This is a genomic window from Streptomyces pseudovenezuelae, assembly GCF_029892565.1.
Classification (GTDB): Bacteria; Actinomycetota; Actinomycetes; order Streptomycetales; family Streptomycetaceae; genus Streptomyces; species Streptomyces pseudovenezuelae_A.
The window spans coordinates 335,932-393,602 of record NZ_JARXVH010000002.1; the positions used below are offsets into that span (position 1 = coordinate 335,932).

General features: G+C 71.4%; 46 protein-coding genes and 1 pseudogene (2 of these 47 only partly in view). 26 read left to right on the top strand and 21 right to left on the bottom strand.

The window, feature by feature from the left end; translation table 11 throughout:
- Positions 1-1,331, bottom strand: partial view of a glycerol-3-phosphate dehydrogenase/oxidase gene (locus tag M2283_RS06275; RefSeq protein ID WP_280875038.1) — the 5' portion only. The gene continues 247 nt to the left of window position 1, outside the view; 1,331 of the gene's 1,578 nt are visible here — the first part of the coding sequence; it begins with the start codon at positions 1,329-1,331; the stop codon falls past the left edge of the window.
- Positions 1,328-1,927, bottom strand: a complete 600-nt coding sequence (locus tag M2283_RS06280) for a TetR/AcrR family transcriptional regulator (protein WP_280875039.1) — start codon at positions 1,925-1,927, stop codon at positions 1,328-1,330. The genes M2283_RS06275 and M2283_RS06280 overlap by 4 nt, the downstream gene beginning before the upstream one ends.
- A gap of 93 nt (positions 1,928-2,020) precedes the next feature.
- On the opposite strand from M2283_RS06280, the gene M2283_RS06285 reads away from it, so the two are divergent.
- Positions 2,021-3,616: an FAD-binding oxidoreductase gene (locus M2283_RS06285; RefSeq protein WP_280875041.1), complete on the top strand. Its 1,596-nt coding sequence runs from the start codon at positions 2,021-2,023 to the stop codon at positions 3,614-3,616.
- A gap of 64 nt (positions 3,617-3,680) precedes the next feature.
- Positions 3,681-4,562, top strand: coding sequence for a YegS/Rv2252/BmrU family lipid kinase (locus M2283_RS06290; RefSeq protein ID WP_280875043.1), 882 nt, complete (start codon positions 3,681-3,683; stop codon positions 4,560-4,562).
- Between the two features lie 18 nt (positions 4,563-4,580).
- Here the strand turns inward: M2283_RS06290 and mgrA are convergent, their stop codons facing one another.
- Positions 4,581-5,624, bottom strand: a complete 1,044-nt coding sequence (mgrA, locus tag M2283_RS06295) for an L-glyceraldehyde 3-phosphate reductase (RefSeq protein WP_280875044.1) — start codon at positions 5,622-5,624, stop codon at positions 4,581-4,583.
- Positions 5,625-5,744: 120 nt separating this feature from the next.
- Here mgrA and M2283_RS06300 point away from each other — a divergent pair, with 120 nt between their 5' ends.
- From M2283_RS06300 to M2283_RS06310, 3 genes are all read left to right on the top strand, one after another.
- Positions 5,745-6,197 carry a flavodoxin family protein gene (locus M2283_RS06300; protein WP_280875045.1) on the top strand — a complete coding sequence of 151 codons (453 nt, stop codon included), beginning with the start codon at positions 5,745-5,747 and terminating at the stop codon, positions 6,195-6,197.
- 52 nt (positions 6,198-6,249) lie between these two features.
- The gene (locus tag M2283_RS06305; protein WP_280875047.1) at positions 6,250-7,890 is read left to right on the top strand and encodes a serine/threonine-protein kinase; all 1,641 of its coding nucleotides are present in this window, start codon (positions 6,250-6,252) and stop codon (positions 7,888-7,890) included.
- Between the two features lie 106 nt (positions 7,891-7,996).
- Positions 7,997-9,136 carry a serine hydrolase domain-containing protein gene (locus tag M2283_RS06310; RefSeq protein ID WP_280875048.1) on the top strand — a complete coding sequence of 380 codons (1,140 nt, stop codon included), beginning with the start codon at positions 7,997-7,999 and terminating at the stop codon, positions 9,134-9,136.
- Between the two features lie 206 nt (positions 9,137-9,342).
- Here M2283_RS06310 and M2283_RS06315 read toward each other — a convergent pair.
- The 3 genes and pseudogenes from M2283_RS06315 to M2283_RS06325 form a co-directional block, all read right to left on the bottom strand.
- Positions 9,343-9,729: pseudogene (locus M2283_RS06315) on the bottom strand (class II aldolase/adducin family protein); the annotation flags it as partial.
- The gene (gene araB, locus M2283_RS06320) at positions 9,729-11,366 is read right to left on the bottom strand and encodes a ribulokinase (protein WP_280875049.1); all 1,638 of its coding nucleotides are present in this window, start codon (positions 11,364-11,366) and stop codon (positions 9,729-9,731) included. The pseudogene M2283_RS06315 and the gene araB, both read right to left, overlap by 1 nt.
- Entirely contained in the window at positions 11,363-12,226 is an 864-nt protein-coding gene (locus tag M2283_RS06325) for a sugar phosphate isomerase/epimerase family protein (RefSeq protein WP_280875050.1), read from the bottom strand. Before M2283_RS06325 ends, araB begins: the two co-directional genes overlap by 4 nt.
- Before the next feature lie 250 nt (positions 12,227-12,476).
- Here M2283_RS06325 and M2283_RS06330 point away from each other — a divergent pair, with 250 nt between their 5' ends.
- Positions 12,477-13,292 (top strand): serine/threonine protein kinase, encoded by an 816-nt coding sequence (locus M2283_RS06330; protein WP_280875051.1) that lies wholly within the window; start codon positions 12,477-12,479, stop codon positions 13,290-13,292.
- Complete coding sequence (locus M2283_RS06335; protein ID WP_280875053.1) at positions 13,289-14,848, top strand: serine/threonine-protein kinase; 1,560 nt, start codon at positions 13,289-13,291, stop codon at positions 14,846-14,848. The genes M2283_RS06330 and M2283_RS06335 overlap by 4 nt, the downstream gene beginning before the upstream one ends.
- Before the next feature lie 7 nt (positions 14,849-14,855).
- Here M2283_RS06335 and M2283_RS06340 read toward each other — a convergent pair whose 3' ends face one another.
- Complete coding sequence (locus M2283_RS06340; RefSeq protein WP_280875055.1) at positions 14,856-16,043, bottom strand: hypothetical protein; 1,188 nt, start codon at positions 16,041-16,043, stop codon at positions 14,856-14,858.
- A gap of 86 nt (positions 16,044-16,129) precedes the next feature.
- Positions 16,130-16,519 carry a hypothetical protein gene (locus M2283_RS06345; RefSeq protein ID WP_280875056.1) on the bottom strand — a complete coding sequence of 130 codons (390 nt, stop codon included), beginning with the start codon at positions 16,517-16,519 and terminating at the stop codon, positions 16,130-16,132.
- Positions 16,520-16,809: 290 nt separating this feature from the next.
- On the opposite strand from M2283_RS06345, the gene pgm reads away from it, so the two are divergent.
- The 3 genes from pgm (at position 16,810) to M2283_RS06360 (ending at position 20,862) form a co-directional block, all read left to right on the top strand.
- A complete protein-coding gene (gene pgm / locus M2283_RS06350; RefSeq protein ID WP_280875057.1) occupies positions 16,810-18,450 on the top strand; it encodes a phosphoglucomutase (alpha-D-glucose-1,6-bisphosphate-dependent) in 1,641 nt (546 codons plus the stop codon).
- A 130-nt stretch (positions 18,451-18,580) separates the two neighbouring features.
- Positions 18,581-19,411 carry a PP2C family protein-serine/threonine phosphatase gene (locus M2283_RS06355; RefSeq protein ID WP_280875058.1) on the top strand — a complete coding sequence of 277 codons (831 nt, stop codon included), beginning with the start codon at positions 18,581-18,583 and terminating at the stop codon, positions 19,409-19,411.
- Between the two features lie 395 nt (positions 19,412-19,806).
- Positions 19,807-20,862 carry an MASE1 domain-containing protein gene (locus M2283_RS06360; protein ID WP_280875059.1) on the top strand — a complete coding sequence of 352 codons (1,056 nt, stop codon included), beginning with the start codon at positions 19,807-19,809 and terminating at the stop codon, positions 20,860-20,862.
- On the opposite strand, the gene M2283_RS06365 is transcribed toward M2283_RS06360, so the two are convergent.
- Both M2283_RS06365 and M2283_RS06370 read right to left on the bottom strand, forming a co-directional pair.
- Positions 20,840-21,301 carry a hypothetical protein gene (locus M2283_RS06365; RefSeq protein ID WP_280875060.1) on the bottom strand — a complete coding sequence of 154 codons (462 nt, stop codon included), beginning with the start codon at positions 21,299-21,301 and terminating at the stop codon, positions 20,840-20,842. The genes M2283_RS06360 and M2283_RS06365 overlap by 23 nt on opposite strands.
- Positions 21,302-21,465: 164 nt before the next feature.
- Positions 21,466-22,155 (bottom strand): class II aldolase/adducin family protein, encoded by a 690-nt coding sequence (locus M2283_RS06370; RefSeq protein ID WP_280875061.1) that lies wholly within the window; start codon positions 22,153-22,155, stop codon positions 21,466-21,468.
- 462 nt (positions 22,156-22,617) lie between these two features.
- On the opposite strand from M2283_RS06370, the gene M2283_RS06375 reads away from it, so the two are divergent.
- Positions 22,618-24,888: a M4 family metallopeptidase gene (locus tag M2283_RS06375; protein ID WP_280875062.1), complete on the top strand. Its 2,271-nt coding sequence runs from the start codon at positions 22,618-22,620 to the stop codon at positions 24,886-24,888.
- A 6-nt stretch (positions 24,889-24,894) separates the two neighbouring features.
- Here the strand turns inward: M2283_RS06375 and M2283_RS06380 are convergent, their stop codons facing one another.
- From M2283_RS06380 to M2283_RS06400, 5 genes are read right to left on the bottom strand one after another with little or no spacing between them, the layout of a single operon-like run.
- Entirely contained in the window at positions 24,895-26,382 is a 1,488-nt protein-coding gene (locus M2283_RS06380; protein ID WP_280875063.1) for an HAD-IA family hydrolase, read from the bottom strand.
- Between the two features lie 31 nt (positions 26,383-26,413).
- A complete protein-coding gene (locus M2283_RS06385; protein WP_280875064.1) occupies positions 26,414-27,493 on the bottom strand; it encodes an ABC transporter ATP-binding protein in 1,080 nt (359 codons plus the stop codon).
- Positions 27,494-27,496: 3 nt separating this feature from the next.
- Positions 27,497-28,315, bottom strand: coding sequence for an ABC transporter permease (locus M2283_RS06390; protein WP_280875065.1), 819 nt, complete (start codon positions 28,313-28,315; stop codon positions 27,497-27,499).
- Entirely contained in the window at positions 28,300-29,199 is a 900-nt protein-coding gene (locus M2283_RS06395; RefSeq protein WP_280875066.1) for an ABC transporter permease, read from the bottom strand. Before M2283_RS06395 ends, M2283_RS06390 begins: the two co-directional genes overlap by 16 nt.
- Complete coding sequence (locus M2283_RS06400; protein WP_432423033.1) at positions 29,196-30,380, bottom strand: ABC transporter substrate-binding protein; 1,185 nt, start codon at positions 30,378-30,380, stop codon at positions 29,196-29,198. The genes M2283_RS06395 and M2283_RS06400 overlap by 4 nt, the downstream gene beginning before the upstream one ends.
- A 179-nt stretch (positions 30,381-30,559) precedes the next feature.
- Between M2283_RS06400 and M2283_RS06405 the strand changes: the two genes are divergently transcribed.
- Positions 30,560-31,300, top strand: a complete 741-nt coding sequence (locus tag M2283_RS06405) for a GntR family transcriptional regulator (RefSeq protein WP_280875068.1) — start codon at positions 30,560-30,562, stop codon at positions 31,298-31,300.
- A gap of 48 nt (positions 31,301-31,348) precedes the next feature.
- On the opposite strand, the gene M2283_RS06410 is transcribed toward M2283_RS06405, so the two are convergent.
- Positions 31,349-33,415 (bottom strand): non-reducing end alpha-L-arabinofuranosidase family hydrolase, encoded by a 2,067-nt coding sequence (locus M2283_RS06410; RefSeq protein WP_280875070.1) that lies wholly within the window; start codon positions 33,413-33,415, stop codon positions 31,349-31,351.
- A 387-nt stretch (positions 33,416-33,802) separates the two neighbouring features.
- On the opposite strand from M2283_RS06410, the gene M2283_RS06415 reads away from it, so the two are divergent.
- Complete coding sequence (locus tag M2283_RS06415; protein WP_280875072.1) at positions 33,803-34,714, top strand: hypothetical protein; 912 nt, start codon at positions 33,803-33,805, stop codon at positions 34,712-34,714.
- Positions 34,715-34,738: 24 nt separating this feature from the next.
- Here M2283_RS06415 and M2283_RS06420 read toward each other — a convergent pair whose 3' ends face one another.
- The gene (locus M2283_RS06420) at positions 34,739-35,509 is read right to left on the bottom strand and encodes an SDR family NAD(P)-dependent oxidoreductase (protein WP_280875074.1); all 771 of its coding nucleotides are present in this window, start codon (positions 35,507-35,509) and stop codon (positions 34,739-34,741) included.
- Positions 35,510-35,658: 149 nt separating this feature from the next.
- On the opposite strand from M2283_RS06420, the gene M2283_RS06425 reads away from it, so the two are divergent.
- From M2283_RS06425 to M2283_RS06460, 8 genes are all read left to right on the top strand, one after another.
- The gene (locus tag M2283_RS06425; protein ID WP_280875075.1) at positions 35,659-35,976 is read left to right on the top strand and encodes a hypothetical protein; all 318 of its coding nucleotides are present in this window, start codon (positions 35,659-35,661) and stop codon (positions 35,974-35,976) included.
- A 194-nt stretch (positions 35,977-36,170) separates the two neighbouring features.
- Positions 36,171-37,754, top strand: coding sequence for an ABC transporter substrate-binding protein (locus M2283_RS06430; RefSeq protein ID WP_280875076.1), 1,584 nt, complete (start codon positions 36,171-36,173; stop codon positions 37,752-37,754).
- A gap of 2 nt (positions 37,755-37,756) precedes the next feature.
- Entirely contained in the window at positions 37,757-38,713 is a 957-nt protein-coding gene (locus M2283_RS06435; RefSeq protein ID WP_280875077.1) for an ABC transporter permease, read from the top strand.
- The gene (locus M2283_RS06440; RefSeq protein ID WP_280875078.1) at positions 38,710-39,600 is read left to right on the top strand and encodes an ABC transporter permease; all 891 of its coding nucleotides are present in this window, start codon (positions 38,710-38,712) and stop codon (positions 39,598-39,600) included. The genes M2283_RS06435 and M2283_RS06440 overlap by 4 nt, the downstream gene beginning before the upstream one ends.
- Before the next feature lie 26 nt (positions 39,601-39,626).
- Positions 39,627-41,384 carry an ABC transporter ATP-binding protein gene (locus M2283_RS06445; protein ID WP_280875080.1) on the top strand — a complete coding sequence of 586 codons (1,758 nt, stop codon included), beginning with the start codon at positions 39,627-39,629 and terminating at the stop codon, positions 41,382-41,384.
- Positions 41,381-43,387, top strand: coding sequence for a CocE/NonD family hydrolase (locus tag M2283_RS06450; protein WP_280875082.1), 2,007 nt, complete (start codon positions 41,381-41,383; stop codon positions 43,385-43,387). The genes M2283_RS06445 and M2283_RS06450 overlap by 4 nt, the downstream gene beginning before the upstream one ends.
- Positions 43,384-44,025: a TetR/AcrR family transcriptional regulator gene (locus tag M2283_RS06455; RefSeq protein WP_280875083.1), complete on the top strand. Its 642-nt coding sequence runs from the start codon at positions 43,384-43,386 to the stop codon at positions 44,023-44,025. The genes M2283_RS06450 and M2283_RS06455 overlap by 4 nt, the downstream gene beginning before the upstream one ends.
- A gap of 28 nt (positions 44,026-44,053) precedes the next feature.
- Positions 44,054-44,731: an NAD-dependent epimerase/dehydratase family protein gene (locus M2283_RS06460; protein ID WP_280875085.1), complete on the top strand. Its 678-nt coding sequence runs from the start codon at positions 44,054-44,056 to the stop codon at positions 44,729-44,731.
- Here M2283_RS06460 and M2283_RS06465 read toward each other — a convergent pair.
- On the bottom strand, positions 44,723-47,005 hold the full coding sequence (locus M2283_RS06465) for an FUSC family protein (protein WP_280875086.1): 2,283 nt from the start codon (positions 47,003-47,005) through the stop codon (positions 44,723-44,725). The genes M2283_RS06460 and M2283_RS06465 overlap by 9 nt on opposite strands.
- Positions 47,006-47,253: 248 nt before the next feature.
- Between M2283_RS06465 and M2283_RS06470 the strand changes: the two genes are divergently transcribed.
- Positions 47,254-48,762, top strand: a complete 1,509-nt coding sequence (locus tag M2283_RS06470; protein ID WP_280875087.1) for an MFS transporter — start codon at positions 47,254-47,256, stop codon at positions 48,760-48,762.
- Between the two features lie 82 nt (positions 48,763-48,844).
- Positions 48,845-50,320, top strand: a complete 1,476-nt coding sequence (locus M2283_RS06475) for an MFS transporter (RefSeq protein ID WP_280875088.1) — start codon at positions 48,845-48,847, stop codon at positions 50,318-50,320.
- A gap of 46 nt (positions 50,321-50,366) precedes the next feature.
- Here the strand turns inward: M2283_RS06475 and M2283_RS06480 are convergent, their stop codons facing one another.
- The 3 genes from M2283_RS06480 to M2283_RS06490 form a co-directional block, all read right to left on the bottom strand.
- Positions 50,367-51,197 carry an MHYT domain-containing protein gene (locus tag M2283_RS06480; protein WP_280875089.1) on the bottom strand — a complete coding sequence of 277 codons (831 nt, stop codon included), beginning with the start codon at positions 51,195-51,197 and terminating at the stop codon, positions 50,367-50,369.
- Between the two features lie 112 nt (positions 51,198-51,309).
- Positions 51,310-53,451 carry a protein kinase domain-containing protein gene (locus M2283_RS06485; protein ID WP_280875090.1) on the bottom strand — a complete coding sequence of 714 codons (2,142 nt, stop codon included), beginning with the start codon at positions 53,449-53,451 and terminating at the stop codon, positions 51,310-51,312.
- A gap of 122 nt (positions 53,452-53,573) precedes the next feature.
- Complete coding sequence (locus tag M2283_RS06490; RefSeq protein ID WP_280875091.1) at positions 53,574-54,515, bottom strand: expansin EXLX1 family cellulose-binding protein; 942 nt, start codon at positions 54,513-54,515, stop codon at positions 53,574-53,576.
- 218 nt (positions 54,516-54,733) lie between these two features.
- Between M2283_RS06490 and M2283_RS06495 the strand changes: the two genes are divergently transcribed.
- The 3 genes from M2283_RS06495 to M2283_RS06505 form a co-directional block, all read left to right on the top strand.
- Positions 54,734-55,081, top strand: a complete 348-nt coding sequence (locus M2283_RS06495; protein WP_280875092.1) for a DUF1330 domain-containing protein — start codon at positions 54,734-54,736, stop codon at positions 55,079-55,081.
- Between the two features lie 299 nt (positions 55,082-55,380).
- The gene (locus tag M2283_RS06500; RefSeq protein WP_280875093.1) at positions 55,381-56,481 is read left to right on the top strand and encodes an NAD(P)/FAD-dependent oxidoreductase; all 1,101 of its coding nucleotides are present in this window, start codon (positions 55,381-55,383) and stop codon (positions 56,479-56,481) included.
- 129 nt (positions 56,482-56,610) lie between these two features.
- On the top strand, positions 56,611-57,671 hold the 5' portion of the coding sequence (locus tag M2283_RS06505; RefSeq protein WP_280875095.1) for an amidohydrolase family protein. 2,113 nt of this gene lie beyond the right edge of the window; the window shows 1,061 of its 3,174 coding nt (coding positions 1-1,061); it begins with the start codon at positions 56,611-56,613; its stop codon lies off the right edge, out of view.

Genomic DNA, 57,671 nt, shown 5'->3' on the forward strand with positions numbered 1-57,671 from the left:
CGACGGACCAGCCGGCGAGGCACCGGAAGCGCGTCCAGCGTGCGTGGCGAGGCGGCACCGACCAGGGGGAGTGAGGCAGTGGGGGAGGGGCCTGCCGTGAGGCCGCGGCTGCGGACGGCGGCGTCCACGGCGTCCTGCGCCATCCGCCGGTAGGTGGTGAGCTTGCCGCCGACCACGGTGACGACGCCCTGCGGCGAGGTGAGCACCGCGTGCCGGCGGGAGATGTCGGAGGTCCTGGCCGCCGTACCGGAGTGTGCGTCGGGCGTGGTGTCCAGCAGGGGGCGCAGTCCGGCGAAGGCGCCCACGACGTCGTCGCGGTGGACGGGGGCGTCGAGGACCGAGCCGAGGACGTCGAGCAGGAACCCGATGTCCGTCTCGGGGACCTCCGGCACGTCCGGGATGTCGCCGTCGACGGGTTCGTCGGTGAGGCCGACGTAGACCCGGCCGTCGCCCTGGGGCAGGACGAGGACGAAGCGGTTGGTCTCGCCGGGGACGGGGATGTGCAGCCCGGCCGGCAGCGGGCCGAGGCGGTCGGCGCGCAGGACGAGGTGGGTGCCGCGGGAGGGGCGGATGCGGATGCCGTCCACCAGGCCGCCGGACCACACGCCGGCCGCGTTGACGACCGCGCGGGCCCTGATCTCGCCTTCCTCGCCCGTGAGTTCGTCGCGGACGCGGGCGCCGGAGCCGGTCAGCTCCAGGGCCCGGACGCGGGTGAGGATCCGGGCGCCGTGTGCGGCGGCGGTCCGGGCGAGGGCGGTGACCAGGCGGGCGTCGTCGGTGAGCCGGCCGTCCCAGGACAGCAGGCCGCCGCGGACCGTGTCGGCGCGCAGGGCGGGCGCGAGGTGGCGGGTCTCCAGCGCGGAGAGACGGCGGGGGGCGGGCAGGGTGGCCCGGGAGGTGCGGGCGGCGAGGCGCAGGGTGTCGCCGGCCCGGAAGCCTGCCCAGGCCAGGGCGGCCTGGCCGCGGGAGACCAGGGGAGTCAACGGCAGCACGAACGGCTGGGCGCGGACCAGGTGGGGCGCGGTGCGCTCCATCAGCACCCCGCGCTCGACCGCGCTCTCGTGGGCCACGTCGAGCTGGCCGGAGGCGAGGTAGCGCAGCCCGCCGTGGATGAGCTTGCTGCTCCAGCGGGAGGTGCCGAAGGCCAGGTCGTGCGCGTCGATCGCGGCGACCGTCAGTCCACGGGCCGCCGCGTCCAGGGCGACCCCGGCGCCGGTCGCGCCGAGGCCCACGACGAGGACGTCGACGACGGGACCGCCCACCGTGTCGGCCAGGTCGCGAGAGCGCCGGGCGGAGGACAGGGACGAACCTGCGGCGGGGCCGTGCGTCATGGCGTGAGGGTCCTCTCCAGGATGTCCCGCAGCTCCGTGAGGAAGGCGGCGGAGGACAGGTCGGCGTCGTCCTCGTCGGTCATGGTCCGCAGGGACAAGGTGAAGGACTGCACGATCAACAGCAGCGACCGGGCCTGCCGTTCAAGGTGTCCGGTACGTACCGAACCGTCGGCGTGACCTTCCTTGAGGCCGTCGGCGAGCAGTTCCAGCAGAGCGTTCTGGCTGGCTCCGCGACGGTCCAGTACGTAGGTCAGCAGCAGTTCGGGATCGACGTCGACGATCTTGCGGAAGAGCGGGTGCGCGCGGAACGACCCGACTCCGGCGACGAGGCCTTCCACGAGCCGCTCGCGCGCGGTCGTGTCCGGGCGGTGCTCGGGGATGGCCCCGGCGGCCACGTCGACCCACTCGCGGGTCATCAGGTCGCCCACCAGGGAGCGCACATCGGGCCAGCGCCGGTACAGCGTCATGCGGGAGACGCCCGCGCGGCGGGCCACGTCGGTGAGCGTGGTGCGGCGGACTCCGACGGCCAGGACGCAGTCGCGGACCGCGTCGAGCACCGCGTCGCCGTCCGACTGGTTGTTACGAATAGGCGTCATGTGTCACAGTGTAACGCCTCGGGACCCCGTGCGGTCGTCGGGGAACGGAACCGGAGCGCGAGCGCTCGACATCGACCGGTGAGGACGGCAGCGATGGACATGCTGTGGAGCGGCTGGGGCGACCCGGACCGGGCAACTCCGTTGCCCGACACGGTGATCGGGCTGCTGCGCGATCTGCTCGGCGTGAAGCCGAGCGACACGGCGCCGGTCGACCTGACTGAAATCGCCGTCCCCGAGCCGGAGTTGACGCCCGCCGCCCTCGACGCCCTGAGTGCCGCGGTCGGCGGCGAGGAACACGTCCGCACCGACGCGGAGACCCGGATCCGGCACACACGCGGCAAGTCCACGCCCGACCTGCTGCGGATACGGGAGGGCGAGGTCGACGACATCCCGGCCGCCGCGGTGCTCCCGTCGGACCACGACGAGGTGCTCGCCGTGCTGCGGGCGTGCACCCAACTCGGTCTGGCGGTCGTGCCGTTCGGCGGCGGTACGTCCGTCGTCGGCGGCCTCGCCCCGGGCCGCCGGGGCCCCTTCGTCGCCCTCGACCTGCGCCGGATGGACGGCCTGCTCGCCCTCGACCCGGTCTCCCGCACCGCCACCCTGCAACCGGGCCTGCGTGCACCGCGGGCCGAGGCGCTGCTCGCCGAACACGGCTTCACCCTCGGCCACTTCCCACAGTCCTACGAGTGGGCCACGATCGGCGGATTCGCCGCCACCCGCTCCAGCGGACAGGCCTCCGCCGGCTACGGCCGCTTCGACGAGATGGTCCTGGGCCTCACCCTCGCCACCCCCGAAGGCACCGTCGACACCGGCCGCGCCCCGCGCTCGGCCGCCGGACCCGACCTGCGCCAACTGTTCCTCGGCTCGGAGGGCGCGCTCGGCGTCATCACCTCCGTCACGGTCCGGATCCGCCCTGTCCCGCGGACCCGTGTCTACGAGGGCTGGCACTTCGACTCCTTCGAGGAGGGCGGCGCGGCCCTGCGCCGGCTCGCCCAGGACGGCCCGCGCCCCACGGTGCTGCGGCTCTCCGACGAGACCGAGACACTGATCGGACTCGCCCAGCCCGAAGCGATCGGCTCCGCCGAGACGCCACCGGCCGGCGGCTGCGTGGCGATCGCCGGCTACGAGGGCACACCGGAGGACACCTCGTACCGCCGGGAGCACGCGGCGGCCGTCCTGCGCGAGAGCGGCGGAACCCCCCTCGGCACGGAACCCGGGGAACGCTGGGCGCACGGCCGCTACTCGGCCCCGTACCTGCGCGACGCCCTCCTCGACGCCGGCGCCTTCGCCGAGACGCTGGAGACGGCGGCCTTCTGGTCCCGTATCCCCGGCCTGTACGCGGCCGTTCGCGACGCGCTCACCACCAAGCTCACCGAGGCGGGCACCCCGCCCCTGGTCATGTGCCACATCTCCCACGTCTACGAGAACGGCGCCTCGCTGTACTTCACCGTGGTCTCGGCGCAGGGTGAGGACCCCCTGTCGATCTGGGCGCGGGCCAAGCACGCGGCCAACGAGGCGATCCTCGCCGCCGGCGGCACCATCACCCACCACCACGGCGTGGGCACCGACCACCGCGACTGGTACGTCAGGGAGGCGGGCGCGTTGGCCGTCGAGGCGCTGGGTGCCGTGAAACGGTGCGTGGACCCGGCCGGGGTGCTCAATCCTGGCGTCCTGCTGCCCCTCGACTGAGTCAGCGCCCCTGTTGAAGCGACCCCCGTCAACCTCACCGCCCGTCCGCCCCGGAGGCGCACCGATGCGACAGTTCACCGCCGTCGTCAACCCCACCGCGGGCGGCTCCGCCTCGGCCGCCGCACTGCTCGGCGTGGCCCGGCTGCTCCGCGAGGCGGGGGCCGAGTTGGAGACCGAGTACAGCCGCAGTCTGGAGCACGCCAAGGAACTCGCCCTGGATGCCGGCGGGCGGGGCCGGGTGGTGCTCGCCGTCGGCGGCGACGGCATCGCCGGAGGCATCGGGGGCGCGCTCAGCGGTACGGGCGCGGTGCTCGGCCTCGTCCCGGCGGGCCGCGGCAATGACTTCGCCAGGGCGCTCGAACTCCCCACGGAACCAGGCGAGTTGGCCCAGGTGCTGCTCCAGGGCGAGCCGCGCCCGGTGGACACCATCGAGGTCGAGTCGGCCTTCCACGACCGCACCGTCGTGCTCGGCAGCGTGTACGCCGGCGTCGACGCGCTCGCCAACCGTCACGCGAACCACGCGAAGCTCCTGCGCGGGGCCGCCTCCTACTACGCCGGCGGGCTCCGCGCCGTCACCACCTGGCGCCCGGCTCACTACCGGGTCACCGTCGACGGCAAGGAACACCCGCACACCGGCTACACGGTGGTCGCCGCCAACTCCGGCTACTACGGCTCCGGGCGACTCATCGCCCCCGACGCTCGCGTGGACGACGGCCTGCTGGACGTCGTCATGATCCGCGAGGCACCCCGGCGGCTCTTCTTCGCCCTGATGAACGAACTCAGGACGGGCGCCCACGTCCGACGGCCCGAGGTGACGATCCTGCGCGGCCGGGAGATCCGCATCGAGGCCGACCGCGAGGTGCCCTACGGCGCGGACGGGGAGGTCGAGGCCGTCCTCCCCGTCACCGTCAGGGTCCTGCCGGGAGCCCTGCGCGTGCTGTGCTGAGCGTGCTGTCCGGCGTGGTCAGCCGAGGCTGCCGGTGCGGGCGTCGCGCCACAGGTCGACGCCGCCGTCGGTGGCGTACTTGTCGATCTCGGCCAGCTCGTCGGCGCTGAAGTCCAGGTTCTCCAACGCGGCGACGTTCTGCTCCAGTTGCTCGGGGCGCGAGGCGCCGATCACCAGCGAGGTGACCCGCTCGTCGCGCAGCGCCCACGCGAGCGCCATCTGGGCCAGGGTCTGGCCGCGACGGGCGGCGATGTCGTTGAGCGCGCGCAGCCGGTGGAGGTTGTCCTCCGACAGCCAGGACGTGTCGAACGACGTGCCCGCCGCGGCCCGCGAGTCCTCGGGTACGCCGTCGAGGTAGCGGCCGGTCAGCAGGCCCTGGGCGAGCGCGGTGAAGCCGATGACCCCGAACCCCTCCTCCTGGGCCACGTCCAGCAGGCCGTCCGTCTCGATCCAGCGGTTGAGCATGTTGTACGAGGGCTGGTGGATCAGGAGCGGTGTGCCGAGGTCCTTGAGGATCGCGGCGGCCTCGCGGGTGCGCTCGGCGTCGTAGGAGGAGATGCCGACGTAGAGGGCCTTGCCCTGACGCACCGCCGTGTCCAGCGCGCCCATCGTCTCCTCCAGCGGAGTCGTGGCGTCGAGACGGTGCGAGTAGAAGATGTCGACGTAGTCCAGGCCCATGCGCTGCAGCGACTGGTCCAGGGAGGCCAGCACGTACTTGCGGGAGCCGCCGCCCTGGCCGTAGGGGCCGGGCCACATGTCCCAGCCGGCCTTGGTGGAGATCACCAGCTCGTCCCGGTACGGCGCTAGGTCCTGCTTCATCAGGCGGCCGAAGTTGATCTCGGCGGAGCCGTAGGGCGGGCCGTAGTTGTTCGCGAGGTCGTGGTGGGTGATCCCGAGGTCGAACGCGCGCAGGGCGATCTCGCGCTGTCTCTCGAAGGGCCGGTCGTCCCCGAAGTTGTGCCAGTAACCGAGGGAGAGCAGCGGGAGGTCGAGGCCTGAGCGGCCGGTCCGCCGATAGCGCATCGTGCCGTCGTATCGCTCGGGATTCGCGAGGTGGTTCATGAGGTTCACTGTGCTCGCGCACGATTCTGAAGTCCAACAACTCCTTTTCATTGGATTCAGCGGTGTCGTTTCTTAATGGGCGGTGCCCCTACCGACCCGGGCCTGACTAGGGTGCGAGGTGTGCCCACCTTGCTGATCGTGCATCACACGCCGTCGCCCACCTGCCAGGCCCTGCTGGAGGCCGTCGTCTCCGGGGCGACCGCGCCCGAGATCGAGGGCGTCGACGTAGTACGGCGGCCCGCTCTGTCGGCCACCGCCTCCGACGTCCTGGCGGCCGACGCGTATCTGCTGGGCACCCCGGCGAACATCGGCTACATGTCCGGTGCCCTCAAGCACTTCTTCGACCAGATCTACTACCCGTGCCTGGACGCCACACAGGGCCGCCCCTTCAGCTACTACGTGCACGGCGGGAGCGACGTCACGGGGGCGGTGCGCGCGGTCGACGGGATCACGACCGGCCTCGGCTGGCGGCGCGCGGCCCAGCCCGTGACCGTGACGGGGACGCCGGACAAGTCCGATGTCGAGGCCTGCTGGGAACTGGGCGCCACGCTCGCGGCGGGGCTCATGGGCTGAGGAGGAAGGGGGCCGTCGGCTGCCGGAACCGGTGTCCCTTATGCTCCTCGCCATGAACGAGGGGGACACCGGCAGACGGGTCGTCGACGGGCGTTTCGAGCTGGAGTCGAGGCTCGGTGGCGGCGGCATGGGCACGGTGTGGCGCGCCCGCGACCTGCTGTTGCACCGGAGCGTCGCCGTCAAGGAGGTCCGGCCCGCGGACCCGGATCTCGCCGAGTACGACCCGCCGTCGGCGCGGATGCTGCGGGAGCGGGTGCTGCGCGAGGCGCGGGCCCTGGCCCGGGTCCAGCATCCGAACGTCGTGACCATCCACCACATCGTCGACGGCGGCGAGGGCACCTACCCGTGGCTCGTCATGGAACTGGTCGAGGGCGGCTCCCTCGCCGACCGCCTCGCCCGTGGACCGATGGCCCCGGCCGACGCAGCCCGCCTCGGCCGCGGCGTACTCGACGCCCTGCGCGCCGCGCACGCCGCCGGCGTTCAGCACCGCGACGTGAAGCCAGCCAACGTCCTTCTGCGCACCGACGGCCGGCCCGTCCTCACCGACTTCGGCATCGCCGCGATCCGGGAGTCCACCGCGCTCACCGCCACCGGTTCGATCATCGGCACCCCCGACTACATGGCCCCGGAGCGTGTCACCGGCGACGCCGGCGGCCCCGCGGCCGACCTCTGGTCGCTGGCGATGATGCTCTACGTCGCCGTCGAGGGCCACCACCCGCTGCGCCGCGGCACGACGCTGGCCACGCTGGCCGCGGTACTCCACGAGGACGTACCGCCACCGAAGCAGGCCGGATCCCTGACGCCCGTACTGACCGCCGTATTGGTGCGTGATCCTGCGGCGCGGCCCGACGCGGAGGCCGTCGACCGGATGCTGGCCACTGCCGCGGAGGCCGTCCCGGAACCCGTCACCTCATACCCCCTGGCACCTCCACAGGACGCGATACCCGTCCCGCCTCCGCCGCCCGCCGACACGGTCGTGCCGCGCCGCTCCGCGGGGACCCGCCGTGCGGTGGTCGCCTCCGCTGTGGCGGGTGTTGTGTTGGTCGGTGGACTGACCTGGGTGACGCAGTTCGGGGGCGATCGCGATGATGCGTCGGGTTCGGCGGGGTCGGGGCCGACGGGGAAAACCGAGTCGGTCTCCACGCCCGGGTCTCTCGGTTCCGGCTCCGTGTCCACTCCGGCATCGCCCTCTTCCGACAAGGGAACGCCGATCCCGAAAGCCTCGTCGAAGCTGGCCAAGGGCATGCTCACGCCCAAGGGCATCCGAACCGCGCTCAAGGCGATCGAGGAGAAGACGGGACGGGACACCTTCGGCGATCTCTCCGTCTACCAGGATTACGTGTCGGTGAAGGCGATGGTCCCCGGTAGTCGGACCAAGTACGACACGTACGACTACCGCCCGGCGACGGGAGTCAAGAAGGGCATCATCAAAGGCAGCCTGTTCGGCGGCAAAGAGCCGGTGAGTCTCAAGGACTACAACTGGGACGCGGTGCCCAGTCTCCTTGCCTACGGGGAGAAAGTGTTGAACGTCGACAAGCCGCTGTCCGCCTATCTGCTCCTGAGCCCACCGAGTAACGTCTTCAACACCCCCGCCTATCTCGGGATCTATCTCAGCGGCGACTACAGCGTGAGTGGATATCTACAGGCCGACTCCCAGGGCAGGGTCGTGAAGCTGTATCCCGCCGACGGATGACCGCTGCCACGGGCACCGTTCCGCCGTATGCAGCAGCACGAGAGGCCTCCCCGCCGAGGTGGGGAAAGGCTGGGCCTGCCCCGCCGCCCCGTCCCCGGGAGATGTCATGCCCCTCCGCCTGCTCGCCTGTGTCGTCGTCGCGTGTGTGACGGCCCTCGGCCCCGCCACCACCAGTACCGCCACGACACACGGCGACGACCTCCAGCGTCAGGCCGACCAGTTCGTGCAGTCCCCAGGTGGACCGCCCGGCCTCATCGCCGTCCTCCAGGTGGAGGGGAAGACCCGCGTCGTGCGGGCGGGCGTCGCCGACCTTGCCACCAACCGCCGGCCCGACCCCGACGACCACATGCGCATCGCCAGCACCGCGAAGGCCTTCAGCGCGGCGGTCGCCCTCAGCCTCGTCGACCGGCACGCACTGCACCTCGACGACACTCTGGGCCAACGACTTCCTCGGCTGCCCAAGACTTGGCACCGGGTCACCCTGCGACAACTGCTGAACCACACCAGCGGCCTGCCGGACTTCACGCGGAACGCGGAGTTCCTGAAGATCGTCACCGCCGACCCGCGCCACCACTTCGACTCCCGCCGACTGCTCGACTACGTGGCCGGCGAACCGCTGCGGTTCAAGCCCGGCAGCCGGTACGTGTACTGCAACTCGGACAACATCGCCGTTGCCCTGATGGCGGAGGCGGTGACGGGAACACCGTACGAGAAGCTGCTGCGCACGCTGGTCTACCGGCCGTTGGGGCTGCGGGACACCAGCCTGCCGCAGGGCTATCGGATGCCCGAGCCGTACCTGCACGGTTACGACATGGCGCCGCCCTCGCCGGTGGAGGACGTCAGCGAGGTCCTCAGTGCGTCCGGTGTGTGGGCGTCAGGTGGCATCGTCTCCACGCCGGCCGACATGACCCGGTTCGTTCGCGGTTACGCCGGAGGGGCGCTCTACGGGCGGTCAAGTCTGCTGCGGGAGCAGCGGAGTTGGATCGGCGGCGCCTCCGAACCGGCAGGGCCCGGCGCCAACATGGCCGGCCTGGGCATCTTCCGCTACGCGACCCGGTGCGGTGTGGTGCTGGGGCACACCGGCAACTTCCCCGGCTACACGCAGTTGATCGCAGCCACACCGGACGGGCGCCGGTCCCTGACCTTCTCCGTCACCTCGCAGATCAACGAGGCGCAGGCGCCCGAGCAGTTGAAGCGGCTGCGGGCGATCGAGGAGAACTTCGTCTGCGCTCTTCGCGGCGCGTAGGTGGCTTTGTCAGGTGCCCTCCTGGCCGTAGTGGTTCCGGTAGCGGTCGTGGAGGGCGTCCACCGTCTGTGCCATGCGGCCGCGGACTCCCCGAGCTGCCGGGACAGATGCACGGTGCGTGCCACGTCCTCGCACATGACGGCGGCCTTCACCGCGGCACGCGGGCTGTCGCCGACGGCGTCGTCGCCGATCGGGGCCAGGGGACCGACCGGGATCTCGCCGCCGAACTCGTCCGCCATGGCGGTGAGTACGCACGGGACGGGTTCACCGCGGGCCGCCCACGCGGTCGCGTAGGTGGAGTGGGTGTGGACGACTCCGTGCACCTCGGGCAGGGTGCGGTAGACGTAGCCGTGCGAGGCGGCGTCGCTGGACGGACGCAGCGTGCCCGTCACGGCGACGCCGGACAGGTCGTACAGCACCAGGTCCTCCGGCCGCAACTCGTCGTAGGGGACGCCGCTCGGCTTGATGAGCATCAGGTCCGGCGCGACCCGGGCCGACACGTTGCCGGAAGTCCAGGCGACGAGCCCGTGATCCACGAGGGACCGGTGCAAGGCGTGCAGTTCCGCGCGCACTTCGGCGATGGCATCGAGCATCAGGGACTCCTCGTCTTCAGCGCGTGCAGGCGGTGCAGGACGTCGTTGCCCCCGCGACCGAAGTGGTCGTGCAGCCGCACGTACTCCTGGTACAGCTGCTGGTAGACCCGCTGATGCTCGGGGATCGGCAGGTAGGCGGCATGATGACGGCGGCCCATGGCGGCGGACGCGGTGCGCACCTCGGGATGGATCCCGGCGGCCACCGCTGCGTGGACGGCCGAACCGAGCGCGGGCGCCTGCGCGGAGTCCACCACGCTCATCGGCAGCCCGGTCACGTCCGCGTAGATCTGCATCAGCAGCGGGTTCCTGACCAGGCCCCCGGCGGCGACGAACTCCGTCACGGGCAGGCCCGCGTTCTCGAAGGTGTCCACGATCACGCGGGTGCCGAACGCGGTCGACTCCAGCAGCGCCCGGTAGATGTCCACCACCGTGGTCGACAGCGTCATACCGAGCAGTGCCCCGGACAGTTCGTGATCGACAAGCACGGACCGGTTGCCACCCATCCAGTCCAGGGCCAGCAGCCCGTGCTCGCCCACCCGCTGTCGTGCGGCGAGCTCGCCGAGCACCTCGTGCACGCCGCGCCCCGGTTCGTGGTAACGCTCGGGGACGGCGTTGTCCACCCACCAGGCGAAGATGTCGCCGACGCCGCTCTGCCCGGCCTCGTAGCCGAAGGACCCGGCGACGATGCCGCCCTCGACCACCCCGCAGGCACCGGGGACCTCGCGCAGCACGTCGGAGTTCATCATGTGGCAGGTCGACGTGCCCATGATGGCCAGCAGTTGACCGTTCCCGTAGGTCTGGGCCGCGGCCGCGGTGACGTGTGCGTCCACGTTGCCCACCGCGACAGGTGTGCCCTCGGGCAGCCCGGTCCATGCGGCGGCCCGCGCGCTCAGTCCGCCGGCGCTGCTGCCGAGTGCGGTGAGCGGATGGGCGACGCGGGTGCGGTACACGTCGGCGAACCGCGGATGCAGCGCGGCGAGATAGTCCTCGTCCGGGTAACGCCCGTCCTGGTAGAGGCCCTTGTATCCGGCGGTGCACGGATTCCGGGTCTCCCGGCCGGTCAGCTGCCATACGATCCAGTCCGCCGCCTCGATCCACCGTGCGGTGGCCTCCCACACCTCGGGGTCCTCCTCGAGGATCTGCAGCGCTTTCGCGAGCTGCCACTCGGCGGAGATCCTGCCGCCGTACCTGGACAGCCACGGCTGCTCCGACGCCTGCGCGAGTCCGGTGATCCGGTCGGCCTGTGCCTGGGCCGCGTGGTGCTTCCACAACTTCGGCCAGGCGTGCGGGCGTTCGGCGAATCCGTCCAGGACGCACAGGGGCGTTCCGTCGGCGAGCACGGGCAGCGGGGTGCTGGCGGTGAAGTCGGTGCCCACCCCGGCCACGGTCGCCGGGTCGATCCCGGCCCGCGCGACCGCCTCGGGCACTGCCTCGCGCAGGACCGACAGCCAGTCCCGCGGGTCCTGCAACGCCCACAGGGGTGGCAGTTCGGCACGTGACCCGGGCAGGGCGCGGTCGATCACGCCGTTCCGGTACGGGTGCTCCACACAGGCGAGTTCGGCGCCGTCGGCGGCGCTCACCACGAGCACCCGTGCGGACAGGGTGCCGAAGTCGATCCCGAGGACATGCGCGGTCATGGCCGGCCCTCCCGCCACTCAGGCAGGAACAGCAGGCCCTCCACGGCGAGCGCGTCCTGGGATTCCGCCAGCGGGCGCCAGATGGAGGCGGCGGTGGCGATCGACGCGTTGTCCGCGGTGAACGACTCGATGCCGAGCATGCCCTGGTAGGCGATCTCGGTGAGGCAGTCCCGGATCAGCGGCCAGTTCTGCAGATCGTGGCCCGGCGCGCCCCGGTCGTTGCCGCAGACCTGTAGGTGCAGCAGCCGGTCGCCGGCCGCGCGGAACGCCGCGGGCAGGTCCCGCTCCTCGATGTTCATGTGGTAAGTGTCCAGGTTGAGGCCGACGTTGCCGGGCAGATCCTCGATCAGTTCCCGCACTTGTGTCGCCGTGTTGAGCAGGCTCGTCCCGTAGCGGTTGAGGGGTTCCACGGCCAGCGCGATCCCGTGCCGCCCCGCGTACTCGGCGCACTCGGCGAGGCTGTCGCGCAGCTCCCGCAGGGTCGCGGTGCGCTCCGGCGGGGACATCCGCCACGTGCGGCCCACCGATGTGTACATCGGGGCGATGACCATCGCCGCGCCGACTGCCGCCGCCGCGTCGACCGCGGCGCGGACATAACGCCTGGTCGCGTGGATCGTGGCCGGGTCGGCCGCCGCCAGTTCGCGGCCGGGCCCGAACACCACGCCCACCACGCAGCGCAGCCCCAGCTCCGACAGCAGCGCCGAGGTCCGGGAGGGGTCCCAGTCACCGACGTTCTCCAGGGGCAGCTCCACGGCGTCGAACCCCCAGCCGGCGATCCTGGGCAGGGTGGCGGTCAGCAGTTCGTCGGTCAGCGGTGAGTGCCACACGAAGGTGTTCACCGCGATGGGCAGGTCGGTCATGCGCATCCTTCGAACGGGGAGGAGGTCACCTGATCACCGGTTCCAGTACGTCCCGCACGTACGCCCCGTTGCGGGGCACGGCTCGGTCGGGGTCCGCCTCGGTGACCGGACGAATCTGACGGTGTGTCCCCTCGCCACCCGGCGGCGGGCGTGGCGTGAACGCGATCGTCGCGTATCTGGCCGGAAGATCGCCCGTACGAAGGGAAGACCGCCCGTAGAATTCCCCCGACCGTCTCGGGGGAGATCACCAATGGAAACGATCATCGTCCAGTTGCCGGACCCGTCGGGGCCGGAGACTGAAGCCGGGCGCGGCACCGCGCTGTTGCATCTGGGTCCCGGTGACGCGGCCGACTTCGGCCGGGGCCTGCCGGAGGGCGGGGGAGTGCCGGAGCGCGGGGGAGTGCGCATCCTGCTCGCCGACCCCGGAGTCTCGCGCCGGGCAGGGCGGTTGGAGGCGGCCGAGGACTACTGGCGGCTGTCGAACTACAGCCGTGGCGCCTCCTATGTCGTGGAAAACCTGGAGGGCGCCGGCGAGTACATCACCGTCGCTCCGGGCCGCCTCGGGGCGCCGGTGCCGTTCGAGTTCTCGCGGGTGGTGCTGCCCGCCCTGACCGGCACCGCCACCTTCAAGGTGTTCGCCCCGCAGCACGCGTACCTCGACGAGAGGTCGGTGCCCGGAGGCGGTGAACAGACCGTGCTGCCCTTCGCGTTGGACGTGACGGCGAAGTACTTCCTCGTCCTGGTCGCGCTCTGCGAACCACGGCTGCGCGACGGCTCGGACGCCACCCTGCCCGGCGTCGGAGAGATCGTGGAGCGCCTGCGCCCGCTGGCGTCCTGCCACGGTCTGACGCGCTCGGCGGTCAACTACCACGTCGACTACCTCGCCCTCGCCAAACTCCGCCTGGACCTGGGCGAGGAGACCGGCCCCGACGACGGCCGCACCGGCGCCAAACGCGCCCGACTCGCCTCCGTCGCCCTGCGTTTCGGACTCGTCCGCGAGGAACACCTGGGGCTGCTGCCGCCCCGCGGAGTCGTCCGGGCCGCCGTGCAGGGGGTGCGGGTATGACCGGTACCGAAGACGTCCGCGAGCCGTTCGAGGTGCGGCCGCTGCCTGTCGGATTCCGCATCGCCGACTGGGAGTTGGGCGCGGTCATCGGCTCCGGCGGCTGGGGCACCGTGTACGAGGCGCACGCCGTCGGTGACGACGCACTCGTCGCGGTGAAGCTCCTGCCGACCGGCGCCCTCGCCCCCGGACAGCGGGCCGCGCTCGGCGAACTCGTCGCCAGCGAGGTCCGGTTCAGCACCGAGGCGGACCACCCCAACCTGGTCCGCACACGCGCCGTCCACACCGTCGAGGCGCCCGGCCTCGACACGTGGGACGGGGCGATCGCCCTGGTCATGGACCATGCCGAGACCGGCCTGCAGGACGTGCTCGACGCCGCCGACACCGGCCGCCCGATCGAGCACGCCGACCGGGTGCTGCGCGGAGTCGTCGCGGGCCTCGCCCACATGCACACCGCACGCCGAGTGCACGGCGACCTCAAACCCGCCAACGTCCTGCTGGGCCCGGCCGGCGCCGTCTGGCTGGCCGACTTCGGCCTCACCGCCGAACTCGACGGCACCCACGCCCACTTGCCGCCAGTGGGCACCCTCGACCATCTGCCGCCCGAATGGTGGTCGCAGCGCACCGGCATCGAGGGCGCGGTCGTCCGCCCGACCGCCGACATCTGGGCCTTCGGCGTCCTCGCCCACCAGGTCCTCACCGGCGGACTCCACCCGTTCCCCGGCGCCACCGCCCGCGCCCGGTCCCTCGCCGCCCAGACATACGCCCGCGGCACCGCACCACTTCGCCTCGACGCGGGCCTGCCGGAGGGCTGGCGGCGCCTGATCGCCGACTGCCTCGCTCCCGACCACGCCACCCGCATACGGCACACCGCTGACACGCTCGCGACCAGGATCGAGCGACTGACGGACAGCGGGGTCCCGCGCCGAAGACGCCGTCTGCTGCCAACTGCGGTCGCCGCACTGGCAGTTCTCGCCGCCACGGCCGCCGGCGGGGCGGCGCTCCTCCAGGACGACGACAGCGCCGGGAACAAGGGCGGCGGCACCCCGGCCGTGGTGACCGACGTGCACACCACACCCACGGCCGGAGCGATCCCCGCCGACTCCGACGTCCCCGACGAACTGCGCCCGGTCATCGAGAGCGCCGCCCGCCGCTGCACCGACGCGGAGATCACCCCCGCGCTGCTGGCCGCCATGATCAAGGCGGAGAGCGGCTTCGACACGAAAGCGGCCCGACCGGCCTCCGAGGAGTACGGCATCGCCATGTGGACGCCCGCGGTCTTCCGGGCCTGGGCCGTGGACGGCGACAAGGACGGCGACAAGGACGGCGACAAGGACTACATGTCACCGCCCGACGCGATCTCGACCATGAGCCTGTACACGTGCTGGCTCGACCAGCGCTTCAAACAAGAGGGCATGTCCGCCAAGGACCTGCCCGCGCTGATCGCGGCCGGCTACCGCACGAGCGACCGCAGCGTCATCGAGGAGGGTGGTGTCCCCGAAGCCGTGCGGCCGCACGTGAAGAAGGTGCTGCGTTACCTCGCGGAGTACGAGGGCTGAGCGAGGGCTAAGGAGTGCGCGCGCTCTGAGTGCCGTTGCACACCGGCACGTTGGGCAGCTGGTTGTCCGGCGAGTTCATGTAGATGTTGGACACGTAGCCGCCGTACTGGGGCAGATAGGCCCACCACTCGTTGGTGTAAGGCGGCACGGTCACCACCTGGCCCTTGACCTGGCAGCCCACCAACACCTCGACCCCGGCCGGGAGTTGAGTGAGCGGCGCGCCTGCCGTGGACGGGGCCGGGCGGACGTTCACGTGGTCGCTCCAGGTCCCGAACCAGGTGCCGGCCGGCCGCACCGCGCCCGGCACGTTCAGCGAGCGCGTCAGCCGCCCGATGTCCGTGTAGGCCTTGCCGTACGACGTCCCCACCGGATGCAGGGTGAACACGGCGACGATGGCACGGTCGCCGGCGCCCACCGTGCCGGTGGTGTGCAGGGCCGGGCGGGACAGGTCCACTCCGGCCGCGGCGGCCTTCGTGTTCGCCTTGGCTGCCGAGGTCGTCTTCGCCCCGCCCGCGGCAGCAGCCGCCTGCGAACCGCACGTGCCGTCCTCGTAGTCGCCCGACCACCCCTGCTTCACGGCCCACGGCTTCTCGAACGCCCCGGGGATGCCGAAGTGCTGGTCGAAGCGGTCCGACGCGCAGCGGGTGGACTGGCGCAGGTTGCCCATCACGAAGTCCCGTACCGGGGCGGGTGCCTTGTCCAGCAGGTAGCGGTAGATCGTGACGGTGTCACGCGCCGAGAGCGCGGTGTAGCCCCAGAAGCCCTCGTATCCGGCCGGCGGCGGCTGGGTGTCGGTGAGGCCGAGCCGGCTCACCATGCGGGTGATGATCGCGGAGCCGCCGTCCGCCGTCCAGTAGTGGCTGGCCGCGTCGTCGTTGCTGCTGCGGAGCATCGGCTCCAGCAGGGCGCGGTCGGCCGCCGGGATCGTGTAGTCAGGGCCGCGGTCCCAGAGGAAGTCCAGGGCCAGCAGGATCTTGACGACGGACGCCGACCTGAACTGCGTCGAAGAGTTGAGCTGTTCGGTGAACGTGCCGGTGCTGCGGTCGAAGACGGCGACCCCTGCCGTGACTCCGGAGGGCACGGTGACGGAGGGGGCTTCGGCGGGCCGTGCGGAGGCCGGTGCCGCCATGCAGAAGGCGAGCAGCAGCGCGGTGAGGGCCGCCGCCGAGGCCAAGGTGGAACGGAGCAGACGCATGAAGGCCGTCTCTTCCTTTCGTCGGGACATCATCGGGGCGTCAAAGGGCCTGCGGGAGACGGAGGTTGGCGTGCGCCGACGACCCGTCAGCAGGGCTCGACCGTGTTCGTCTCGCTGGCCACGTCGCCGTCGGACACCCAGCCCCAGGTGCCGTTGTCGTCGCCCTGCGTCCACAGCCAGCGGTAGGGATGGACGCTGGAGCCGTTGGGGCGGTCGGTGAAGTCCGCGCGACAGGCGAACCACGAGGGGTTCGTACGCAGGTGGTCGATGATGTGGGTGCCGCCGTCGACCAGTTCGTAGACGTTCGCGCCCTGGACGTTGTTGCAGGTGAACGCGTGGTGGCCCCAGGCGTCGATGCCGGTCGCCCAGCAGTTGGAGGCGGCCTGCGCCGAGCTGGTCGGCAGGGCGACCAGGGCCGCGGCGGCGGAGGCGGTGAGGGCGAGCGTGAGGGTCTTGCGCGTCGCGGAGCGATGCATCGACAGTCCTGTCCGTGTGGGGAGTCGGGTCCACCGGAGGAGCGCGGTACGTGATCGCTCCGGTGCACCGCACACGCTAGGAACAGAAGGCCGCGAACGGTCCCTGACAAGTGTCAGGGCCGGGGCCGTCCTGCCCCTGGCCTCGATGCCGGTATCGCGACACGATCCGTCCGTGCGGAGCCCGTGCCCGTCGGGTTCTCGCGGGGGTGGGCCACTCGCGGTCCGCCGCCGTGACGGGGGAGGATGGACGGGCAGACGATATTGGTCAACCGATGTGGAGGAGCGGGCACATGCCTCACGAGCGAGCGGGCCGGCAGGCCGGACCCGAGGATCTCGTCGACGTCGCCCGGCTGGTCACCGCGTACTACGCGCTGCACCCGGACCCGGCCGACCCGGGCCAGCGGGTGGCGTTCGGTACGTCGGGACACCGGGGTTCGGCGCTGGCGACCGCGTTCAACGACGACCACATCGCCGCGACCAGCCAGGCGATCTGCGAGTACCGCGCCCTCCAGGGCACCGACGGCCCCCTCTTCCTGGGCGCCGACACCCACGCGCTCTCCGAGCCGGCCCGCGTCACCGCACTCGAGGTTTTCGCGGCCAACGACGTGACGGTCCTCATCGACGAGGCGGACGGCTACACGCCCACCCCCGCCGTCTCGCACGCGATCCTCACGTACAACCGAGGCCGTACGTCCGGTCTCGCCGACGGTGTCGTCGTCACCCCCTCGCACAACCCGCCCGCCGACGGCGGCTTCAAGTACAACCCGCCGAGCGGCGGACCGGCCGGCTCCGACGCCACGTCCTGGATCCAGGACCGGGCCAACGACATCATCACCGCCGGCCTCAAGGACGTACGCCGTATCCCCTACACGCGTGCCCTCGCCGCCCCCGGCACCGGCCGCTACGACTTCATGGGGACCTACGTCGCCGACCTGCCGAGCGTCCTGGACCTGGACGCGGTCCGCGCCGCCGGCGTGCGCATCGGCGCCGACCCGCTGGGCGGGGCGTCGGTCGCGTACTGGGGCCGGATCGCCGAAGAGCACCGCCTCGACCTCACCGTGGTCAACCCGCTCACGGATCCCACCTGGCGGTTCATGACGCTCGACTGGGACGGCAAGATCCGTATGGACTGCTCGTCGCCGTACGCGATGGCCTCCCTGATCGCCCAGCGCGACCGCTTCCAGATCGCCACGGGCAACGACGCGGACGCCGACCGGCACGGCATCGTCACGCCGGACGCGGGGCTCATGAACCCCAACCACTACCTGGCCGCCGCGATCGCCTACCTCTACGGTCACCGGGAGCAGTGGCCCGCCGACACCGGCATCGGCAAGACGCTGGTGTCGTCCACGATGATCGACCGGGTCGCAGCCGACCTGGGGCGCCGTCTGGTCGAAGTGCCGGTCGGGTTCAAGTGGTTCGTGGACGGACTGGTCGACGGATCGATCGGGTTCGGCGGCGAGGAGTCGGCCGGCGCGTCCTTCCTGCGCCGGGACGGCTCGGTGTGGACCACGGACAAGGACGGCATCATCCTGGCGCTGCTCGCCTCCGAGATCCTCGCGGTCACCGAGAAGACGCCGTCGGAGCACTACGCGGCGATGACGGCCCGGTTCGGCGAGCCCGCGTACGCGCGCATCGACGCCCCCGCGAACCGCGAGGAGAAGGCGCTGCTCGCCAAGCTGTCCCCGGCGCAGGTCACCGCGGACACCCTGGCCGGGGAGCCCGTCACCGGGGTGCTCACTGAAGCCCCGGGCAACGGTGCGGCCATCGGCGGCATCAAGGTGACCACCGAGAACGCCTGGTTCGCGGCACGGCCCTCCGGCACCGAGGACGTGTACAAGATCTACGCCGAGTCCTTCCGCGGCCCCGACCATCTGCGCCAGGTCCAGGAGGAGGCCCGGGCGGTGGTCGACACCGCGCTGGGCGGCTGACGCGACGGAGACGGCGGTGACGGTGGCGGCGATGACCGGGCGGGTGTGAGAAGCGTCTCGCTTTGTCCACCTTTGGGTGAAAATCAGATGTTCTACCCTGAGGAGGCCCCCGTCACCGCCGGAGTGATCAATGTCCCGCAAGGGTCCAACGGACGACGGCGACGAGCTGCTGGCCAGACTCGGATCGCTGACCGCCCAGGCGCGCGAGCTCGCCCAGCTGCAGCGCTCCCGGGTCGAGCTGGCCGTTGCCCTCCAGCGGGGCATGCTGCCGAGGGACCTGCCCGAGGCCCCCGGCCTCCAGCTCGCCGTCCGCTACGCGCCCGCTTACCAGGGCCTGAACGTGGGCGGCGACTGGTACGACGCCTTCACCATGCCCGACGGCCGCATAGGCCTGTCCATAGGCGACGTCCAGGGCCACAACATCGAGGCGGCGGCCTTCATGGGCCAGGTCCGGGTCGGCCTGCGCGCGCTCGCCTCCGTCACCAGCGAGCCCGGCGAGCTCCTCGCCCGCACCAACGACCTGATCCTCTCCCTCGGCACCGACCTCTTCGCCACCTGCACCTTCATGCGGCTCGACCCCGCCACCGGCGTGCTGGAGAGTGCGCGGGCCGGGCACATCCCGCACATCTGGGCCACGGCGGACGGCAGGTCCGGCGTCAGCGGCGACGAGGGCGGGCCGCCGCTCGGCGTCGAGCAGGGCATGGAGTACCCGGTGATGCGGCACCGCCTCACCACCGGCGGGGTCTTCGTCCTCGTCACCGACGGCGTGGTCGAGGGCCCGTCCCTGAGCCTCGACGAGGGCCTCGACAAGGTCGTCCGCCTCGCGGGCGTGGCAGCCGTCGCGGGCCTGGAGGCCGGGGCGCTGGCCGCTGCCGTGATCAAGATGGCGGGGACGGTGGGGCACGAGGACGACGCGGCGGTCTTGGTGGTGGGGCACGACGGGGCTGTGGGTCGGCTGTAGAGGCCGCCGGGCTGACGACGCCTGTCCATTCGTAACTCCGCGTCACTTCGGCGGTCTCCGACGACCCTGGCGCCTCCGAGGGCCGCAGAGCCAGGTGGGCCTGACGGCTCTGATGGCCCGGACAGGCCTGACGGGCCTCCCGCCCGTCGGACCCGGGAAGCTTCGACGCCCTCGACGCTCCCACCAGCCTCACCACCTTTGCCCACTCCACCAGCCTTGGCTGCTCCACCGCGTCCACCCCCTCCACCGCCTCCGCCGGCTCAGACCGCCCTGACCCCCTGGCACCCCGGCCCCTGGCACCCAGGCCCCCTGACACCCCGCCCCCTTCACCCGAACCGCCCCAGCCCGGCGCAGCCGACCCGCTCGCCTCGCCGTCCCGGCCTGCTCGGTGTCTGATGGCAGCTGTGGTGGGTACCCGTGATCTCCGCCCGGCGGCCGGCCTGGTTCTGCAGACACTGACCGTCGCCGCCTGCTATTTCGCGGCCGGACGGCTGGGCCTGCTGCGGCAGCTCGTCGTCGAGGACGCCGTGGTCACCCCCATCTGGCCCCCCACGGGCGTAGCCGTCGCCTGTCTGCTCCTCTACGGCATGCGCGCCTGGCCCGGCATCGCCCTCGGCGCGCTGCTGGTGGTCATGTCCATCACCTCGCTCCAGCCCGCCGTGATCGGCACCCTGCTGGGCAACACCCTGGCCCCCGTCTGCGCGTACCTCATGCTGCGCAAGGTCGGCTTCCGCACCAGCCTGGCCCGGCTGCGCGACGGCATCGCCCTGGTGTTCCTGGGCGCCCTCACCGCCATGCTGGTGAGCGCGACCGTGGGCGCCTGCCTCCTGGTGATCACCGGCAAGCTCGACGCGCACAGCTTCTGGCTGGTCTGGCTGGCCTGGTGGGTGGGCGACGCGATGGGCGTACTGATCGTCACCCCGCTCCTGCTGCTGATCCTGCAAGGGACCCGCCGGGCCCTGAACCTGCGCCGGTGGAAGGAGATCCTGGGCCTGGCCCTCATCGCGGGCGTTCTGATACCCGTGTCCACGCACAGCCCCATGAGCGTGCTCTTCCTGGTCTACCCGCTGCTGATCTGGGCCGCGCTGCGCTTCCAGCTCGCCGGCAGCTCCCTGTGCGCCCTGTTCGCCTCGGTCTCGGCCACCGTCGCCGCGACGGACCGGAGCGGGCCGTTCAACCACCTGTCCAGCGTCGAGGTCATGATCAAGCTCCAGGCTTTCAACGGCTCGATGGCACTGACCGCCCTGCTCCTGTCCGCCATGATCACCGAGCAGCTCAACACCAGACGGTCGGTGGAACGGGCCTGCCAGGAACTCGTCGAGGTCCTCGCACACCTCACGGCGGGGGAGCCGCCACCAGGACCGCCGCGCGTCGAGGGCGACCGGGGCAAGCCCGGTGAACTCCCGGTCCCGGAGAAGAAGCGCCCGGTCAGTCCCACAGGGGATACGTGACCGTCGGGCCGTAGATGTCGGGCCTGCTGCCCGGGTAGACCAGGGTGATCCGGCTGTAGCGCTCCGTCTGCGGGTGCTTCTTCCACGGCTTCGGATCGGAGAGCCGCACGGTCACCGGATACGAGTGGAAGGCGCCGGCCGCGCAGTAGGGCTTGCAGTCGTTGACCATGTTGACGCCCTCGGCCGTCGCCGTCTCCGTGCCCCACTGCGACCACTTCAACGAGGTCAGCCGGCTGTTGCCGTCACCGCAGGCGAGCGTGAAGTCGGCGGGGCGCACGTCCGTGTGCCAGAGACAGTCGACGAGCACGGGCACCGCCTGCCGCTGCGCGACCGGTGAGGCAGGCGTCGCCGGCCCGGCGGAGGACGGGGCCCCCGCAGCGGCGGCGAGCGCCGCGGCCAGGCAGAGCGTGACCGCCGTACGAATCGCGATTGCGCGCATGTCCGCTCCCCGCTGCCGTCTCCGGACCGACCTGTCCGTGCCGTCCGGCTGTTCGAGCTGTCCGTGCCAACTCTGCTGTGCCTGTACCGACGCTACGACCGGCATGCGGTGCGCACCACTCGGACGGAGTAATGACGGCTGAGGGAGGCGGGGCGTTCCGCCTGTCACATCTCGTCGAGACGGACGTACGAGCTTTCGAACCGCCAGTTCAGATCGTGCGTCGTCGAGGGCAGCACCCCGGCATACAGGGCATCGCGGTCGATGGTGACCGGCGCGAGCGGTCGTCCGTGCGCGAGCGAGGCGAGCAGGAGCCCGGCGTGCCGCTCGGCGAGGACCGTTCGGAAGACCGCCTCGCGCAGGGTCCGGCCCACGACCACGGCACCGTGCCACCGGAGCAGCGCCAGCGCGCTGTCGCCGATCACCCGCACGAGCGCGTCGCCCGCCGCATGGTCCGTCACCAGCTCGGCCCGCTCCCACAGGGGTATGCGATCCGGCCAGAAGCTCGCGTGCGGCATCAGCAGTTCCGCCGGCGGCTCGGCCATCGCGGCGAGGGCGGTCAGGTGCGGTGAGTGGACGTGCACGAGTGAGCGGAGGTCGGGGCGGGCGCGGTGCATCGCCGCGTGCATGTACAGCTCCAGCGGCAGCCCGGGCGTGAACTCGTCGTCAAGGGAGAGTTCGTGGACGTCCTCGGGTCGGCACCTGTCCTTGCGGCGTCCGGCGCCGGGGCAGATCAGATAGCGCTCCGGATCGTCCGTCAGCAGGCTGACGTGGCCGAACATGCCGATCAGACCGTGGCGCGCGAGGATCCGCGTGGCCGTGGCCAGTTCGTCGCGCAGTGCCTGCCGGTCGGTCATCTCCGTACCCCTTCGTCGTGCCGAGGCGTGAGCAACCCGTGCCGTTCCCCGGCCGGGAGCGTAGGCGTGGGGCGGTCGCGGGACGACGTCCGAGCAGGCAAGCAATGAATGCGCGCGCGGCCGAAACGATGTGGGTGTCCAGCCGAACTCCCAGTGGACAACCGTCAATTCAAGCCGATGTCTTGTCACCTTCATGACAACTCTGTGCGTGGGATGTCACTCTGCTGTCCGCAGGTTCACCTGTGCTTCACACCCCCCACATTTCCCGCACCCCCCATCTCCACCCCCCACCCCCCACCTCTTCCCATCCCCCCACCCCTTCTCGCGCGCGGCCGAGTCCCGGCGCCATCCGGGCGTCGCTCGTGCCGTGCGTGCGCACCCGCGCGCCGCCGGACGGCCACACCCGGCCGACCGCTCGCTCCGGCCTTGACCCGAGGCCGACCGCTGCAGAGGGAGAACGCCTTGTTCAGGCAACACCTTTTCTCGCACCGTTCCAGATACACCGTCGCGCTGGCCCTCACGGCCGCGAGCACGATGCTGGCCACCGGCGTCCAGACCGGCATCGCCGGCGCGGCCCCCGCCGACCCCGGCCCCGCGAAGATCCACGCCACCCCCCGCTCGGGCGCGGCCCCGGCGGCCCTCAGTCCCGCGCAGCACACGGCGCTTCTCAAGCAGGCCACCGCGGCGGCCGGCGACACGGCCAAGGGCCTCGCCCTGGGCTCCAGGGAGAAGCTCGTCGTCAAGGACGTGATCCGGGACGCCGACGGCACCACGCACACCCGCTACGAGCGGACGTACGCCGGCCTTCCCGTCCTCGGTGGCGACCTCGTGGTCCACAACAAGGCCGGCCGTACGACGGCGTCGAAGGCGACCAACGCGAAGCTCGACCTGTCGACCACCACGCCGATGGTCACCTCGGCCGCGGCCAAGGGCAAGGCCCTCGCCGCCGCCGAGAAGGCCAAGGCCAAGTCGCCCAAGGTCAACAACGCGCCCCGCCTGGTCGTCTGGGCCGCCGACGGCAAGCCCGCCCTGGCCTGGGAGTCGGTGGTCGGTGGCTTCCAGGACGACGGCACCCCCAGTGAGCTGCACGTCGTCACGGACGCGAAGACGGGCAAGGAACTGTTCCGCTACCAGGGTGTGGAGACCGGCTCCGGCACCGGGCAGTTCAACGGAACGGTCCCGCTGGGCACCACGCTCTCCGGCTCGACGTACCAGCTCGTCGACGGCGACCGCGCGGGGCACCGCACCTACGACCTCAACCAGGGCACTTCCGGTACGGGCACCCTCTTTACAGATGACAACGATGTCTGGGGCGACGGCACCCCGACCAACCGTCAGACGGCCGGTGTGGACGTCGCCTTCGGTGCCGCGGCGACGTGGGACTACTACAAGGACGTCTTCGGCCGCAACGGCATCCGCAACGACGGCGTCGCCGCCTACAGCCGGGCCCACTACGGCAACAACTACGTCAACGCCTTCTGGCAGGACGCCTGCTTCTGCATGACCTACGGCGACGGCTCCGGCAACACGCACCCGCTGACCGCCCTCGACGTCGCCGCGCACGAGATGAGCCACGGCGTCACCAGCGCCACCGCGGGTCTCACCTACTCCGGCGAGTCCGGTGGCCTGAACGAGGCGACCTCCGACATCTTCGCCGCCGCGGTGGAGTTCCACTCCGACCTGCCCGCCGACGTCCCCGACTACATGGTCGGCGAGAAGATCGACATCAACGGCGACGGCACCCCGCTGCGCTACATGGACAAGCCCTCCAAGGACGGCGCGTCCCGCGACAACTGGGACGCCTCGCTCGGCGGCATCGACGTCCACTACTCCTCGGGCCCGGCCAACCACTTCTTCTACCTCCTGTCGGAGGGCAGCGGCGCCAAGACCGTCAACGGGGTCGCCTACGACAGCCCCACCTCCGACGGCCTTCCGGTCACCGGCATAGGCATCGAGAACGCCCAGCAGATCTGGTACCGGGTGCTCACCACGTACATGACCTCCTCCACCAACTACGCCGCCGCGCGCACCGCGACCCTCCAGGCCGCGACCGACCTGTTCGGCGCGTACAGCCCCACCTACCTGGCCGTGGCCGACGCGTGGGCCGCGATCAACGTGGGCAGCCGGGTCGCGCCGGGCGTGAACATCAGCCCGCTGGCCAACCAGACGACCGGGGTCGGCGAGCAGGTCTCCCTCCAGGTCGACGCCTACACCACCAACTCCGGCTCCGCGCTGACCTATTCGGCGACCGGCCTGCCGGACGGCCTGTCGATCAGCGACACCGGTCTGGTCACCGGCTCGCCGACCACGGTGGGTACCAGTGACGTGACGGTGACGGTCACGGACGAGACCGGCTCCACCGCGACGAAGTCGCTGTCCTGGCGGGTGGCGAACCTGTTCTCCAACTCCACCAGGGTCGACATCCCCGACGCGGGAGCCGCGGTCGAGTCCGCGGTGACGGTCCCCGAGCGGGAGGGCAACGCCTCGGCGACCACCGAGGTCTACGTCAAGATCGTCCACACCTACCGCGGTGACCTGACGGTCGACCTGGTGGCCCCCGACGGCACGGTCTACTCGCTGCTTAACCGCAGCGGGGGCTCGGCCGACAACGTGGACCAGACCTTCACGGTGAACGCCTCCGCCGAGCCCGTCGCCGGCACCTGGAAGCTGCGCGTCCAGGACCGTGCGTCGATCGACGTGGGCTACATCGAGAAGTGGTACCTGGCTCCCTGATAGGTCTCACCCGGCGCTGGGCCCTTCCGGCAGGCCCAGCGTGAACGTGGTGAGAACCGCCGCGTGGTCCGACGGCCAGTCGTTTCCGGCCACGTCGGGCCACGCGCGCGGGACACCGGTGACGACCGTGCGGGAGTCGACGACTTCGAGGCCACGGCCGTTGTGCAGGACGTAGTCGATCCGGTCCTGCGGCTCGGCGAGGGCGGGGTCGTCCTCGTTCACCGGGTGGATCGGTGACCAGGTGTGGCCGGGGACGCGGACCGGATCGGGGTGCGCCTCGCGGTAGGAGTCGCGCAGTCCGGCAGCCTCGGCCGCCCGCGTCACCGGCCACGCCACGTCCGAACGGTCCAGGTGCGAGGGGCAGTTGAAGTCCCCGGTCATGACCACGGGTACGTCCGGCTCCGCTGCTTCCTCGATCTGCCGCAGCGCCTCACGCATCTGCGCGAGCCGCACGTCCTCATGGGCGATCAGCTCGTCCGCTGGCAGCCCGTCGAAGGCGGCTTCGTAGGGGCCGTACGGCGTGTAGTGCAGGTGAGCCGTCCATACGTCCACCTCGCGCGCGTGCCCGACGCGGATGCGGGCGCCGGCCGCTCCGTAGAAGCCGACGTCCGGGTCGCCGAGGCGGGCCGTGATCGGGTGTCGGCTGATGATGCCGAGGTTCTCGCCGGCCTCGTGGTGGTGCCAGCCCAGCGCGTCGGCGAGTTCCCGGGCCGCCGTGCCGGCCGTCTCCTGGAGGCCCACGACGTCGGCCTCGGTGTCCAGGATGACCTTGAGCTGCTTGGCGCGGTGGTCGTCGATCGGGCTGCCGCCGAGCCAGAGATTCCAGCTGAGCACCCGCAGGCGCGGGGCGACCAGGCCGCGCAGCCGGTCCGGGGTGACCTCTTCGAGGCTGGTCACGACCGTGCGGCCGGGGGCCGGGTCGATGGGGGCGAGCGACGGCACCGCGAGGACCGCGCAGCCGGCTGCCTCGGCGGAGCTGACGCCGGTCGGGGTGTCCTCGACGGCGACGCAGTGGGCCGGGTCCACGCCGAGGGCGCGGCAGGCGGCGAGGTAGGGGTCGGGGGCGGGCTTGGTGTGCGGGGTGTCCTCGGCGGTGACGGAGACGGCGAAGCGGCTCGCGCCGAGGGCGTCCAGGACGGTGTCGGCGACCGCGCGGGGGGACGCGGTGACGAGCGCCGTGGGGACGCCGTCGTGGGCCAGGGCGTCGAGCAGGTCGAGCGCGCCGGGGCGGGGCACGATGCCGGTGCGGACGCGGGCGGCGAACTCCCGGTGCAGTGCGGCCGCGAGGTCCGCCGCCGGTGCGCCCGTGGCCCGGGCGAGCCAGCCGGCGGTGTGCTCGACCGGACGGCCGAGCACCTCCGGCTGGTCCACGTCCGTCAGGGTCCTGCCCGCGACCTGCTCCACCGCCTCCCACCACAGTCGCTCGGTGTCCACGAGCGTTCCGTCCATGTCGAACAGGACGGCCTGGAGCGGGAGTTGGGTGTGGGGGGTCACGTTTCTCTCTTTCGGTACGGGCGCCTTGGCCCTACGGGTTGACGCGTTCTGCCACGAGTACCGGCCGCTGCGGCAGCGACACCCGCACGGCGACTCCGGCGCCCAGCGTGGTGGCCTCGTGCGTGGGCAGGTCGGCCTTGACCTCGGTGCCGTCGCCGAGCCGTACGCCGACGCGGACGACCGCGCCGAGGAAGGCGGTGCCGAGGACACGCGCGTCCCCGGTCTCGTCGGCGTGCACGTGGATCGCCTCGGGCCGTACGAGCACGTCCACGTCGGGACCGGCCGGTGCCTCGCCGTCGACCGGCAGACGCTGGCCGAGCACCTCGACCGTGCCGTCCGTGAGCCGCCCCGGGAGCCGGCTCATCGTGCCGACGAACTCGGCGACGAACGCGGTCGCGGGCCGGCCGTACAACTCTGCGGGCGCGGCGCACTGTTCGAGCTTCCCGGCGCGCATTACGGCGACCCGGTCGGCTATGGACAGCGCCTCTTCCTGATCGTGTGTCACGAAGAGGGTGGTGATGCCCAGTTCCTGCTGGAGCCGGCGTATCTCCTCGCGCAGGTTGAGGCGCACCTTGGCGTCGAGCGCCGACAGTGGCTCGTCCAGGAGCAGGACGCGCGGACGCAGGGCGAGCGCGCGGGCCAGGGCGACGCGCTGCTGCTGGCCGCCGGAGAGCTGGTGCGGGAAGCTCTCGCCCTTGTCGCCGAGCCCGACAAGGTGGAGCAACTCGTTCGCGCGGAACCGCCGTTCGGCCTTGTTCACCTTGCGCATGCGCAGTCCGAAGGCGACGTTGTCGAGGGCGTTGAGATGCGGGAAGAGGCTGTAGGACTGGAAGACCATCCCGGCGTCGCGGCGATGCGCGGGCACGTCGGTGACGTCCTTGCCGTCGACCAACACTTCGCCGGAGGTGGGGTGTTCGAACCCGGCGAGCATGCGCAGGGCGGTGGTCTTGCCGCAGCCGGACGGGCCGAGCAGAGCCAGGAACTCGCCCGGGCGGACGGTCAGGTCGAGTCCGTCAAGAGCGACCGTGGGGCCGAACTCGCGGCGCAGGCCCCGGAATTCGACGGTGGCCGCATTCTCCGTGGTGGTCTTCTCAAGCGTGGTGGCGGTCATGGTTCATCCCCGGGACGAAGCGGTTCGGTCACGTCCGCCGACACCGGCGAGCGTGAGGAGCAGTGCCCAGGTGACGACCAGGCTGAGCACGGAGACGGCGACGGAGAGTTGGGCGTTGGACCCGCCGACGCTGTAGATCCAGACGGCGAAGGGCTGGAAGCCCAGCAGCTGGGCCACGGTGAACTCGCCGAGCACCAGCGCCAGCGTGAGGAAGGAGGCGTTGAGCAACGCCCCGCGCAGATTGGGCAGTACGGTCCGTACCAGCGCCTGCGGCCAGTTCGCGCCGCAGCTGCGGGCGGCCTCGACGAGGGTCTTCACGTCGATGGCCCGCAGCCCGGAGTCGAGCGCCCGGTACACGAACGGCAGCGCCATCACCACGTACGCGAGAACGAGGATGAAGGGGAAGTCCGGGTTCTGGATTGCGACGAAGGTCTGGAACAGCGGGGTGCGCGAGAGGTGGTCGGGCCCCCACTTGAGGACGGTCGCGATGCCGGCGACGAACGCGATCGGCGGCACCACCAGCGGCAGCGAGCAGATCACCTCGACGACGGGCCGCAGGCGGGGCGCGCCGAGCCGCAGAGCGACCATGGCGGGCACCATCAGCAGCAGGACCACGGCGATGGTGGCGGCGGCGAGTTCCAGCGAGAGGACCAGGCTGGTGGTGAAGCCGTCGGCGGAGACGATCTCGGTGTAGGCGTCGAAGGTGACGCCCTGCCCGGGCACGTCGACCGTGAAGATCACGGACGCGGCGAGCGGCACCAGGAAGTACAGGGCGGCGAGGGCGAGGACGACCCACCGCCAGAGGTTCAGGCGTCCAGCCATCGCGCGCTCCGTCGTTGCAGGGGCAGGTACACGGCCATGACCAGGCCCGCGACCAGGACCATGTCGAGGCTGAGGGCGAGGGCCACGTTCTCCTGGCCGACCAGCACGTTGCCGGAGATGGCGTCGGCGATCTGCAGGGTGACCAGCGGGACCGAACTGCCCACCATGGCCGCGGCGGTGGCGTAGGCGGCGAACGCGCTGCCGAAGAGGAGGACGAACCCGCCGAGCAGCGAGGGCAGCAGCACCGGCAGGGCCACGTGCCGCCAGTACTGCACGCCGGTGGCGCCGTTGTTCTGCGCTGCCTCGCGCCACTGGGTGCGCAGGCCCTCCAGGGCCGGGGTGATGGTGAGGACCATCAGGGGGATGAGGAAGTACAGGTAGACGAGGACCAGACCCCAGAAGCTGTAGAGGTCCCAGCCCTTGTCCTTCAGGCCCAGGTGGGTCGTCAGCACACCGGCGTTGCCGAGCGTGGCGACGAACGCGAAGGCCAGCGGGACACCGCCGAAGTTCGCGAGCACTCCGGAGGCGGTGAGCACGGCCTCGCGCAGCGCGCGGAAGCGGGAGGTGACGACGACCTGCGCCAGCGGCAGACCGAGCAGGGTGCCCAGGGCGCCCGCGAGTGCGGACAGCTTGACGCTGCCCACCAGCGCGGTGAGGTAGGCGCCCTGCAGCGAGTCGGTCAGGTTGACGGTGCTGTACGAAGTGGCGCCCGTCGTCTGGTCCTTGACGGTGAAGGCGCCGTTCAGCATCGCGATGGCGGGCACCCCGAAGGCGACCGCGACGAAGACGAGCAGCGGGACCACGGCGATCCAGCCGGGAACGCGGCGCCGCCGCTTCGAGGAAGCGGCGGCAACCACGTCGGCCCGCGTGAGCGTGGCCGTCATCCGGAGACGGCCTTCGCCCAGCCCTGCGCGATGACCGTCTTGGCCTTGCTCTGCTGGGCCTCGGTCGGGAAGGACGGCGTGCCGCTGACCTGCGGGAGCTTGGCGGCGGCGGTCTTGTCGAGCGTGCCGGCCGACTCCATGGAGGTCATCAGCGCCGGACGCGCGTACCCCTTGAGCCACAGGTTCTGGCCCTCGGTGCTGTACAGGTACTCCTGCCACAGGCGGGCGGCCGCCGGATGCGGGGCGTCCTTGTTGATGGCCTGCGAGTAGTACTGCGCGAACTGACCGTCGCTCGGGATGGAGACCTTCCAGTCGACGCCCTTGGACTTGAACTCGTCGGCGTAACCGGCGTTCAGGTAGTCCCAGTCGATGGAGATGGGCGTCTCGCCCTTCTCGACGGTGGCCGGGGTCGACTCGACGGGCGTGTAGTTGCCGTTCTTCTTCAGCTCGGCGAAGAAGTCCAGACCGGGCTGGATGTCGTCGAAGGAGCCCTTGCCGGCGAGCGCCGCCGCATACACGCCACCGAACGCCGAACCCGACTTGGTCGGGTTGCCGTTGAGCGCGACCTGGCCCTTGTACTGCGGCTTCAGCAGGTCCGCGAACGTGGTCGGACAGGCCTTGACCCGCTTGGCGTCGCAGCCGATGGAGATGTAGCCGCCGTAGTCGTTGAACCACTGCCCCTTCGGGTCCTTCTGGCCCTCGGGGATCTCGTCGAAGGAGGCGACCTTGTACGGCGCGAGCAGGCCCTGCTGTGCGGCGCTCAGCGCGAAGGAGCTGCCGAGGTCGAGGACGTCGGGCGCACGGTCCTGGCCCTTGCGGGAGGTCACGGCGTTGATCTCGTCCTGGCTTGACCCGTCCGGGTTCTCGTCCGTGATCTTGATGCCGTACTTCTTCGTGAAGCCGTCGATGAGGGCTCCGTAGTTGGCCCAGTCGCGGGGGAGGGCGATGGCGTGCAGCGTGCCCTCCTTCTTGGCCGCCTTCACCAGGGCGTCCATGCCGCCGAAGTCGGCTGCGGAGGTGGCGGTGGCGGCGTTCTTGCCGTCCGCGGTGGTCGACTCGTTGTCGGGAGCGGCGCCGCAGGCACTCAGGGCGAGTGCGGCGAGGACGGCGAGGGAGCCGGTCAGGACGGCTGTTCTCGACTGGGACACGGGGACTCCAGAAGGGGGGCGCAGGGGACGCACAGAGCTGAGAACTTGTCTGAACAAGTTGGCCCCAGTAATGCGGTCGATGGTGTCCTGCCCGTAAACATTGGCGAAATCGTGACCCGCGATTCCCTGCACATTCACAGGCAAGCGCGTTCACACATGGTGCTCGATTAGGCTGATCACTCTGTGCACAGCGGCCGACTCGGAGGGGAACAGTGTCGACGCGACACGAGGAGATCGCAGACGAACTGCGCCAGGCGATCGACCGCGAGGAGTACGCGGTCGGCGGCAGGCTGCCCGCCGAGACCGAGCTGGCCGCCCGGTACGGCGTTTCGCGCGGCACGGTCCGGCAGGCGGTCGCGGCGCTGACGTCCGAGGGCCTCATCGGCTCGCGCCAGGGCGCCCGCCGGGTCGTGCTGGCCAGCCGCCGCAGCCAGAGCTTCGCCGAGCTGCGCAGCTTCGCCCAGTGGGCCCGTGCGATGGGCCGGGAGGCGACCGGCCGGGTCGTGGCCCAGGAGTATCTGCCGGCCAGCGCGCAGGACGCCGCCCGGCTCCAACTGCGTCCGGGTGTACCGGTGTTGCACGTCCTGCGGGTGCGCGGACTGGACGGCGAGCCGGTCCTGGTGGAGCGGACCGTGTACGCCGACTGGATCTCGCCCGCCGTCGAGGGCATCGACCCGGACGCCCCGTCGGTCACCCAACTGCTCTTCGAGGGCACGGGGTTGGTCTTCGCCTACGGCGAGCACGTGATCGACGCCGTCGCCGCCAGTGCACAGGATGCCGAGCTGCTCGACATCCGCCGTACGAACCCCCTGCTGCGCGTGCGCCGCGTGACCACGACCCGGGAGGGCCGCCCGGTGGAGTGGTCGGACGACCGCTACCGCTCGGACGCCGTGAGCTTCAGCGTGCACAACTCGATAGGCAACAACGCGCTGGCCCGCAAGACGGCCGAGTGAGGCGGACGCGGGCCCGGGGTGGGATGCCCCGGGCCCGCAAGAGGCCGGTCAGCAGGCCGAGTTGGTCTGCGTGAGCAGCCCGAGCCGCCACGGCAGCGTGTTGTAGTCGCCGCTCGCACCCGGGTCCAGGCCCTGGTACAGGTACTGGAGCTTGCACGCCGGGATCGTCAGCGTCTGGTCGTAGCCGACGCGGATCATCTCGCCGTGGCTGATGTCCTTGGTCCAAGTGCCGCCGGGGAAAGCGACGTTGCTCGCCCGCGCGAACGGATTGCCCTCGCTCGCGGCCAGCGCCGTCCACGACCCGGCGAGACCGGAAGCCGTCCAGGACCGGAAGTAGCGTCGCCCGTCCGACCCGATCGCCTCGACGAGCAGCAGATACTGGCTGCTGCCCTGCACCTTGTAGACGTTGCTCGCCTCGAACAGGGCGTACTTGTTGGAGTCCTGAGCCGCGATCACGGTGTTGGTGAACCCGCTGGGGAACTGGGACACCGTCGTCTGCGAACGGTACAGATGCCCGTTGTCGTCGCTGGAGAACAGGTAGCAGTTCGCGCTGTCGCAGATCACCCACATGTCCACCCAGTAGCCGCTGCCGATGTTCTGCCTGATGATGTCCGGCATCGACGCGTAGAAGGTGCGGGGTGCGCTCCAGCCGTTGGGGTTGGAGATGTCGGTGTTCGTGGAGTACGCGGCGTTGCCGTTCTGGTACACGAGGTACCACAGCTTCTGCGGCGCGTAGTAGAACACCTGCGGCGCGGCCCGGTATCCGGTGCCGATGGCGCTGCGGTCCAGGTAGTAGTGCGTGGCCGAGCCCGCCTGTGACCAGTCGCTGAAGCTCAGGTACACCAGGTTGTAGCCCGAGGCGCTCGCCGTGCTGGCGAACACGTGGTACTTGCCGTTGTACTGGACGACCGACGGGTTCTTGATCCCGGCGATGGTGTGCGTGGCGTCCGACTTGGGGGAGACGAGCACGCCGCTGGAGCTCCAACTGAAACTCCCTGGAAGGGCGTTGGCGGACCTGGGTGAATCGGCCTCCGTCGCTGCGGTGTGCGTGCCGGCCGTGCTCTGCGTCGCCGTGCCGCCCATCGCGGTGAGCACGGCGTTGTACGCCGGCTTCTTGTTCCCGCCGCTGTCGAAGAGCAGCGGAAACACCCCGCTGCGCCAGGAGTCGCTGTCCCGGATGCCCCACACGGTGATGCCGGTGCAGCGCGAGACGTTCAGGCAGGCCTTCACCGTGTTCGCGTACGCGGCCGTCGGCGCCTGCGCGATGTCCAGCTCGGTGATCTGTACGTCGACCCCGAGCGCGGCGAAGTTCGACAACGTCGTCTGGAAACTCGCCGGCGGGCCGCTGGTGCCGAAGTGCGCCTGGAAGCCGACGCAGTCGAGGGGCACACCACGGGACTTGAAGTCGCGGACCATGCGGTAGACGCCCTGCGTCTTGGCCGCGCTCCAGTCCTCGATGTTGTAGTCGTTGTAGCAGAGCTTGGCCGCGGGATCGGCGGTCCGTGCGGTGCGGAAGGCCTGCTCGATGAAGCCGTCGCCCAGCAGGTTCTGGAAGACCGAGCTGCGGTGGGTGCCGCTGCTGCCGTCGGCGAACGCCTCGTTCACCACGTCCCAGGCATAGATCCTGCCCTTGAAGTGGGCCATCTGCGTGGTGATGTGATTGTTCATCACACTGCGCAGCGTGTTGGCGTCCGTGATGGAGCTGACCCAGCTGGGCAGTTGGGAGTGCCAGACCAGCGTGTGGCCGCGCATGCGCTGACCGTGCGCGGTCGCATGGCTCACGATCTGGTCGGCGGGTGTGAAGTTGAACGAGCCTCGCGTGCGTTCCGTCGTGTCCCACTTCATCTCGTTCTCCGGCGTGACCATGGAGAACTCGCGGTCCAGGATGGTCGCGTACGTGCCGTCACCGAGCTTGCCGGCGGCCACGGCGGCCCCGAAGTAACGCCCGGACTGGGCGGCTTGGGCCCCCAGCGTGGTGGCCTGGATCGCGGTGGGTGCGGAGGTGGTCGTGGAGGTCGGGGCAGCGGTCGCGGTGCCGGTCGCCACCAGTGCGGCGGCGGCCAGCAGGCCTAACGCGGAGGCTCGGCGTCGGCTCACTCTCCTCGGTGCGCTCATGTGTCTCCTCGTACGGGTGAGTGCGGATGCGAGCGGTCCGGACCGAATTTCTTGAACCGCTCATGACACATGAGTGACGCGTCCTGTGGTCTGCGTCAATCCTTCTCGCAGCATTCGCTTTTCACTTCGAAATCTTTCGAATGCCCCATGCTCAGATCACGATTTGGTCATACACGGGGACGGATGATGACCTTCAGGTCGTGGGCAACTGGTGAAGGATTGACGGGAGTTGTGGAAGGTGACAAGAATTCAGCCCACACCTTCGCTGTGACTGAACTGAGCGAAGTGACGCGAGTGGCTCGGTCACGCATGCCGTTGTCGCTGCCGGCCGCGTACCTCCCGCGTTTTTTGCCACCTCCCACACCTTCTTTTCCACAGAGGCTCATCTTGTCGCGTTCGCAAGAACCCAGAACCCTTGCCGTCCTCGCCGCAACCGTCTTCGCCGCCGCCCTCGTGCCCGTGGTCGGCGCGGGCACGGCCAGCGCCACCACGGGCGCGGAATGCAACGCCGCCACGGTCCAGTACCGCATCGTCGGTGCCGATGGAAACGTTGTCGGAGCCGACTGGACGTCGGAGGGCGGCTTCCTTCAGTGGGAGACCATCCCCGGCACCGTCCAGGTCAGGCTCGCGCCGGGCCAGACCGTGGCCGACGGCTGCACCTACCCCGTCTCCCTCGCCGAATACACCACCGAGGGCCCGAACTGGTACACCTCGGGCCACCAGGCCATGGTCGACAAGGCCACGGTCTACCTCACCGCCGACGACCTCGCCGGCTCCGACGACAAGGGCCGGACCTGGCAGAAGCTGTCGGTCAAGTCCCCCGACTGCTACGGCCAGATCGACCTGTACGGCGACGACATCTCCTACGACGGCAAGACGGGCACGGGCCACGGTCCGCTGCCGTACCAGCCGGGCAACGTCAACACGCCGTACCACCTCATAGCGGCCTGGAACGGCGGCGACAAGGAGTGCACCCCGGGCACGCCCGAGTCGCCGACGCCGTCGGAGACGACGCCCAGCAGCCCCGCGTCGCCCTCGACCCCCGCCGGCAGCACCCCGCCCGCGGAGACGACCCCGCCGCCCACCCCGGCGCCGTCCACCACGCCGCCCACCACCCCGGACGTCCCGCCCATGACGACGCCGCCCAACGCGCCGAAGCCCGCGTCGAGCCCGAGCGGCCCGCCGCTGGCCGAGACCGGCTCCAACGCGCCGGTCGGCGCGATCGCCGGCGGTGCGGCGGCGGTCGTCGCCCTCGGCGCCGGTGCGCTGTACATGGGCCGTCGCACGCGTCGCTCCTGACGCCGTAGGCCGCCCGGTCGTCGGTTATCCGGCGGCCAGGCGGCGCAGTACCCGGGAGGAGACCGGCGTGGGCAGGGCCCGCAACGTACGCACCAGCGTCGTCGTGGCCCACGGGAAGTACGCCTGCGCCGGTTCCCTTTCCAGCGCGCGGACGACATGTCGTGCCGCGCGCTCCTGGCTGATCTCGAAGGGCTTGGGCAGACCGTCCCCGCTGATCCGGTCGGTCGCCACGAACCCCGGGTGGATGCTGGTGAACCGGATTCCCCTGGGCGCCAGTTCGACGCGCGCGGCGTCGATGAGCGTACGGGCGGCCGCCTTCGCCGCCGAGTACGGTCCTTGGCGGGGGAGGCCCATGAGTCCGGCCAGCGAGTTGGTGTGCGCGATGAGCCCGCCGGCCGGCTGGTTGCCCAGCTGCTTGATCAGCGGGACCAGGTAGTTGACCACGACGTCGTAGTTGAGCGCCATGATCCGCGCGACGTCCTCGACGCCGACCTGGTCCATCCGCAGGTCCGGTCCCTGACCGGCGTTGAGCAGCGCGATGTCGATCGACCCGTACTCCGCGACCGCCGCCGTGACCACCCCGGCCGCCGCTAGCGGATCCACGGCGTCGGCGGCGAGGTCGAGACAGGCGCTCCCGGCGGCCCGGACCTCCTCGGCCACGGACGCCAGCTCGGGGGCGCGCCGGGCCGTGAGGACCAGCCGGTTGCCGCCGGACGCCAGCAGGCGGGCCACCTTGGCCCCGATCCCCGACGAGGCGCCGACGATCAGAATCGTTCTGCCGGTGATGCGCGCCATGCGGTTCCCTCGCTCGTCCGGCCGGTGAGGTCGTATGACCGAGGGGACTCTCGCAGGCGGGACGCGATCACGTCGACCCGGGGCGACAAGGAAGGGTCGGCGGCGCGAAGCTGGGTAGACGGTGGTTCACCCCCGACGGAAGGATCACCATGACGACCTACGTGGTCACCGTGCCCGGCACCTTCACCGACGGGATCGAGGCCGGGGCGAAGGCGGAGCTGACCCGGGCCCTGCGTCCGGCCGATCCGCACGCCACCCAGTTGGGGAACACCGAGGACCTCGACGTTCTCGCGGTCAACGAGGACAACACGTTCACCCTGCACATGAGGGTCGAGGCGGACAACCGCGCGGACGCCGAACAGGATGCCCGCCACCTCGCGGACTCCGCCCTGCGCGAGGCCGGTCTGGACGAGAGCTCCGCGCCGCTCGGCCCCGTGGTCATCACGGGCATCGACTCCGACGTCTGAGCCGGCCCGGCCGGACCGCGCGCGCCCCGTCATCGCCCCGCTCACCTCGCGCTCACCCCGCCTCCCGTTACCGGTGGGTTTCGCGAGGTTAATTTCCATGCCCGGAGGGTTGGCGGGAAAGCGTCGTCTCGTTATCGTTCACGCACTTCACTCAATCGTTCCACTGAACGAATAGCGAGAGAGACGGTCGGTCCATGTCCGACATCCACCCCCCGCGCCGGCGGTCGGTGCTCGCCGCGGGCGCGACCTCCGTGGCCTCGCTGGGCGCGTCCTGGCTGCTGTCCGGCTGTACGGGGGCCGCCGCCACACCGGTGCTGCCCGTCGCCGCGCGGCAGGGCGCCCCCGACAGCGGCGGCACCCTGCGCATCGCCCGGCCGCCCGCCTCCGACGCCGAGACCCTCGACCCGGCGAGCTCCCTGTCCGCGTACGAGTACCTGGGCGCCCTCTACAACAGGCTCGTCCGGATCGGCGCCGACGGCCGACTCGCCCCCGATCTCGCCGAGTCGTGGGAGAGCGACAGCAAGGCCCGCACCTGGACCTTCCGGCTGCGCAAGGGCGTCGCCTTCCACGACGGCCGCGCCTTCACCTCCGCCGACGCCGCCTACACCCTCCGCCACATCCTCGACAAGGCGACCGCGTCCCCGCAGGCCGCCGTCCTCGCCCCGCTCATCGACCCGAGCACCCTGCGCACGCCCGACGCCCAGACCCTCGTCGTCCCCCTCAAGACTCCGAACGCCGAGTTCCCGAGCCTGCTCACGCACTACAACTGCTACGTCGTCCCGAACGGCAGCGCGAAGTCGATCGGCCGCACCGGAATCGGCACCGGCCCCTTCAAGCTGGAGTCGTTCGCCCCGGCGGGCCCCGGCCGCGTCACCGCCTACCGGGACCACTGGGCCGGCCGCCCGGTGCTGGACGCGATCGACTTCTACTCGGTCGCCGACATGTCAGCCCGCTCGAACGCCTTGCTGGCAGGGCAGGTCGACCTCCTCTCGCAGACCAACCTCGACTTCGCGACCGCACGCGTGGTCGCCGCCTCCGACCGGGCCACCATCGCGCGTGTGAAGGACGCCCAGTGGTACGTCCTGCCGATGCTCACCACCGACAAGCCCTTCACCGACGTACGCGTCCGGCAGGCGATGAAGCTCGCCTACGACCCCGAGCACGTGGTGAAGGTCGCCCTGCAGGGCGCGGGCACCGCCGGCTGGGACAACCCCGTGCCGCCGAGCGACCCGGCCCACATCGCCGGACACCCCAAGCACGACCCGGAGAAGGCGAAGTTCCTGCTGAAGCAGGCCGGCCACGAGGGCCTCGCCGTCGACCTCTACACCTCCGCCTACGACCCGCTGTTCACGCCGATGGCGCTCGCCTACCAGGACTCGGCCAGGCGCGCCGGGATCCGCGTCCGCGTCAAGACGGCCTCGGCGGACTCGTACTACACGCAGATCTGGATGAAGAAGCCGCTGATGGCGACCTACTGGTTCACCGGCCGGCCCGTCGACCAGCTGCTCACGCAGATCTTCCGCAGCGGCTCCTCCTACAACGAGACGGCCTGGTCGGACAAGGAGTTCGACTCCGTCCTGGACCGGGCCCGTGCCGAGACCGACGACACGAAGCGGCGCGAACTCTACGGCGAGGCACAGACGTTGGTGATCGAGAAGGGCGGGGCGATGACCCCGATGTTCGCCGACCGGCTCGTCGGCCTCTCCCGCAAGGTGCGTGGATACGCCGAGCACGGCTTCGAGTTCGACTACCTCGGCATCGGCCTGAAGGGGGCCTGACCATGCTCTCCTTCGTTCTCCGCCGCCTGGCCTCAGCCGTCGGCACGCTGTTCCTCTCCTCCGTCCTCGTCTTCCTCGCCGTCCAGGCCCTGCCCGGCGACGTCGCCACCCAGATCCTCGGCAAGGACGCCACCCCGGACGCCGTCGCCGCCCTGCGCGACCAGCTCGGCCTCGACCGGCCCGCCTGGGAGCGGTACTTCGACTGGATCAAGGGCGCCCTGCACGGCGACTTCGGCACCTCCCTCGTCTCCGGCAAGGGCGTCGGCGGCGAAGTCGCCATGTACCTCGGCAACTCCGCCCTCATCGCCCTGGTCACCGTCCTGTTCGCGGTGACCGGCTCCCTGGTGCTGGGCATCCTCGCGGGCCTGTACCGCGACCGCTGGCCCGACCACCTCATCTCCACCGTCAGCCTGATCGGCATGAGCGTCCCCGAGTTCGTGGTGGCGACCGTGCTGGTGCTGTGCTTCTCGGTCGCGCTGCCCTGGTTCCCCGCGGTCGTCCTGTACGGCCCCGACGCGAGCGTCGGCCAACTCCTGCCCGCCGTCTGGCTTCCCGCCCTCGCCCTGGCCGTCGTCATGGCCGCCTACATCGTGCGCATGGCCCGCACCTCGGTGATCGACGTGATGGCCGGCGAGTACGTCACCACCGCACGCCTGAAGGGCCTGTCGACCTGGCGGGTCGTCACCCGGCACGCCCTGCCCAGCGCCCTGCTCCCCACCCTGCACGTCATCGCGCTGAACGTCGCCTGGCTCATCGGCGGAGTCGCCGTCGTCGAGAACGTCTTCAACTACCCGGGCATCGGCAAGCTGATGCTCTCCTCCGTGCAGAACCGCGACCTGCCCATCATCCAGGCCATCGCCCTCGTCAGCGCCGTCGTCTACGTCTGCTGCAACCTCGCCGCCGACCTCGGCGCCATGGCCCTCAACCCCAGGCTCCGCACCCGCGGGAGGACCCGATGACCACCCTCGACACCACCCCGGCCGCAGTTGCGCCGGGTCCGCGGGCCGCCACCCGCGCCTGGCGCACCCTGCGCTCCTCCCGTACGGCGACCGTCGGCCTCGCGATCGTCGCCGTCCACGTCCTGATCGCCCTCCTCGCCCCGCTCCTGACCTCCTACGACCCCATCGCCAACGACGCCTCCCACGCCCTGCTCGGCCCCAGCGCCGACCACTGGGCCGGCACCGACCAGTACGGCCGCGACGTCCTCGCGCGCGTGCTGTACGGCGGCCGCTACGCGCTCGGCGTCTCCGTCACCGCCACCCTGGTGACCGTCGCCCTCGGCACGGTCGTCGGCTGCGCCGCGGCCCTGCGCGGCGGCTGGTTCGACGACGTGCTCGGCCGGATCCTGGACGCCGTCCTGTCCATCCCGTCGATCCTCGCCCTGCTCGTCGTGGTGACCGCCCTCGGCACCGGCCCGGCCGTCATCGTCCTTGCCATCGCCGTCAGTTACGTCCCGCAGGTCGCCCGCGTCGTGCGCGGCGCCGCCCTCGCGGTGGTCCCCATGGACTACGTCACCGCGGCCCGCGCCCGCGGCGAGAGCACCTGGTCGATCCTGCGCCGGGAAGTTCTGCCGAACATCACGGACGTCGTCTGCGTGGAGTTCGCGATGCGCGCCTCCTGGGTCGTGCTGCTGATCTCCTCGCTGTCCTTCCTCGGCTTCGGCGCCGACCCGCCCACCCCCGACTGGGGGTTGATGGTCGCCGAGAACCGCACCGCCATCACCGTCGTACCCATGGCGAGCCTCGCGCCGATCATCGCCCTGGCCACGCTGGTGGTCGGGCTCAACCTCGCGGCCGACGGCCTGTCCAAGGCCTGGGGCGTGGACCGGATCAGGGAGGGCCTGTGACGACCTCGACCCCGGAAGGGTCCCCGATGCACCCGATTGCCCCCGGCGACTCACCGCCCCCGATCGTCTCCGTCAACTCCCTCTCCGTGGCCTACCGTTCGGGCGGCCGGGACGTGCCGGTCGTGCACGAGGTGTCGTTGGACGTGGCGAAGGGACGCACGCTCGCGCTCGTCGGCGAATCGGGCAGCGGCAAGTCGACCGTCGCCGCCACGCTCCTCGGGCACCTGCGCCACGGCTCCCGCATCACCGGCGGCTCGGTCCGCGTCGACGGCCACGACGTCTTCGCGCTGCCCGCACGGGAGTTGCGGCGGCTGCGCGGCGGGACCGTCGCCATGGTCGGCCAGAACGCCGGGCAGGCGCTGACGCCCACCATGCGGATCGGCCGGCAGATCGAGGAGGCGGGCGGCACCGTACCCGTCGCCGACCTGCTCGAACAGGTCCGGCTGCCGCGCCCCGCCGAACTGGCCCGCCGCTACCCGCACGAACTCTCCGGCGGTCAGCAGCAGCGCGTCGCCATCGCCATGGCCATCGCCGCCCGCCCCAAGGTGCTGGTCCTCGACGAGCCGACGACGGGCCTGGACGTCGTCACCCAGCGCGGCGTCCTCGACCTGATCGCCGCCCTGCGCGACGAACTCGGCCTGGCCGCCGTCCTGGTGAGCCACGACCTCGGCGTCGTCGCGCACATGGCCGACGAGGTGTGCGTGCTGAAGTCGGGCCGCGTCGTGGAGACGGCAGCAACCCGGCAGCTGTTCGCCGACCCCCAGGACCCGTACACGAAGCGGCTGTTGGCGAGCGTGCCGCGCCTGGACGACACCGGGCTCGCGGTCGTCGCCGAGTCGGGTGAGCGGGAGGTACGCCCGAAGGTGCCCGTGCCCGAGGGCTCACCGGTCGCCGTGTCCGCGCACGACGTCACCGTCGACTACGGCAGCTCACGGGCCGTGGACGGCGTCTCCTTCGACGTCCGGCGCGGTGAAGTGGTCGCCCTCGTCGGCGAGTCCGGCAGCGGCAAGTCCACGCTGGCCTGGACCCTGGCGGGCCTGCGCACCCCGTCCGGCGGCACGATGACCCACGAGACCGGCGACCTCGCCCGCCCCGCGCACCGACGCCCGCTCGCCCTGCGCCGCCGCATCCAGCTCGTCTTCCAGAACGCCGACACCTCCCTCAACCCCCGCCGCTCCGTCGGCGACGCGGTCCGCCACCCCCTGCGCTTCTTCGGCACAGCGACCGGCCGCACCGAGGCGACCGAGCAGGCCCGCCGGCTCATCACCGACGTACGCCTCGACCCGGCTCTCGCCGAACGCCTGCCCGCCCAGCTCTCCGGCGGCCAGCGCCAACGCATCGGCATCGCGCGGGCGTTGGCGGGCGAACCGGACGTCCTGATCGCCGACGAGATCACCACCGCGCTGGACGTCTCCGTGCAGGCCGACGTGCTGCGCCTGCTCGACGACCTGCGGCGCGAACGCGACCTGGCCTGCCTCTTCATCAGCCACGACCTCGCCGTCGTACGCGGCATCGCCGACCGCGTCGTCGTCCTGCGCCACGGCGTCGTCGTAGAGGAGGGCCCGACGGAGGCCGTCTTCGCCGCACCCGGCCACCCCTACACGCGCCAGCTCATGGCGGCCGCCCTGGAACCCGACCCCGACGCACAGCCCTACGTCGACGACACCGTCGACTGGGCCGACGCGGCGGACGGGGACGACATCTGGACCGATCCGGGCGACGGCGGCCACCGCGTCCGACGCTGGCGCTCCCTCAACGCCCCGGTCGCGGAAGGAGTTTCGTGAAGTACCGCGAACAGTTCGAGCGCCAGGTCGTCCGCGAGGACGTCTGGATCCCCACCCGGGACGGCCGGACCCTGCTGCACGCGCGCGTGTGGCGGCCCGCCGACGCCGAGTCCGACCCGGTACCGGCGCTGCTCGAATACCTCCCGTACCGCAAGAGCGACTGGACCGCCCCGCGCGACGCCCAGCGCCATCCCTGGTACGCGGGCCACGGCTACGCCTCCGTACGCGTCGACATCCGCGGCCACGGCGACAGCGAGGGCACACCCGGCGACGAGTACGACGAGCAGGAACTCGCCGACGGCGTCGACGTCGTCAACTGGCTTGCCGCACAGGCCTGGTGCACCGGCAAGGTGGGCATGTTCGGCATCTCCTGGGGCGGCTTCAACTCGCTCCAGATCGCGGCCCTCGCCCCCGAACCCCTGAAGGCGGTCGTCACCGTCTGCTCCACCGACGACCGCTACGACAACGACGTCCACTACACCGGCGGCGCCGTCCTCGGCATCGACATGCTCGCCTGGGCCGGCACCATGCTCGCCTTCGCCGCCCGCCCACCGGACCCGGCGAACGTCGGCGCCGACCGCTGGGTGCCGATGTGGCGCGAACGCCTCGACGCCCTCGAACCCTTCCTGCACACCTGGCTGGAACACCAGCAGCGCGACGCCTACTGGAAGCACGGCAGCGTCTGCGAGGACTACACCGCGATCGACGCGGCCGTCCTCGCCGTCGGCGGCTGGAACGACCCCTACCGCGACGCGGTGCTCCGCCTCGTCGAACACCTCCCGGCGGACCGCGTCCGCGGCCTGATCGGCCCGTGGTCGCACCAGTACCCCGACCGAGGCCTGCCGCCCGGCCCCGCGATCGGCTTCCTCCAGGAGACCCTGCGCTGGTGGGACCAGCACCTCAAGGGCATCGACACCGGAGCCATGGAGGAGCCGCTGCTGCGGGCCTGGATCACCGATTCCGTCCCGCCCGCCACCTCGTACGACGTGCTGCCGGGCCGTTGGGTGGGCGAGACCGACTGGCCGTCACCGCAGGTCACTTGGGACACCCGGCCGCTGGGTGCGGGCACGGCACCCGTCCTCGTGCGCTCGCCGCAGCACACGGGCCTCGACGCCGGGCGGTTCTTCCCCTTCGGCAACGCGAGCGACCTGCCGCCCGACCAGCGCGAGGAGGACGGCCGCTCGGTCCTCTACGACTCCGGGCCGCTCACCGAGCGCGTCGAGATCCTCGGCCGACCACGCGTCCGGCTGCGCCTCGACAGCGCCACCCCGCGCGCACACGTGATCGCCCGGCTGTGCGACGTCGCCCCCGACGGCTCGTCCACGCTCGTCACCCGCGGCGTGCTCAACCTGCTGAGCAGGCAGGGCCGGGACAAGGCCGTGGAGTGGAGCCCGGGGACGTACGAGGACGTCGAGCTCGAACTCAACGGCATCGGCTACGCCTTCCCGCCCGGTCACCGCGTCCGCGTCGTCGTCTCCGACGCCTACTGGCCATGGGTGTGGCCGCACGGCGAACCCGGCGAGCTGAGCGTCGTACCGGCCGACAGCGCCGTACTCCTGCCCGTGCGCCGGCCCGGCGAGGAGCCGCCGATCCGCTTCGAGGAGCCCGAACAGGCCCCGCCGCTGCCGGTGACGTACGACCCGCCATCGGCACCGCGTCCGGAACGGCTGGTCACGCACGATGTGGCGGCGGGGGAGTGGACGCTGGAGGTCGACCCCAACTACGGCGGCTCGCGGACGTATCCCGACGGGCTGCGCTACGAGGAGAGTGCGCGGGAGACGTACCGGATCCGCACCGACGACCCGCTGTCCGCCCGGGCCGTCTCGGAGTGGCGCGTCCGGTTGCGGCGCGGGGAGGACTACGACGCTGAGATCATGGCGTCCACGGAGCTGCGCGCCACGGCCGCTGACTTCATCATGGACAGTCGCATCGAGGCACGGGCGAACGGAGAGACAGTGGCCAAGCGCGCATGGCACCGCACCGTCGGGAGGACGTCCGGATGAAGGCCGCCAGGACCCCGCGCCGCGCCGTCGCCGCCGCCGACCGCACCCGCCAGCCCACCGAGGTCCGCCGGCGCCTCATCGTCGAGGCCGCCGTCCCGCTGATCGCCGAACGCGGCTACGCCGCCGTGGGCGTTCGGGACGTGGCCGCCGCGGCCGGGGTGTCCGTCGGCACGGTCACCTACCACTTCGGCAGCGTCCAGGAGATCCTCTCCGAGGCCATGGTGCTGCACATCGAGCGGTACTACGCCGAGCTGAGCGAGACCGCGGAGCAGGCGGACACGGGCGCCGAGGCGCTGCGGCTGCTGGTCGACGCGCTGTTCACGGAGGACACCGACCGGCACTGGCGGATGTGGTTCGACTACTGGAACGCAGGCGACCAGGCCACGGACGAGACCTTCACCCGCGGCCAGGCCCAGCGCTACGAGGCCTGGCACCAGCAGATCCGGGCCCTGGCCCAACGGGGCGTCGCCGACGGGGAGTTCACCGGCGACGACCTCGACGGCTTCACCGTCCGTTTCGCCGCCCTCGCCGACGGCCTCGCCCTGCAACGCCTGCGCCAGGCACCCCCGTTGAGCACGCAGGACGCCCGACGCCACCTCAACCGCTTCATCGACACCGAACTCGCCCGCACGACCTGACCCCCAACTCCCCACCACGGAGCCGCTCGTGAACGTCGTCATCTTCGGTGCGTCCGGCATGGTCGGCCACGGAGTGCTGCACGCCTGCCTGGAGGACGCGGCGATCACCCGAGTCGTCGTGGTGGTGCGCAGCCCGCTCGGCGTCACCCACCCCAAGCTGCAGGAGATCGTCCACGACGACTTCACCGACCTGACCGCCCTCGCCGATCAACTGACGGGCCTGGACGCCTGTTTCTACTGCCTGGGCGTCTCCAGCGCCGGTCGCAACGAGGCCGAGTACACGCGCATCACGTACGACTACACGCTGGCCGCCGCCCACGTGGTCGTCGAAAGCAGCCCCGGGATCACCTTCGCCTATGTCTCAGGCGAGGGCACCGACAGCACCGAGAGCGGTCGCACGATGTGGGCCCGCGTGAAGGGGCGGACGGAGAACGCCCTGTTGGCCCTGCCGGTGAACGCCTACATGTTCCGGCCCGGCTACATCCGGCCCCGCAGGGGAGCGGTCTCCAAGACGTCTGCCTACCGCGTGATCTACGGCCTGACCTCGTGGCTGTACCCCGTCCTGCACCGCATCGCGCCGGGTCACACCACGACCACCGAGGCGCTGGGCCGCGCCATGATCGCGGTGGCGGTCGACCCGGGCGCGGAGGAGCGGCACATCCTCGACAGCCGGGACATCAACCGCCTGGGCGCCACGTCAGGTTGATGCCTCGGGCTGCGCCGCCGCGGCGAGTGAGGGCTGGAGGCGGCGGGCGACGTCGAGGTGGTCGGCGGTCCAGATGATGCGGACGGCCGTGTCCGTCGCCCGGCCGTTCTCGTCCCGCAGGTCATGCCGCAAGGAAGCCACCAGGCGGGCCTCGGCGGCGGTGTCCGGCGGCATCGGATCCGGCACCGGGGCGCCGTCGTCCAGGCCGGCGGCCAGGTTCCGGTACCAGCCGGACACGCCGTCGGCGGTGCCGAGCAGGACGAGGCGGGCGTCCACCCGGTCCGTGCCGTCGGGCTGTTCGTCGGAGCGCTGCCACAGACCCAGTACGGCGTCGGCGGCGAGGCGCAGTCCGACGACGCCCGTGACCAGGGTGGTCATGTCGGCCAGGGGCACGGGCTTGGCGCCGCGCTCGGCGAGGTAGCTGCGGAACGCGTCGTCCAGCCGACGTGCCGCGGCGGCCGCCTGCCGGTTCTCCTCGTCGGGCGGGGCGACGGGCGGGAGACCGCCGGCGCAGCGCCCGACCGCGTAGCGCACCGCTCCGGCCAGATAGCGCGCGCTGTCCGTGTACGCCGCCGCCAGCGCCCGGTCCACGGCGGCCGTGGCACCGCGCGGCCAGAAGAACAGGCCCACGAGCACGCTTACCCCGCAGCCCAGGGCGATGTCCTCGATCCGGAACAGCACGATGTGCCAGTCGGGATGCCGGCCGATGTTGAACAGGATGACGAGGGTGACGGTGAAGGCCGCCTGACCGGCGGCGAAGGAGATGGCCGCGGGCGCGATGCCCGCCACGAGCACGGCGACGGGGAGCAGGAACCACAGCACGGTGTCGTGCTCGCCGATGAGCTGCAGCAGCCCGGCCCCGATGACCGACCCGGCGAGGGTGCCGGCCAGGGCGCGGACGGCGTTCTGCCCGGTGTTGAGGGCGTTGGAGCGCAGCACCGACAGGGTCCCCAGCAGCACCCAGAAGGAGTGCTGGACGCTCGTCAGGTCGGCGAGGGCGACCGCGATGCCGAGGCCGAGCGCGCCCCGGAGGCTGTTGTGCAGCCAGACCGACTCGGTCTGGAGATGGGCGGCGGCCCGCTCCCGCGCCGAGGCCAGCGGCTGGGTCACGGAACCGGGCTCGTGGCCGAGGAGCCGCTCGGGCCAGCTGCGGTGCTCGGCCGCCGCGGCGAGGTCCACGTTGTCCGCGATCTGGAGGGTGGCGAACCCCAGTTCCTGGGCGCGGAAGGACAGGTCCAGGGCGCCGATGAAGGCGCGGATCTCCGTCTCCGTACCGGGGCCTGGCCGGTGCACGGGCAGCCTGGTGGTGGCGCCGTGCTCCATGCCGTCGATGACGGCGCGCAGCTCGGCGGAGGCGGCGTGCAGTGCGTCGGGTGCGGTGCGCGGGGTGTCGAGGAGATCGGCGGCCCGTTCCAGGACCGTGGCGGCGGCCCGTCGTACGGCATGGGCGTCCCGGTCGCAGTCGCCCGCCGCGGTGTCGTCGGGCGGGGGCGCACTGTCGGCCACGATGGTGCTGAGCCAGGTCAGCTCGTCGACCAGCCGGACGACGGCGCGCGAGCCGGTGGACAGCCCGGTCGGCCGGTAGGGGGTGGCGTCGAAGGCGGTGCGCAGGTCGGCCGCCGCGGCGGCGGCATCGTCCGCGGTGACCCGGCACTGCTTGGCGCTCGGCGCGTCGGGCTCCCCGGCGAGGCGGGACGCGTCGGCCCGCAGCTGGGCCGCGGCGGCGCGACAGACGCGGGCGGCCGGTGCGCTGAGCGGGTCCGCGGCGGGCCGGGGCCACAGCAGGGAGATCGCGAGCATGGCCGCCGCTGCCGCGAGAGCCGCCCCGGCGAGCCGGTCTGGCAGCTCGGAGAGCGGTGCGGGCGAGGCCACCGGCAGGACGAAGGCCAGCAGCAGCGCCGTCGACGCGCCCGCCAGGACCGAGCTGACCACGCCCGAGAACAGCACCAGAAAGCCGACCACGACCGTGACGACGACCGCGAGCCAGGTCTGCCGGGCCACCAGCGTGCCCACGCAGATCAGCGTCGCCCAGGCCACCGCCAGACCCAGATGCGCCCGCAGCCGCTGCGACATCGGCCCGGTGAACTCCACGAGCAGCAGCATGGAGAAGGAGCCGAACGCCGCGAAGGTGGCGATCGTCGGCGAGTCCAGCACCTGACTGCACAGCGCGAACAGGCCCGGCATGACCAGCGCGGTGCGCCCGGCCCGGCGGGTCGCCGCCAGCCCCGGATCGTGGTCCCGCAACCAGGTGAGGACACGGCCAGGTACGCGCATACGCCCGGACACCTCCTGTCGGCAGATCACTCGCCTAACGAGTATGTGCGCAGCGATGAATTCATGAGTCCCGGAGCGTCTCAACCGTCGCATCGTCTCCGCTACGGGGTGCGGTACTCGTGAGCGAGCCGCCGCCTGGGTACCCGGTCCGGATGTGATCACGGCCACGGATCGTTCGTCCGAGTTTGCGAGAGCTACGGGCGAGCAGCCGAACTCGTGGACAGCCGTGCCGGGAGAAGGGACACCTCATGGCGGTCAGCGAGTCCGATCTCCTCGAAGTCGACGGCGACCCCGGGGCGGTCAAGCGTCACCGGACCCTGTTCAGGGCGGTCAGGCGGCGCAGGAGCCCGCCGCTGCGGCGGACCGACATCACCGTCACCGACGAGGCGGCCGTCAGGAGAGCGGTCAAGGCGGCCTCGCTCGGCAATGCCATGGAGTGGTTCGACTTCGGGATCTACAGCTATCTCGCGGTCACCATCGGCCATGTCTTCTTCCCGTCCGGGAACGGCACCGTCCAGCTCCTTGCGTCCTTCGCGACCTTCGCGGTGTCCTTCCTGGTCCGCCCGATCGGAGGCATGGTCTTCGGACCGATGGGCGACCGCGTCGGCCGCAAGAAGGTCCTCGCCCTCACGATGATCATGATGTCGATCGGTACCTTCGCCATCGGCCTGATCCCGTCCTACGCGGCCATCGGCTTCTGGGCCCCGGTCCTGCTGATCCTCTTCCGGCTCGTGCAGGGCTTCTCGACGGGCGGTGAGTACGGCGGCGCCTCCACCTTCATCGCCGAGTACGCGCCCGACGCGCGCCGCGGCTACTACGGCAGCTTCCTCGAACTGGGCACCCTCGCCGGATACGTCGGCGCCGCCGGCCTGGTGACGGCTCTGACCACCGCCCTGGACAGTGGCGGCATGGAGGCCTGGGGCTGGCGGGTGCCGTTCCTGGTGGCCGGACCCATCGGGCTGATCGGCCTCTACCTCCGGCTCAAGCTGGACGAGACGCCCGCCTTCCAGCGGCTGGAGGACGAGTCCAAGCACCGCGCCACCGACGCCGCGTCCGCGGTCGAGACGACCGCCGCGGGAGACGTCTCCAGGATCTTCCGCGACTACTGGCCGACCCTGATCCTGTGCATCTGTCTGGTCGGCGCGTACAACATCGCCGACTACATGCTCCTGTCGTACATGCCGACCTACCTCTCGGACGAGATGGGCTCCTCCGAGACACACGGCCTGCTGATCCTGATCGGCACCATGGTGGTGCTGATGCTGGTCGTCAACCAGGTGGGCAGGCTCTGCGACCGGCTGGGCCGCAAGCCGCTGCTGATGGCCGGGATGCTCGGCTTCCTCGTCCTGTCGCTGCCCGCGTTCCTGCTGGTCAGGCAGGGCAGCCTGGTCGCCGTGACGGTCGCGATGCTGATGCTGGGCCTGTCGCTCGTGTGCCTGCTCGGCACCATGTCCGCGACCCTGCCCGCGCTGTTCCCGACCCCGGTCCGCTACGGCTCCCTCTCCATCGGCTACAACCTCTCCGCGTCCCTCTTCGGCGGCACCACCCCGTTCGTCATCACGGCGCTGATCTCCCTCACCGGCGACAAGCTGATGCCCGCCTACTACGCCATGGCCGCCGCCCTGGTCGGAGTGATCGCCGTGGCCTGCATGCGGGAGACGGCACGCCGTCCGCTCGCGGGCTCGCCGCCCTCCGTGGCGACACCCGAGGAGGCCGCCCGGATGGTGGAGAGCCGGGCACCGGCGCCGAAGTTCTGACGCCCGGTCAATGAACCCGTTTCCCGCCCCGCCGGGCCATGCTTGCCTGACGGACCGGTGACGGACGGACGCAGGAGGAGCAGTGCCGACGCAGGCGGACGACACCCCCGACCCCCGGCGCTGGAAAGCGCTGTGGGTCACCCTGGTGGCCGGGTTCATGAGCCTCCTGGACGTGACGATCGTCGCGGTCGCGCTGCCCTCCATGCAGCGGGACCTGCACACCACGGCACCGGCCATCCAGTGGGTGGTGTCCGGCTACGCCCTCGCCTTCGCCCTGGTCCTGGTGACCGCCGGACGGATCGGCGACGCGATCGGCAGACGCCGTATCTTCCTGCTGGCGCTCGCCGCCTTCGTCCTGTGCAGCGCCGCCGCGGGCGCGGCACCCAGCATCACGCTTCTCATCGTGGCGCGGATCGCCCAGGGGGTGGCCGCCGGCTGCCTCGCCCCGCAGAACTCCGCCCTGATCCAGCAGATGTTCCGCGGCGCCGAACGCGGGCGCGCCTTCGGCATGTTCGGCGCGACCGTGGGCATCTCCAGCGCGGTGGGACCGGTCGTCGGCGGCCTCATCCTCACCCTGGCCGACGGCCCCGACGGCTGGCGCTGGATCTTCTACGTCAATGTGCCGGTCGGCGTGCTCGCTCTGGTGCTCGGCATGCGGCTGATCCCCGTCACCGCCCCCGGCCGCCGCGAACGCCTCGACCTCGTCGGCGTCGCGCTCCTCGGCTGCGGAGTCCTGGCGCTGATGCTGCCCCTGGTGCTGGCCGAGTCGGGTGGCGTACGACGGCTGTGGTGGCTGTTCGTCGTGGGCGCGGTCTGCCTGGCGGGGTTCGTTCAATGGGAGCGTCGGGTGGTGGCCCGGGAGGGTCAACCGCTGCTGGATCCGCGGCTGGTGACCGCCACCCGCGGCTACGCCGTCGGCGCCGCTATCGCCACCCTGTACTTCGTGGGCTTCAGCGGTGTGTGGCTGGTGTTCGCCCTGTTCTTCCAGGACGGGCTCGGCTACTCACCGCTGCGCTCCGGGCTCACGGTCACGCCGTTCGCCATCGGCTCCGCCGCGGCCGCCGCGCTCGCGGGCCGGTCGGTGGACCGGTTCGGCAGGCTGCTGACGGTCTGCGGACTGGCCGGCGTCGCACTCGGCCTTGGCGCGACCGCGCTGATCCTGCGGCTCGCCCCCGCCGACAGCGCGGGCTGGCTCGCCGCCCCCGCGCTCTTCATCGGCGGCCTCGGCAGCGGCTGCGTCATCTCTCCCAACGTCACCATGACCCTGCGGGACGTCCCGGTCCGGATGGCCGGAGCGGCCGGCGGAGCCCTCCAGACCGGCCAGCGCCTGGGCGGAGCCATCGGCACAGCCGCCCTGCCCGGTCTCTTCTACGTCGTCCTCGGCACCGGCCACCGCGACTACCCCTCCGCCGTGGCGACCGCCGTCGGCTTGGGCGTCCTGCCCGTCCTGTGCGCGCTGGCCCTCTCGATCGACGACTGGCGCCGCGACCGCCGAGCCGCCAAGCGCCCCTGCCCGCCCGAGGTCTCGCACAGCCACCTGCACGCCGGCCAGGGCTGAGCGGGCCGACGGCCCGGTAGGTGTCGCGCAGGAGCGGGCGGTTGAGTCACCGGGAGGCGTACGGTCCCGAGTGCCGGCCCGGCTGCTGCGGCGCGAACATGTCGTCCGCGTCGGACTCCGCCGGCTCCACCCGGTCCGGATCCGTGCCCGCGACCATCATGTCCGGGTCGAACATCACGATCACCGCGGCGACCAGCAGCACGGCGAGCGGCCCGGCCAGCATCAGCAGCAGGAACGCGAGCAGGCTGGTGGAGGACTGCCCGGTGCCGGCCGTGCCGTCGAGCGTCACGGAGACCGCGGCCATGCCGGTGTAGTGCATGCCGGTGACGGCAACTCCCATGACCAGGCTCGCGCCGAGGCTGGACCACAGCCGTTGGATGGAGACCGCCGCCCACAGCGCCGCCGTCGCGGCGACGACGGCGATGACGACGGACAGCGCCACAGCCGTCGTGTCGTAGTGGACGGTGCCGTTGGTGTGGACGGCTGCCATGCCGAGGTAGTGCATGGCAGCCACGCCGAGTCCGGTGATGGTTCCGGCCACGCCCAGATTCAGTGGGGAATCGCCCCGGTAGCCGACGAGAAAGACGCCGACGGCGACCACGGCGATCGCGACGATCAGGCTGAGGAGGGTCAGTCCGGCGTCGTAGTCGACCAGGGAGCCGTCGATGCTGAAGCCGATCATGGCGATGAAGTGCATGGTCCAGATGCCGCAGCCGATGGACACGGCGCCCAGCGCCAGCCAGCCGGCTCTTCGGTGGGGGCGCCGCAACGAGCGCGTTGTGCACCGGAGTCCCAGCGCTGCTCCGAGGCAGGCCATGAGGTAGGCCGCGACCAGAGTCACGGCACCGTAGTGGAAGTTGGAGACGGTGGCGGTCACTAAGGGGCCCCTCTCGAGGTGGCACGAGTCAATCGTGACTCAAACACAACTCCTTCACTTTTTCGCCACATTGAGATGTCTGTTGGCTGAATCGATACTTCTCCGCGTCCGTTCAGGAGACGTCGGCGACCGAGAAGACCCCCGGTCCGGTGACCCCGTACAGCACCCCACGCACCAGGAACGGCGGTGTCTCGCTGGGTGAGAGCTCCTCGAAGGAGCGGCCCGACGTGTCGAAGGACGGGTCGGTGCGGCCGATCTCCCTGCCGGTGCGCGGGTCGAGGGCGAGGACGCTGGTGTCCGGCATGGTGACGTACAACCGCCCGTCGTGGACGGCCGGTTCGCTGAAGACGCGCAGCTCGCGCGAGCTGGTCCACAGCGGTTTGCCGTGGGTCAGGTCGAGGGCGAGCAGCGTCTCGTTGCCGTAGTCGAAGATGTACATCGTGTCGCCGTCCACCAGCGGCGGCGCTTCGGGTTCGACGCTCCAGGGGAAGTCGATCCGACGGGTCTTGCCGTTGTCGAGGTCCTGGATGAAGAAGGCGGCGGAGACGCCGGTGTCGTTCTCCCAGCGGGCGTAGTACGCCTTCGCGTCGTGGACCGTGGCCAGCCACAGGTCGCCCTTGGGCGCGTCGACGGTGCCCAACGTCCGGCCCGTGCGCGCGTCGAGACGGGCGATGCCGCCGGGGCCGCCGCGCAGATCGGCGTAGAGCATGCCCTTGGGGCCCGTGTAGAAGGGGCTGGGCGAGGTCGACTTGAGCTTGCGCTCCCACAACTTCTCGCCCGTGCGCGGTTCGTACGCGGCATAGCGCGCGGTCTCGGCGGGCCCGAGCGGGTCCAGGCGCACGAGCAGTACGTCGCTCAGGGGCTGGTGCTGGCCGAGGGGACCGTCCAGATGCCACAGCCGCTTGCCGGTCCGGCCGTCGAAGGCGTCCAGGCCCTCGGAGCGGTCCGCACTGTTGACGAACACCACTCCGTCGTGCACGTCTGGCGAGCTCATGGAGAAGCTGCTGACCTGCTTCTTGCTCATCGGCTTCGACCAGTCCGTCCGGCCCGTCGCGGAGTTCAGCCGCATCAACGCGACCTGCGGCGAGGAGCAGAAGACCCCGAGGGCGTCCGGTGTGCAGGCCGGTTTCATGCCCATCGGGTCGTCCTTGTCGGGCTCCAGGGCGTTGTGCCACGGCTTCCAGCCCGCCGGGATCGAGGAGGCGGCGGTCGCCTTCACGTCCTTTGTGCCGGGTTCGTCGCTCGCCCCGGCCGGCATGAGGGTCACCAGCGCCGTGCCCACGACGCCGACAAGCGCCGCGCCGGCGAGGGCGGTCCACAGCCTCCCGCGGTGCCGCTTGTTCGTGTTCTTCGCGGGCGGGAGCAGCGCCGTGTCGGTCGCGTCGGTCACCGGCAGCCGGGCCGGCACTCCGCCCGGCTCCTCGGCGGGCTGCTCCTCCGGCACCTCGGCCAGTGTCTCCAGCACCTCGCCCGAAGTGGGCCGCCCCGCCGGGTCCTTCGTCAGGCACAGGGACACCAACGCGCGCAGCGGGCCCGGCAGTTCGCCCAGCTCGGGATCGCTGTGCACGGTGTTGTACGCGGCGAGATAGGCGTTGTCCGCCTCGAAGGGACTGCGCCCCGTGGCCGCGTAGACGAGGACCGCGCCCAGCGAGAAGACGTCCACGGCGGGTCCGACCTCGCGCGGCCGGCTGAACTGCTCCGGTGCCATGAACGGCGGCGAGCCCATCACGATGCCGGTCTGGGTACGGACGTCGCTGGTGGCCGCGCGCGAGATGCCGAAGTCGATGACACGGACCGCTCCGTCGTCGCCCTCGCCCTCCAGGAGCAGCACGTTGCTGGGCTTGAGGTCCCGGTGCACGACCCCCGCGCGGTGGATCTCCCGCAGCGCCTCGGCGAGTTCGGTGCCCAGGCGGCGCAGCGAGGGCCAGTCCAGTGGGCCCGACTCGGTGACGCGGTCGGAGAGCGTGCGGCCCGGGACGAACGCGGTGGCCATCCAGGGCCGGCCCGCGTCCGGGTCGGCGTCCACGACCGGCGCGGTGAACGCGCCGCTGACCCGTCGCGCCGCCACGATCTCCTGCCGGAACCTGGCCCGGAACTCGGGGTCGTCCGCGTACTTCGCGTGCACGACCTTGACGGCGACGGCCCGCCCCGACGTCGAGCGGCCCAGATACACGACGCCCATGCCGCCGGTCCCGATCCGTGCTTCGAGCTGGTATCCGCCGACCGACCGAGGATCGTCCTCGCGCAGGGTCACCGTGTCTCCTTCACCGGGTCTGGCCTGGACGGATCCGTTCGGACTGCTGTCGCTATGGCATGGACAGCACACTCTACCGATCGGTCCGAGGGCCTGTTTGGGCGTGGAGCAGGCAGACCGGGTCAGTGCCGGGCGAACTGGACCCCGGTGGCCTGGACGACATTCGGTCGCACCGCGATGCCGTCGACGATCAGCTGCTCGCCGTAGATGTCGGTGATCCGCAAGGCGCCGCCGCAGCCGCTGCCGTTCTCGGAGAGGAAGTAGTTGTAGTCGGTGCGGGCCAGCTGACGCCAGGTGCCGCCGGCCCGGACCTCCAGGCGTGCCACGGGGTTTCGGTGACCGATGGGCTGGACGGCGCACCAGTACTGGCTGGATCCGGTCTTGTACCGGACGGAGACCGTGTCGCTCGTGGCGGGACTCAGCAGGCTCCAACTGATCGACATCCGGCCCTTGGAGAGGGCGGCGAGCTTGGCGAACGCCTGCCGGCTGAGGTCGATCTGGCCCGGTGTGCACTCGGGGCATTCGTTGGTGATCCGTACCGTCACGGAGACGCCCCCCGCCTGGACCCGCACGTACGCCCCGCAGGCCTTGGCCGTCTCGTAGTCGGTGTGGTTCATCGCCGCGGTCATGGTGTCGCCGCTCGGGCCGTACGAGCAGGCGCCATCCCCGTTGCCGATGTCGTAGGAGGTGGCGACCCCCTGGTAGGTGACACCGGGCCGGATCCGCCCCGCCGCCGGCGCCGCGGCCGCCTGCGCGGTGCGGGTGGCCGACGGTTTCCGCGGGGCCTTGGTGGTCGCGGGCGGGGACGACGCGGGAGAGGAGGCGGCCGTCGTGCTCGGGGACGCCGAGGACGAGGACGGCTTCGGCCTGTCGGACGCCGTCGGCGAGGTCGTCGTCCGGTGGCTCGCGGCGGGCGCCGCCGCGACCTGCCCGGAGTCCGGCTCCCGGTCGCCGTGGAAGGCCATGACCAGGGACGCGACCAGCGCGACGGCCGCCACGGCGACGGCCGAGACGAGAACCGCGCGCCGACTGCCGCCGGGACGGCGGTGCGAGGAGAGTGTCACGACTGCATCCTTACGTGGTGCGGGAGGCCGGCGGGCCCGAACGGGCCACCCCTGACAGGAGATTCCGACCACAGGTCGCCGCCGGGTCCGGAAAGGTTGCCGTGAATCCAGGAGCCGCGTACGCCTTGCCCGGCCCCTTACCTCCGAGGTAATCGATCGCGTCGGCTGGGCATGTCACGATTGGCGGCATACGCAGCCCGGCCGACACGGAGGACGACATGACCGCCTACGTCATAGCCCACCTGCAGGAGGCCGCCCCGCACCCGGAGATCGCCGAGTACGTCGAGCGCATCCCCGCCACCTTCGAGCCCTACGGCGGACGCTTCCTCGTGCACGTGGCCAAGCACGAAGTGGTGGAGGGCAGTTGGCCCGGGCACGTCGTCGTGATCGCCTTCCCCGGGATGGCCGAGGCGCGGGCCTGGTGGGACTCGCCGGAGTACCAGGAGATCGCACCCCTGCGGGCGCGGCACATCCCGAGCGACATCGTCCTGGTCCCGGGCGTCCCCGAGGGCTACGACCCGACCGCGACGGCGACGGCGATGCGGGAGACACTGCCCACCGAGTAGCCCCGGGGAGTCGCCGACCGTGCCGTGGAGACGGGGCGCCGCCACCCCCCGGGCCCCCGCTGCGCGAGGCGGAACGCAAGACGGCCATCCCCTGAACGAACGCGAGACTGACACATCCTGGCCGAACGCGGGACTGCCGTCCCATAGCGGAACGAAACCCCCCGATTCACGAGACGCACACAACTCCCGTGCCGCGCTTTAGAGTTCAAGCGCTACGCTCACCGTCATCGAGTGGCCAACGGCGGCCCCTCCGCCACGGGCACTCGTTTCCCCCCACCTCCAGGCGCAGGAGACTCGGTGTGCATCACGGCGACGTAGTAGTGATAGGCGGCGGCTATGCGGGCGTCCGGCTGGCCAGACGGCTGGACGGAGCGGCACGGGTCACGCTGGTGGACCGCAAGGAGATGTTCTTCCACCGCATCGCTTCCCTGCGGGCGGGCGTGCGCCCCGAGTGGACGGCCACCCCCTTCATCCCCTACGACCGACTGCTGCGCAACGGCCGGCTGGCCGTCGGCAAGGCGGTCCGCGTGGACACCGCCGAGCGGCAGGTGGTGCTCGGCACGGGGGAGCGGCTGCCGTACGACGTGGTCGTGATCGCCACCGGCGCCGACTACCCGGAACCGGCCCGCTTCACCGGCTCCACCACCGAGGAGGCGAGCAAGGCCTTCGGGGAGCACCAGCGGAGCATCTCCCTCGCCGACCACGTCCTCGTCGTGGGCGGCGGACCCTCCGGCGTCGAACTCAGCGCCGAGATCCGGCTCGCCCGGCCGGACGCCCGGGTCACGCTCGCCCACTCCGGTCCGGCGCTGCTGCACTCCACCATCGGCGCCCGGGCGGGAAACAAGGCCCGCACCTGGCTGGAGGACCACAACGTGGAGGTGCGGCTCGACGCCTTCATGTCGCCCGGCAACGAGTTCGGCAGCTACCGCGACGCGCACGGCAACGTCATGACGGCGGACCTCTCCTTCTGGGCCACGGGCACCACCCCCAACACGCTCTGGCTGCGCCTGGCCGGTCACGGCGACTGGCTGAACCCGGACGGACACGTGCGGGTCGACCGGACGCTGCGGGTCGCGGGCCATCCGGACGTGTTCGCCGTCGGCGACGTCAACGACGCCACCGAGCTCAAGATCACCCCGGCCGCGCTCGCCCAGGCGGACCTCGCCGCCTGGAACATCCGCGCCTATCTGAACAACCCCGGCAAGCACCGCAAGGGCCCCCGCCTGTACCGGCCGATCCACCGCACCCCGTTCATCGTGCCGTTCGGCCCGGCCGCCGGAGTGACGGTGCTGCCCGTGCCGGGCGGCGAGACCGCGGTCCTGGGCGGCCGCACCACCACCCTCGCCAAGGCGAAGACCCTCATGACCCCTTACATGAGGCGCCAGTTGGGATACTCCTAGATGTGCGGGGCGGGCCCACCGAGCCCCGAGTGCTCTGCCGCCCCGACCGCTTCGTTCTCCCGGGTGAAGAAGTGGCGATGGCCGTGAACAGCGTTGAGGCAGGGACGGCCGGTACGTCAGGGTGTTGCCATGGACCGCGACTGGAGCACCTCCTTCCGTCCGACCCGCCGTCAACTCCTCGCCGCCGCAGGCGCTGTGCCCCTCGTGGGCGCGACCGCGGTGGCGGCAAGACCCGCCACCGGCACCCCGTCCCTCTCCTTCACCAGAGCCACCAACGGCTCGGCGACCCTCGCGCCCGCCGGCGACCGCCTGGTCGCCGAGGTACAGGGCGTCCTGTGGTCGCTGCCCCGCGCGGGCGGTACGGCCCACCCGCTGACCCCCGCCGATCTGGAACCCAACCGCCCCACCCATGCCCCGGACGGCGCGCTCGTCGCCTTCTGCGCCTATCGGGGCGGCGGATTCCACCTCTGGACCGTGCGCCCCGACGGCTCCGATCTGCGCCGGCGCACCGACGGCCCCTGGGACGACCGCGGCCCGGCCTGGTCACCCGACGGCACCCGCCTCGCCTTCGCCTCCGAACGCGGCGGCGACCCCGTCGAGGGCAGCCCGTACCGCATCCACGTCCTCGACCTGCACACCGGCGGAATCACGCGGGTCACCGGCCTGTCCGGCCAGCAGGGCCCGCTCCAGGACGGCGCGTGGGAGGACTTCGACCCCACCTGGTCACCGGACGGCGCCCGCATCCTGTTTGTCCGCGCCAAGGTCGTCACCACCCCGCTGGGCGCGGCCCTGGAGGCCCGTACGATCGCCGCCGTCCCCGCCGACGGCACTGGACCGGTCGCCGTACACCACGCGGAGACCGCGGTCGCGCAGGTCATGACCCCTGCCCTCGCCCCCGACGGCCGCCTCGCCTACTTGCGCACCACGGCCGCTCCCGCCGCCTCCTGCATCCTCGTGGTCGACGGTAGTCCCGTCCCGATCACCGGTGACATCGCCCCGGTACCCCCGCGCTGGACGCCGACCGGAGAGCTGCTCCTGACCGTCGACGGCACCTTCACCCTCGTACGCCCGGACAGCCCCGCACACTCCGAGACCATCCCCTTCGACGGTGAACTCCCCGTGCGGCGGCCGGGGTACAAGACCAAGGCGTACGACCTGGGGGAGGCCCGCACTCGCCCCGTGCGCGCCCT

Coding starts and splice junctions, on each gene's coding strand:
- araB (WP_280875049.1), bottom strand. CDS start 11,366: ATGACCGCGCATGTCCTCGGGATCGACTTCGGCACCCTGTCCGCACGG.
- M2283_RS06455 (WP_280875083.1), top strand. CDS start 43,384: ATGAAGGCCGCCAGGACCCCGCGCCGCGCCGTCGCCGCCGCCGACCGC.
- M2283_RS06355 (WP_280875058.1), top strand. CDS start 18,581: ATGTCCCGCAAGGGTCCAACGGACGACGGCGACGAGCTGCTGGCCAGA.
- M2283_RS06385 (WP_280875064.1), bottom strand. CDS start 27,493: ATGACCGCCACCACGCTTGAGAAGACCACCACGGAGAATGCGGCCACC.
- M2283_RS06285 (WP_280875041.1), top strand. CDS start 2,021: ATGGACATGCTGTGGAGCGGCTGGGGCGACCCGGACCGGGCAACTCCG.
- M2283_RS06430 (WP_280875076.1), top strand. CDS start 36,171: ATGTCCGACATCCACCCCCCGCGCCGGCGGTCGGTGCTCGCCGCGGGC.
- M2283_RS06390 (WP_280875065.1), bottom strand. CDS start 28,315: ATGGCTGGACGCCTGAACCTCTGGCGGTGGGTCGTCCTCGCCCTCGCC.
- pgm (WP_280875057.1), top strand. CDS start 16,810: ATGCCTCACGAGCGAGCGGGCCGGCAGGCCGGACCCGAGGATCTCGTC.
- M2283_RS06345 (WP_280875056.1), bottom strand. CDS start 16,519: ATGCATCGCTCCGCGACGCGCAAGACCCTCACGCTCGCCCTCACCGCC.
- M2283_RS06360 (WP_280875059.1), top strand. CDS start 19,807: ATGGCAGCTGTGGTGGGTACCCGTGATCTCCGCCCGGCGGCCGGCCTG.
- M2283_RS06420 (WP_280875074.1), bottom strand. CDS start 35,509: ATGGCGCGCATCACCGGCAGAACGATTCTGATCGTCGGCGCCTCGTCG.
- M2283_RS06335 (WP_280875053.1), top strand. CDS start 13,289: ATGACCGGTACCGAAGACGTCCGCGAGCCGTTCGAGGTGCGGCCGCTG.
- M2283_RS06330 (WP_280875051.1), top strand. CDS start 12,477: ATGGAAACGATCATCGTCCAGTTGCCGGACCCGTCGGGGCCGGAGACT.
- M2283_RS06310 (WP_280875048.1), top strand. CDS start 7,997: ATGCCCCTCCGCCTGCTCGCCTGTGTCGTCGTCGCGTGTGTGACGGCC.
- M2283_RS06440 (WP_280875078.1), top strand. CDS start 38,710: ATGACCACCCTCGACACCACCCCGGCCGCAGTTGCGCCGGGTCCGCGG.
- M2283_RS06325 (WP_280875050.1), bottom strand. CDS start 12,226: ATGACCGACCTGCCCATCGCGGTGAACACCTTCGTGTGGCACTCACCG.
- M2283_RS06465 (WP_280875086.1), bottom strand. CDS start 47,005: ATGCGCGTACCTGGCCGTGTCCTCACCTGGTTGCGGGACCACGATCCG.
- M2283_RS06280 (WP_280875039.1), bottom strand. CDS start 1,927: ATGACGCCTATTCGTAACAACCAGTCGGACGGCGACGCGGTGCTCGAC.
- M2283_RS06410 (WP_280875070.1), bottom strand. CDS start 33,415: ATGAGCGCACCGAGGAGAGTGAGCCGACGCCGAGCCTCCGCGTTAGGC.
- M2283_RS06365 (WP_280875060.1), bottom strand. CDS start 21,301: ATGCGCGCAATCGCGATTCGTACGGCGGTCACGCTCTGCCTGGCCGCG.
- M2283_RS06470 (WP_280875087.1), top strand. CDS start 47,254: ATGGCGGTCAGCGAGTCCGATCTCCTCGAAGTCGACGGCGACCCCGGG.
- mgrA (WP_280875044.1), bottom strand. CDS start 5,624: ATGAACCACCTCGCGAATCCCGAGCGATACGACGGCACGATGCGCTAT.
- M2283_RS06305 (WP_280875047.1), top strand. CDS start 6,250: ATGAACGAGGGGGACACCGGCAGACGGGTCGTCGACGGGCGTTTCGAG.
- M2283_RS06435 (WP_280875077.1), top strand. CDS start 37,757: ATGCTCTCCTTCGTTCTCCGCCGCCTGGCCTCAGCCGTCGGCACGCTG.
- M2283_RS06290 (WP_280875043.1), top strand. CDS start 3,681: ATGCGACAGTTCACCGCCGTCGTCAACCCCACCGCGGGCGGCTCCGCC.
- M2283_RS06370 (WP_280875061.1), bottom strand. CDS start 22,155: ATGACCGACCGGCAGGCACTGCGCGACGAACTGGCCACGGCCACGCGG.
- M2283_RS06425 (WP_280875075.1), top strand. CDS start 35,659: ATGACGACCTACGTGGTCACCGTGCCCGGCACCTTCACCGACGGGATC.
- M2283_RS06495 (WP_280875092.1), top strand. CDS start 54,734: ATGACCGCCTACGTCATAGCCCACCTGCAGGAGGCCGCCCCGCACCCG.
- M2283_RS06395 (WP_280875066.1), bottom strand. CDS start 29,199: ATGACGGCCACGCTCACGCGGGCCGACGTGGTTGCCGCCGCTTCCTCG.
- M2283_RS06340 (WP_280875055.1), bottom strand. CDS start 16,043: ATGCGTCTGCTCCGTTCCACCTTGGCCTCGGCGGCGGCCCTCACCGCG.
- M2283_RS06445 (WP_280875080.1), top strand. CDS start 39,627: ATGCACCCGATTGCCCCCGGCGACTCACCGCCCCCGATCGTCTCCGTC.